The organism is Agromyces sp. NPDC055520, from assembly GCF_053619715.1.
Map to the genome: position 1 here is coordinate 1 of NZ_JBSHJY010000024.1, position 46,209 is coordinate 46,209.

Below are 46,209 nucleotides of genomic sequence, written 5' to 3' on the forward strand. Positions count from 1 at the left end.
GTGCTAGGCCACAGGCGCGGCCTCACGGCGTGCTGCCACGCGGCCCGCAAGCAGCTCTGCGATCTGCACGGCGTTCAGCGCCGCACCCTTGCGCAGGTTGTCGTTCGAGATGAAGAGCACGAGACCCTTGCCCTCGGGCGCCGACTGGTCGCGGCGGATGCGCCCGACGTAGCTCGGGTCGCTGCCGGCCGCCTGCAACGGCGTGGGCACGTCGGAGAGCTCGACACCGGGGGCGGCGGCGAGCAGCTCGGTCGCCCGCTCGGGCGTGATCTCGTTGGCGAACTCGGCGTGGATCGAGAGCGAGTGGCCCGTGAAGACCGGCACGCGCACGCACGTGCCGGCGACGCGCAGGCCCGGCAGCTCGAGGATCTTGCGGCTCTCGTTGCGGAGCTTCTTCTCTTCGTCGGACTCGAGGTCGCCGTCGTCGACGATCGAGCCGGCGAGCGGGATCACGTCGAACGCGATCGTGCGCGGGAACTTCGAGGCTTCGGGGAACTCGACCGCCGAACCGTCTTGCACGAGACGGATCGCGTCTTGCGCGACCGCGGCGCGCGCCTGCTCGAGCAGCTCCTCGCCGCCCGCGAGTCCGGCACCCGAGACCGCCTGGTACGTGCTCACGATGAGTCGCTCGAGGCCGGCCTCGTCGTGCAGCACCTTCAGCACGGGCATCGCGGCCATCGTCGTGCAGTTGGGGTTCGCGATGATGCCCTTGACGGCCTGGTCGATCGCGTGCGGGTTGACCTCGCTCACGACGAGCGGCACCTCGGGGTCCATGCGCCAGCCGCTCGAGTTGTCGACCACGGTCACGCCGGCCGCGGCGAACCGCGGAGCCTGCGCCTTCGAGAGCGTCGCACCCGCCGAGAAGATCGCGATGTCGAGGCCCGTCGGGTCGGCCGTCGAGGCGTCTTCGACGACGATCTGCTCGCCCTTGAACGGCAGTGTCGTGCCCGCCGAGCGGGCAGAGGCGAAGTAGCGGATCGAGGCGACCGGGAAGCCCCGCTCCTCGAGCAGCCGCCGCACGACCGCGCCGACCTGGCCGGTCGCGCCGACGACGCCGATGTTCACTCCGTTGCTCATGTGCTCTTCCTCACTCTTCACTTCAAGTTTGTATGACATCAGCCGCTGTGGAGGACGAACTGATCCAAAGGTGTCCTACAACGGCAGGATCGCCCTACAAAGCGGCAGAGATTCAGCGGCCGGTGCCACCGTGCACGACCGCGTCGTCGTCGCCGTCGAGCTCGAACGCCGTGTGCACCGCGCGTGCCGCGTCGTGCACGCTGTCGGCGCGCGTGACCACCGAGATGCGGATCTCGCTCGTCGAGATCATCTCGATGTTGATGCCCGCGTCGTAGAGCGCCTCGAAGAGACGTGCAGAGACCCCCGTCGCCGAACGCATGGCGTTGCCGACGAGCGAGAGCTTGCCGATCTGGTCGTCGTACTGCAGCGACAGGAACCCGATCGCGTCCTGCTCGTGCGACAGCGCGGTGAGCGCCCGCTCGCCGTCGGCCATCGGCAGCGTGAACGAGATATCGGTGCGACCGGTGGATGCCGCCGACACGTTCTGCACGATCATGTCGACGTTGGCGTTTGTCTTGGCGACGATCTTGAAGATCGCCGCGGCGACGCCCGGCTTGTCGGGCACGCCGACGACCGTGATCTTCGCCTCGGTCAGATCGACCGCGACTCCTGCGATGACGGACTCTTCCACAGCTTCTCCTTCGGGAAGGCGCGTGGGGTCGTAGACGATCGTCCCCTCGCTGTTGTTGAACGACGAGCGCACGTGCAGGGTCACGCCGTGGCGGCGAGCGTATTCCACCGCGCGAATGTGCAGAACCTTGGCTCCGGATGCCGCGAGCTCGAGCATCTCTTCGCTCGTGATCTTGTCGAGCTTGCGGGCCCGTTTCACGATGCGCGGGTCTGAGGTGAAGACGCCGTCGACGTCGGTGTAGATCTCGCAGACATCGGCGTCGAGGGCGGCCGCGAGCGCGACCGCCGTGGTGTCGCTGCCGCCGCGGCCGAGGGTCGTGATGTCGCGGGTGTCGCGGTTGAAACCCTGGAATCCGGCGACGATGACCACCGCGCCGTCGTCGAGCGCCTCGCGGAGGCGCACGGGGGTGACGTCGACGATGCGGGCGGCGCCGTGCGTGGCGTCGGTGATCATGCCGGCCTGGCTGCCCGTGAACGAGCGGGCCTCGTGGCCCATGCCCTTGATCGCCATCGCGAGCAGCGCCATCGAGATGCGCTCACCCGCCGAGAGCAGCATGTCGAGCTCGCGGGGCGCGGGCAGCGGGGTGACCTCGTTCGCGAGATCGAGCAGTTCATCGGTCGAGTCGCCCATCGCAGAGACCGCCACGACGACGTCGTTGCCGGCCTTGCGGGTCTCGACGATGCGCTTGGCGACCCGCTTAATGCTCTCCGCGTCGGCGACGGACGACCCGCCGAACTTCTGCACGATGAGGCTCACGTGGTCTCCCAGGGGTGGATTCGCGCCGCTCGGGTGGCCGGCGCCGGAAGCACCATCATATTGCGGGGCGTATGCGCGCCCCGCAATGTGACGCTTCCTCGGCCCGCAATGGCGTGGGTTCCCGCGATAGCGTGGGGTCATGACGGAGGCGCTCGATGGCTGGTCCGAGTTCAACGTCGCGATGGTCGGCGCCACCGCCGCCCTCGCGGGCCTCCTCATCGTCGCGATGTCGGTGAACATCACCGAGATCATGAGGTCGGTGACGATCCCGCCGCGCGCTGCCGCTTCGATCGCGGCGCTCGTGCTCGCGATCACGGCCGGCGCACTCGGGCTGATCCCCGGTCAGCCCGTCACGGTGTACGGCGTCGAGGTGCTCGTCTCGGCGCTGCTCGCCGGGGCCTTCCAGGTGCACGCGATCCGGGTGGTCATGCGCGAGGATCGCGCCTCGACGATGGAACGCGTGCTCAAGAGCGTCGCAGGTATGCTGCCGATCGCCGGCTTCCTCGCCGGCGCGGTGCTCGTGCTCGCCGGCGTCGTGCAGGCCGGGCTCATCGCGATGGCGATCGGTTCGGTGCTCGCGGTGATCGCGGCGCTGCTCATGGCGTGGGTCGTGCTCGTCGAGGTGCTGCGGTAGGTCCACAGGGCAAGCGGATGCCGCGACCCGACGCGCCCCCGGTCAGCGCAGGTCGACCCGGATCACCGAACCGTCGCCCGCCGAGACCGAGCCGACCGTGACGAAGGCGGAGTTGCCACGGATCGCCACACCGTAGGGCGCCGACAGGTTCGCGACGACCGCCTCGTGCACGGAGCCGCCCGCGGTGACCTTGCGCAGCGAACCGACGTGTCCGTCGAAGAAGTTGCCGTCGTCGAGCTGCACGGCGTAGAGCGTGTCTCCCTTCCAGGCGAGGCTCGTGACCATCGTGAGGCCCGTCGCGTACGCCGAAACCTGCCCGTCGGCGGTGACCCGCCAGATCGTGGATCCGCCGGTCGGGAACGGGAAGCCCGTCAGCTGCGACACGTAGAACGCACCGTCGGGGCCTACCGCGACGTCGGTCGGCACCGCCTGCGGCGGGATCATCCCCGGACCGAAGGGGTTCGGCACCGGAGGCCCGTTGGGGAACACGGCGACGGTGCTCTCGCCACGCGTGCCGACCGTGAGCAGGGTGTTGCCGCCCGCGTCGGCGACCGCCCAGTTCTTGGAGTTCAGCGCCGCGAACCCGACCGCGTTGCTGTCGGGCGGGATGTTGCCGTCGGGGTTGTTCGCGACCTCGTAGGCGTTGAGGTCGGCCGCGAGAGCGAGGTCGGCTCCGGTGATCGGTGCCGACTGAAGACGCCCGGTTCGCAGCGTGCCGAATGCCGCGTACTCGGCGGGCAGGGTGTCGCGCGACGTCGCCGCGCCGCTCATGCCGCCGATCAGCACGGCGACCGTATTGCCGCGCACCTCGACGTCGGACGCACCGATGACCTCGCCGTTGAAGATCATCGTGGGCAGCCCTGTCACGACGCGTCGCTGGTCGGAGCCGCTGACCTCGGTCACCGCTCCGGTCAGGCCGCACACCTGGAACTCCGGCCCGACGTCGGGGATGAGGTCGCAGGACTCTGCCGTGCCGGCTTCGGCGACGTAGAGGCGCTGGCCGGGGCCGACCGAGATCTGCCGGGGGTTGTCGAGCCCCGTCGCCACCGTCACCGGGTCGGAGCCGGGCGGAGCGGCGTTCGCCGGCGGAGCGGCGACGAAGAAGAGGCCGAGGCCGACGATCGCGGTGATCGCGACGGGAATCGAACGAAGTTGGCGAGACATTGAAACTCCTCGATGGAGGCTCTTGCGACGGATGCCGCAGGCCCAGCCTGTCGGAGGACGGGTGGCGCGACAAGCCCCTTTTCGAGTATTTCTCACCCCTGTTCGGGGTGCCGGTCCGGGGTGCCGGTCCGGGGTGCCGGTCCGAGGTGCCGGTCCGTGCTGTTCGGATGTCCGGTTCCGCCGGCGCTCAGTGCGGGCGGGGCATGTACCACTCGGTGTACTCGCTCGCACGGCCGCTCGGATCGAGCCTGATGACCCAGAGGTTCAGGTAATCCCTGCTCGCGGGATACTCGGTGCGACCCTGCACGATGACGAAGTTGCCGTCGAGCGTCTCGTCTTCGTGCAGCAGCTTCCAGTCGAACGCCCACGTGCCCGGATCGTCGCGGTCTTCGAGCCACCCTGCAACGATGGCGTCGCGCCCACGCCGGGGCGGCGCGTCGGGCGCCGTCAGGTATACGGCGTCGTCGGTGAAGAGCGCCCCGATCTGCTTGGGATCGTTCGACTCCCACGCGGCCACGTATCCGGCCACCCACTCCGCACCATTGCTCGCCATGGCTCCGTTCTAGCCGTGCGCCGACCGAGCGTCAAGCGACGCGACGTTCAGCCGACGACGCGCCGGCCCTCGAAGGCGCGGCCGAGCGTGACCTCGTCGGCGTACTCGAGGTCGCCGCCGACGGGCAGGCCCGAGGCGAGACGGGTGACGCGGATCTCGAGCGTGGTGAGCAGCCGGCTGAGGTAGGTCGCGGTCGCCTCGCCCTCGAGGTTCGGGTCGGTGGCGATGATGACCTCGGTCACGGTGCCGTCGGCGAGCCGCTGCATGAGCTGACGGATGCGGAGCTCGTCGGGGCCGATGCCGTCGATGGGGCTGATCGCACCGCCGAGCACATGGTAGAGCCCGCGGAACTCGCGCGTGCGCTCGATCGCGACGACGTCTTTCGCCTCTTCGACCACGCAGATGAGCACGGGGTCGCGCCGGGGGTCTCGGCAGATGCCGCACGTGGCCTCTTCCGAGACGTTGCCGCAGATCTCGCAGAACCGCACCTTCTCGCGGATCTGCGAGAGGATCTCGGCGAGTCGGCTCACGTCGAAGTGCTCGGTCTGCACGATGTGGAACGCGATGCGCTGCGCCGACTTCGGTCCGATGCCGGGCAGCCGCCCGAGCTCGTCGATCAGTTCTTGGACGATGCCCTCGTACATGATCAGCCACGCTCCCCGAAGCCGGGCCGCGACGGCGCCTCGACCTCTTCGAGGAAGGTCGCACCGAGCACCTCGCGCACGACGGCCTCGCCGTAGCGCTGGATTCCGCCGTCGGCACCGCCCGCGTTCGACTGGGGGCGACTCGCGCGCGCGGGAGCGCCGGCGCGGGGCGCCGAGACCGGCGGCGCCGAGGCTGCAGTCGCCGAGACCGCGGGCGCCGGGGCAGCCAGCGCAGCTGCGGTCGCGGGGGCCGCAGGCACAGGAGTGGATGCCTCGGCCACCACCTCTGACTCGGGCCCGGGCCCGGGGTCGGACGCGGGCCCGGGGTCGGGCGCGGGCCCGGGGTCGAACGGCGGCTCGTCGTCTTCGGGCGGTGCGTCGGCGTCATCGGCCGGGCCACCAGGGATCGCCACGGTCGCCCACGAGTCGACCGGGCCGGCCGGAGCGGCAGGCGTCGAGGGTCGCTCGACCGACGCCGGAGACGGTGCCGGCGTCGACTCCGACGCAGCCGCGACGGAGGCTGCGGGCGGCGTTGCGGGCGATACCTCGGGTTGCTGCGGGGCGGCCTGCGGCGCACCGGCGGGCGCACCGCCGGGGCCGTCGACCCTCGCGACGAACTTCACCCGTACGCCGAGCACATCGACGATCGCGCCGCGAAGCAGCTCGCTCACGCTCTGCCCGGGGGCGCCACCGCGGAAGCCCGTGACATCGTGCTCGCTCGGGAAGGCGAGCACGAGCACCTCGCCGTCGCGGAAGTCGCGCACTTGGGCGGTGAAGGCGACCATCCACGCGCTGCGCTTCGTGCGCTGGAGCGACGAGAGCACCTCGGGCCACGCATCGCGCACCTGTTGGAGGGTGACCGGCCCGACGGGCTTGGCGACCGCGGGTTCGGCCGTCTCGGCCTTCGCTGGTGGAGCGACCGCGGAGGCCGTCGGCGCGTCGGGCGTCGACGGCACGGAGGCGGCAGCCGCGGGTGCGGACGGAGCTGCCGGAGCGGACGGCGCCGGAGCGGCCGGCGTCGCCGCCACCGGTGCGGGCGTCGCCGGGCGCTCGGCCACGACCCGAGGCGCCGAAGTCACGGGCTCGGGGCGGGCGGGCCGCGCATCGGGCGCGGCGGAAGCCGCAGGAATCGAAGCCGCGGCGTCGGCCACGCCGACCCGGCGTTCGAGCCGCTCGACCCGCACGAGCGCCCCGCGCTCGGTGTCGTCGGCCGCCGGCACGAGCACCCGCGCGAGCATGAGCTCGAGGTGCAGGCGCGGCGAGGTGGCGCCGGTCATCTCGGTGAGCGTCTGGTTGACGAGGTCGGCGACCCGCGAGAGCTCGGCCTGGCCGAACGCGGCGGCCTGCGCGGCCATGCGCGCGAGCTCGTCTTCGGGCACGCCGCGCAGCACCGCCGCCGCGGTCTCGGGCGACGATGCTGCGACGACGATGAGGTCGCGGAGTCGCTCGAGCAGGTCTTCGACGAAGCGCCGGGGGTCTTGACCCGTCTGCACGACCCGATCGGCCGCGGCGAACGCACCGGCGGCGTCGGCGCCGCCGATCGCGTCGACGACCTCGTCGAGCAGCGCGCCGTGCGTGTAGCCGAGCAGCGCCACGGCCCGCTCGTAGTCGATCGTCGGACCCTCGGACCCCGCGATGAGCTGGTCGAGCAGCGACAGCGTGTCTCGCGGCGAGCCGCCGCCGGCGCGCACGACGAGCGGCAGCACGCCGGGTGCGACCTCGACGCCCTCTTCGGTGCAGAGCTGCTGCACGTACTCGAGCATCGGGCCGGGCGGCACGAGCCGGAACGGGTAGTGGTGCGTGCGCGAGCGGATGGTGCCGAGCACCTTGTCGGGTTCGGTCGTCGCGAAGATGAACTTGATGTGCTCGGGCGGCTCTTCGACGAGCTTCAGCAGGGCGTTGAAGCCCTGCGGCGTCACCATGTGCGCCTCGTCGAGGATGAAGATCTTGTAGCGGTCGCGTGCTGGGGCGAACACCGCGCGCTCGCGCAGGTCGCGCGCGTCATCGACGCCGTTGTGCGAGGCCGCGTCGATCTCGACGACGTCGAGCGACCCGCCGCCGCCACGGGCGAGCTCGACACAGCTGGCGCACACGCCGCACGGGACATCCGTCGGACCTTCTGCGCAATTCAGGCAGCGCGCCAGAATGCGCGCCGATGTCGTCTTGCCGCAGCCGCGAGGGCCGCTGAACAGATAGGCGTGATTGACACGATCGGTGCGGAGCGCCGTCATGAGCGGCTCCGTCACCTGGGACTGGCCGATCATCTCGGCGAACGTCTCTGGCCGGTAGCGGCGATACAGGGCGGTGACCACGCATCAATCGTAGTTGCCGCGTCCGACACCGCGGCCGGATGCCGGTGGCGTACTATGCGGGAATCGGAAAGGGGGCGCGAATTGTCGACGATGACACAGGCACAGCTCGATCGGTTCCGGGTGATCTTGCTGCAGGAGCGGGCGGACGCCGAGGGGAGGTTCGCCGAGTTCGGCGATGTCATGAGCGAGGTCCGGGCCGCGAGATCCGGTGCGTCCGCCGATGACGAGCACGACCCCGAGGGTCCGACGATGACGCAGGAGTGGTCGCAGCGCACCGCAGTGCTCGCCGACGCCCGCGCCGAACTCGCCGACATCGACCATGCGCTGGCCCGCATCGACGACGGCAGCTACGGCTTCTGCCGCAACTGCGGCAAGCGCATCACGGTGCCGCGCCTCGAGGCCAGACCCACCGCAGAGCTCTGCATCGACTGCGCTCGGCTCGCGCGCTGACCGGGTGCGTTCGGGGTACAGGAAGCCCCGGACACGCCCTGCGGGACAGGCCCTGCGGGACAGGCCCTGCGGGAACGGGCCCTAGTACGCCCCGGCCGGCCGGGCGACGGCACGCACGGTGCGGTAGAGCAGGATCACGTCGCCCGTGAGCGACCAGTTCTCGACGTAGTAGAGGTCGAGTCGCACGCTGTCGTCCCACGACAGGTCGCTGCGACCCTTGGTCTGCCACAAGCCCGTGATGCCCGGCTTCACGAGCAGCCGTCGGTTCGCCAACTCGTCATACCGTTCGACCTCGGACGCGAGGGGCGGGCGCGGGCCGACGAGCGACATGTCGCCGCGCAGCACGTTCACCAGCTGCGGCAGCTCGTCGAGGCTGTACTTGCGCATCACCGCGCCGACCGCGGTGACGCGCGGGTCGGCCTTGAGCTTGAACAGCACCCCGTTGCCCTCGCTCTCGTCGAGCAGGCCCGGCAGGCGATCCTCGGCGTCGACCACCATCGAACGGAACTTCAGCATCTTGAACCGCCGCCCGTTCAGCCCGACCCGCTCCTGGTGGAACATGGCCGGCCCGTCGCTGTCGCGACGCACCAGAATGGCGAGCACCACGAACAGCGGGCTGAGCAGCACGAGCAGCGCGAACGACATGATCAGGTCGAAGACTCGCTTGGCCACGTACTTGCGGCCCTCGAACACGGGATAGTCGACGTGGATGAGCGGCAGCCCGGCGACGGGCCGTGCGTGAATACGCGGGCCCGCGACATCCGTCAATGCCGGCGCGACGATCAGATCGATCGATCGCGATTCGAGCTCCCAGCCGAACTTGCGCAACTGACGCGGCGAGATCATGTCGGCCCCGGTGTAGACGACGGTGTCGGCCTGCACCGCATCGATCGCGTCGATGGCGCGGTCATAGGATCCGAGCACCGGCACTCCGGGCACGAGCTCTTCGGTGCTGCCGCCCTGCGTGACCGCGCCGACGATGACGAAGCCGTTGCTGGTCTCGCGAGCGATCTGCCGAGCAACGTGCGCCGAGGCCGCCCGCTCCCCCATGAGAATGGCGCGGTACGAGAACTCGCCGCTCGCTCGGTGACGATTGAGCCATTGCCGCCACAGCCAGCGGCCGGCGAGCAGCAGTGCGAGCCCGCTCGGCAGGGCGATGAGCAGGTAGCCGCGACCGATCTCGGACTGCAAGACGAACGCGACGATCGCGAGCAGTCCGAACACGCGGATCGTAGCGTCGAGGATGCCCTTGTACTCCGAGCTGCCGCCGCCGATGATCTTGTGGTCGCGCGTGCCGTAGAGCGTCAGCCCCGCCATCCAGGCGATGATGAGCAGCGCAGACAGCAGCGTGTACGAGATGTCGAACTCGCGCCGCTCCGCCCCGACGAGGTGCTGCTGCGCGGCGCTCGCACCGAATCGAAGGAACTGCGAGCCGTAGACGACGACCACGAGCACGAGCAGGTCGGTGACGAAGAGGCGCATCGCGTAACGGCGTCGCCACCGTTCGACGTGCGCTCTCGACGACGTCTCTGAAATCTGACTGACAGCCAAAACGGGTCGCCGGAATCAGGATGAGGCAGAACGTGCACGGGTTGCACGGAAGCGGCAAGCAGCGTACTCGAAATCGGGCATGAGTGCTCCTGGAAGCGGGTGAAGTTCGGGCATCACCCTGCGGCACCAACGCTAGGACACCATGTCCGCTGCAATCTCCCCCGAGTTCGGGGGACAAACTCGCTCGCTGGTCAGGCGAGCATAGGCTCATGATCATGACGGCAACCCATCGCGCTCACGGCTGGGCTGCCGTGATTCTCGTGATCTACAGCGCGATCGCCGTCTTCGTCGGGGTCGTTCCGCGGCCCATCGATCAGGGCCTCACACCATGGATCCGCGGGCAACTCGCCTATCTGCATCGCCAGGGCCTGTGCGACTGGATCGACTACACCCTCGTCGAGTACGCCGCGCACGTCGTGCTGTTCGTGCCGCTCGGCATTCTCACGGTTGTGGCCATCGGCCGTCGCCGGGCCTGGCTCGCGATGCTTGCGGGCTTCGGCGTGGCGACGCTCGTCGAGCTCGTGCCGTCGTACGCCAGGGCGGAGCCTGCGCCCTCGCTGCTCGATCTCGCGCTCAACCTGATCGGGCTGGTCGTCGGCGCGGTGATCGGGTACTCGGTGCTCGCGGGGCTGGATCCGCGGGCGAGTGGATCACGCGGCGGGTGACCGCCGCCCCGGCGGCGAACTCGACGCGACGGAGATCAGGCGACGGAGGGCGTCGGCTACTTCGAAGCGAATGCCGCCGCATCGAGCGTGTCGCCGGCGAACGCCTCGCGCAGCTTCACGAGCTGCGCCTCGTCGAGCAGCACGATCGACTGCCCGTCGTCCGAGGTTCCGGTGCCGAGCGTGGGAATGGTGAAGAAGTGCACGTCGCTCTTCCGGACGTCTCGCATCTCGATCGCCAGACCACCGGCGTACGTGCTCGAGAATCCGGAATCGACCTTCAGGTACGGGGCCACTGCGCCGATGACCTCACTCACCCGGACGGGGTTCAGCGCCGTGTCGGGGCTCAGCACCTTGTCGAGCACGGCCGAGATGAACGCCTGCTGGTTGCGTACTCGTTGATAGTCGCCGTCGGCGAATGCGTACCTCTCGCGGGTGAACGCCATCGCCTGCTCGCCGTCGAGGTTGATCGGGCCCTGGGGAAATGTCATCCCGGCCATGTGCGAACTGTCGAACGCGATCGGATTGTTGACCGTGACGCCGCCGAGCGCCTCGGTCAGCCCCATGAACCCCACGGCGTCGACGATCGCGACGTGATCGATGCGAGCGCCGATGATCGACTCGATGGTCTGCACCGCGAGCGGAACTCCGCCGTACGAGAGTGCGGCGTTCATCTTCGCCATGCCATGACCCGGGATCTCGACCCAGCTGTCACGCATGATCGACATGACCGTGACCTCTGAGCGGTCGGCCGGGATGTGCACGACCATCATCGTGTCGGAGCGACTGCCGTCGGCGTCGTCGAAGTCCTCGAGTGGGGCACGGGAGTCGGTGCCGAGCAGGAGGATGTTCTGGGCCCCCGCTGCGGCTCCCGTCGCCTCAGGCACACGCACGCTCTCGTCGGGGAAGGCGTCATCGATCTTCTCGGTGCCCGAGTCGAACTGGTTCGCCAGCGACCCGAGGAACACGGCGGCTCCGCCGACGAGCACGAGCACGAAGGCACCGATCACGATGAGCGCGATCAACCACGGACGGCGCGCTCGATTCGACATGCGGACATGTTACCTGCACCGATTGCGCGTTGCGTCCGACGAACGATCCCCGACGGCTCTCGTGCCGACCGTCACACGCTCGAGACCGCGAGAACACTGGAATGTCCGGTCATCACTGCCCCCCGAAATAGGGGTCGGTCGTGCTGGAAGCGGCCGACCGAACGCCCGCCGAACGGCCCGCGCTGAGCCCTCCGACGACGCGGCGCGGGCGACCTCAGTCGCGTCGGCGGTACGAGTTGATCATGGGGCAGTCGAAGGGGTCGCGCGCGGCGAGCCCGACCCGGTTGAGGTACGCGATGACGATCGCGTACGACTCGACGAGACCGGTCTCGGTGTAGCGCACGTCGTTCTCGCGGCAGTACTCGCGCACGATCCGCTGCGTGCGGGCGAGCGCGGGCCGCGCCATGCTCGGGAACAGGTGGTGCTCGATCTGGTAGTTCAGGCCCCCCATGAACGAGTCCATGAACCGGCCGCCGCGGATGTTGCGGCTCGTGAGCACCTGGCGCTCGAGGAAGTCGACTCGCTCGCCGCGCGGAATGAGCGGCATGCCCTTGTGGTTCGGGGCGAACGAGGCGCCCATGTACACGCCGAACACGCCGAGCTGCACGAGCAGGAAGGCGGTCGCGAGGAGCGGCGGGAACGCCCAGAACACGAGCGCGACCGTGCCGATGAGGCGAACCGCGATGAGCGTGATCTCGAGGCCGCGTCGCTTGACCGTGCCCTTGCCGAGCACGTGGCGGATGCCGTGCACGTGCAGGTTGATGCCCTCGAGCAGCAGCAGCGGGAAGAACAGGTAGCCCTGCTTGCGCGTGATCATGCGCACGAGCCCGCGGCTCTGCGCGGCATCCTCTTCGAGGAATGAGATCGTGTCCTTCACGATGTCGGGGTCGCGCCCGATGACGTTGGGATTGCCGTGGTGGCGCGTGTGCTTGTTCATCCACCAGCTGTAGCTGATGCCGACGACGAAGTTCGCGAGGATGAGGCCCGCCCAGTCGTTGGCGGGCCCCGAGCGGAAGACCTGGCGGTGCGAGGCCTCGTGCGCCATGAATGCGAACTGGGTGAAGATGACGCCGAGCGCAGCGGCGACCACGAGCTGCCACCACGAGTCGCCGATCATGACCGAGGCTGCGACGGCCGCGCCGAGCACGACGGCCCAGAACACGGCCTTGCGCACGTAGAAGCCCACGAAGCGGTCGAGCAGACCCTCGGCCTTGATCTGGCGGGAGAGCTGCGCGAAGCCGCTCTGCGCCGGGTCCCCGGCCTCGCGACGACGACCCGCCGTCAGGATCACGGGCGACATGGTGCCGAGCGCCAGGTCGGGGCGTTCTACGATCTGCAGGCTCACGTGCGCTCATCTCGTCGTCCGAAAGGTGCGCATGATCTGCAGACGAACGCTTCGGGTGGTGCGATCGGCGGGTTTCCCGACCGTGCTGCGAGCGTATGCAGCGGATCGCGGCGTGCACATCACACGGCTGAGCCATTCGCACCCCCTACGCCGGTAGGGGTGCAGTGAATGGATGCCTCAGGCCGCCGCCTCGACCGATCGCAACTGCCGGAACGACGAGAGGTAGAGCGGGCTCGATGCGAGCACGAGGTAGAGCGCGGCGCAGACGGCGAGCGTCGGCACGAGCCCGGCCTGCTCGGCAGCAAGCCCGCCGAGCAGCGCGCCGAGCGGCATGGTCGCGGCGACCCCGGCGGTCGTCACGCCGAACACGCGGGCGCGCATGCCGTCGGGCACGAGCCCGTACATGGCGGTCTGGATCATCGGGTTGATCGCGCCGGCCGCGAGCCCCGAGACGGCGAGCACCGGCAGCAGCACCGACGACGGCGCGCCGAGCGCCATCGTGAGATACGGCACCGTGCCGGCGATCATGAAGCAGAGGGCGAACATGACCCGGCCCGAGAAGCGGTGCCCGACGGCGCCGAACAGCAGCGAGCCGGTCAGCGCGCCGGCCGCGAAGCACGCGACCATGAAGCCCAACTGCGCGGGGTCGCCGAGCACCTGGGTCGCGTACAGCGGCTTCAGTACGGTCATGCCGGCCGCGTCGATCGCGTTCGTGAGCGTGACGAGCAGCACGATGCCGCGCAGCAGCGGTGAGGATGCCACGAAGCGGAGCCCCTCGGTGAAGCCGCCGCGCTGGGCCCTGGCTTCGTCGGTGTGCGCCGCGGTGCCCATCGCTTCGACACCGAGCCGGCGCGGAACGAAGCAGAGCACCAGCAGCGCCGAGACGAGGAATCCGCCGGCGTCGATGACGAGCGCCGGCATCGGCCCCAAGAATGCGACGAGCGCGCCCGCCGTACCGGCGCCGAGCATCATCGCGGTGCGCTGCACGGCCGATTGCGCGCCCGCAGCCCGTTCGATCGGCCAGTGCGCGAGCTTCGCGAGCTCTGGCGTCATCGAGGTCTTCGCCGTGTCGCCCGGAGGGTCGAGGAGGCCGCCGAGGAAGACGAGGGCGAGCATCGCCCCGAACGGCAGCCCGACGGTCGCATGCAGGATCGGGATGGCGAGCACGGTGATCGCGCTCGCGAGGTCGGCGACGATCGACGACGGCCGATAGCCGAAGCGGTCGACCAGCACACCGCCGAGCGCCCCGCCGATCACGAGCGGCACCGTCGCGAAGACGCCGACGACGCCCGCCGCGAGCGGCGAACCGGTCTGCGTGAGGGCGATGATGGGCAGCGCGACGAGCGCGATGGCGTTGCCGCCGATCGAGAACAGTGCCGCTGCGAGGTTCGCCGCGAGCGGCAGGCGCCGTCGGGCGGCGGTCTCGAGTGTGCGCGTCAGCAGTTCGCTCACGACTCGCTCCTCGGGAAGGTGTGCGTGATCCAGCGCACGGCGCGGGTGCCGGGCCGCGGTTCGCGCCCGACCGCCCACCACTTCTCGCGCACGGCGGCGAGATCGGCGGTGAGCTCGCGAAACTCGTCGAGCGTGAGCCGGGCTCCCCCATCACTCGAGTCGGAGGCGGCGATCCACTCGCGCTCGAGGCCGAGTTCGGCGTCGAGTGCGGCGAGCAGCTCGCGGTGGTACGAGTCGATCACGGTGCGCCGCATCGCCTCGGCGGCCTCGCGTCGCTCGGGGTCGTCGAGGTAGTCGTCAGCGCTGAGCCGGGTCATCTCGTGCGCCGCACGCCACCAGCGCTCGCGCCCGTCGCGCTCGAAGTCGGGCGCGGGCTCGATGAAACCGTGCTTGGCGAGGGTCGACAGGTGGTAGCTGATCGAGCCGGATGCCGCGCCCGTCGCCTCTGCGAGCATGCCCACGGAGTGCGGACCGCTCATGCGCAGGATGCCGAGGATGCGCAACCGCAGCGGGTGCGCCAGGGCGCGCATCGCGCCGGCGTCGTGCAGTCCGATGGAGTCCTCTTGTTCGCTCACGGTTCGATGCTAACTCTGCAAGACTTCTTGCACAACACTTCTTGCACAAGTCTCTCGCCGCTCCCCGCTCCCTACCTTCCTCTTCCCGCGACGGTTTGCGCCCTGGAGGACGCGCGCAAATCCACCGCAGCGGCGCAAACCGTCGCGCGAGCGGGGTCCGGTCAGACCCCGACGAGCTCGAGCGACTGACGGGCGATCTCGAGCTCCTCGTTCGTCGGCACGACGAGCACGGCGGTCTTCGAGGCATCCGTCGAGATGCGACGCGCGACGGAACCTCGCTCGCCGTTGCGCTCCGCGTCGAGCTCGACGCCGAAGCCCTCGAGCCCCGCGAGCGAGAGCGCGCGCACCTCGGGCGAGTTCTCGCCGACCCCCGCGGTGAAGACGATCGCGTCGACCCGGCCGAGTTGGGCGGCGTACGCCCCGATGTACGAGCGCACGCGGTGCGCGTAGACGTCGAGGGCGAGCGTCGACGCCTCGTCGCCCGCCGCCTGCGCCGCGACGAGGTCGCGCATGTCGGCGTGGCCGCTGAGCCCGAGGATGCCGCTCTGCGAGTTCAGCAGGCGATCGAGGCCGTCGGCGTCGAGTCCCGCCCGGCGCTCGAGGTGCAGCAGCACCGCGGGGTCGATGTCGCCCGAGCGCGTGCCCATGACGAGCCCCTCGAGCGGCGTCATGCCCATGCTCGTCTCGACCGAGCGCCCCCCGTCGACCGCGCAGGCGGATGCCCCGTTGCCGAGGTGCAGCACGATCATGCGAAGCTCCTCGACGGGCCGTTCGAGATACGCCGCCGCGGCCCGCGACACGAATCGGTGCGAGGTGCCGTGGAACCCGTACCGGCGGATGCGGTGCTTCGCCGCGAGCTCGCGGTCGATCGCGTAGGTGTATGCGGCCGGCGGCATCGTCTGGTGGAACGCCGTGTCGAAGACCGCGACGTGCGGCACCTCGGGGAACGCCCGTTGCGCCGCCTCGATGCCCTCGAGGTTCGCGGGGTTGTGCAGCGGTGCGAGCGCCGAGAGCTCGTCGATGTTGATCTTCACGAGCGGGGTGATCACGGTCGGTTCGAAGAACCGCGCTCCGCCCTGCACGACCCGGTGCCCCACCGCGATCGGGGCCTGCGTCTCGAGCGAGGGGCCGTGCTCGGCGAACGCGGCGAGCATCACCTCGAAAGCGCCGAAGTGGTCGGCCACCTCGACGTCCGTGCTCCAGGAGGACGGCCCTTCGACAGGCTCAGGGACCGAAGTGGGCTCAGGAACCGCATGACGGGAGCGCCCGACGCCGCGCCCGATGCGCTCGACGAGTCCGCTTGCGAGCGTCTGCGACGACTCGACCTCGATGAGCTGGTACTTCAGCGACGACGAACCCGAGTTCACCACGAGCACGATGCTCACGAGGCATCCGCCGCCTGGATCGCCGTGATGGCCACGGTGTTGACGATGTCTTGCACCAGGGCGCCGCGCGAGAGGTCGTTGATGGGCTTGCGCAACCCCTGCAGCACGGGTCCGATCGCGACGGCGCCCGAGGAGCGCTGCACCGCCTTGTACGTGTTGTTGCCGGTGTTGAGGTCGGGGAAGATGAAGACCGTCGCCCGCCCCGCGACATCCGACTCGGGCAGTTTCGTTCGCGCAACCGCGGCGTCGGCGGCCGCGTCGTACTGGATCGGGCCCTCGACGGCGAGGTGCGGGGCGCGCTCGCGCACGAGCTCGGTGGCCCGGCGCACCTTGTCGACGTCGGCGCCCGAGCCCGATTCGCCCGTCGAGTACGAGAGCATCGCGATGCGCGGCTCGATGCCGAACTGCGTCGCCGTCTCGGCCGACGAGATCGCGATGTCGGCGAGCTGCGCGGCGGTCGGGTCGGGCACGATCGCGCAGTCGCCGTAGACGAGCACCCGGTCGGCGAGCGCCATGAGGAACACGCTCGAGACGACGTCGACGCCGGGCTTCGTCTTGATGACCTCGAACGAGGGCCTGATCGTGTGCGCCGTCGTGTGCGCCGCCCCCGAGACCATGCCGTCGGCGAGGCCGAGCTCGACCATCATGGTGCCGAAGTACGACACGTCTTGCACGGTCTCGCGCGCCTGCTCGAGCGTCACGCCCTTGTGCGCCCGCCGCCGTTGGTACTCCTCGGCGAAGCGGGCGACGTGCACGAAGTCGTGGTTCGAGAGCACTTCGGCCTTCGAGATGTCGAGGCCGAGGCTGATCGCGCGCGACCGAACCTCGATCTCCTCGCCGAGGATCGTGAGGTCGGCGACGTCGCGGGCGAGCAGGGTCGCTGCCGCGCGCAGCACCCGGTCGTCGTAGCCCTCGGGCAGCACGATGCGCTTGCGCTGCTGCCTGGCCCGCTCGAGCAGGTCGTACTCGAACATGAGCGGGGTCACGACCTCGGGCCGCGCGACCTCGAGCAGATCGAGCAGCGCCTGACCGTCGACGTGCTTCTCGAAGAGGGCGAGCGCGGTGTCGCGCTTGCGCTGCGACTCGGCGGCGAGTCGGCCCCTGGTGTGCGTGATCGCGAGCGCCGTGTCGTAGCTCGAGAGCTCGGTGCGGATGATCGGCAGCCCGGCCTTCAGCCCGTCGACCAGCCGGTCGACCGCCTCGGCGATCGGGAACCCGCCGTTCAGCACGATGCCCGACAGCGACGGGAACGTCGCGCTCGAGTGCGCGGTGAGCACGCCGAGCAGCACCTCGCTGCGGTCGCCGGGCACGACGACGACGGCGCCCTCGGTCAGACGAGCGAGCACATTCTCCATCGACATCGCGCCGATGATGACGCCGAGCGCCTCGCGGCTGAGCAATTCGGGGTCGCCGGCGTGCAACGTGCCGTCGACCGCTGCCATGATCGCGCGCATCGAGGGGGCGACGAGGTAGGGGTCTTCGGGGATCGCCCACGTGGCGACGGCGGGGCCGTGAGCAGGGCGAGCGGATGCCCCGGGGCCGGTCGATGCCGCAACGGCGACCGCCTCGATGATCTCGCCGAGCCGCTCGGGGTCGGCGCGGTTCGCGACGATGCCGAGCAGCGTGGCGTGCTCGCGCTCGAGCTCTTCGACGGCGAGCTCGGTGAGCTGGGCGAGCGCCTCGGGGCTGCGTGCGTCGGAGTAGCCGAGCCGTTCGGTGCGGCTGCGCCCCTGCCCCTGGCCGACCCGGCCGCCGAGCACGAGCAGCACGGGCGCGCCGAGGTTGGCTGCGATGCGCGCGTTGTACGCGAGCTCGGTGGGGCTGCCGACATCCGTGAAGTCGGAGCCGATGATGACGACGGCGTCGCACCGGTCTTCGACGGCCTTGAACCGCCGCACGATCGTGGCGAGGGCGCCGTCGGGGTCGGCGTGCACGTCGTCGTAGCCCACGCCGACCGCGTCGTCGTAGTCGATCGGCACGACGCCCTCGTGCGCGAGCAGCAGTTCGAGCACGTAGTCGCGCTCGGCCGTCGATCGGGCGACGGGCCGGAACACCCCCACCCGGGTCGCCCTGCGGGTCAGGGTGTCGAGGGTGCCGAGCGCCACGGTCGACTTGCCCGTGTTGCCCTCTGCCGAACAGATGTAGATGCGGTGCGCCACACGTCCAGCCTATTGCGACGGGCTCCGGGGGTTGACATGCTCGAGGGGCGGATGCGTCCGGAAAGCGAGCGGTGTTCGCTTATGCTGTTCGGGCACATCGACGTGCCGCGCCGGCTCCCCCACCGACGCGTCCCCACCCAGGAGCCCCATGCACCACATCGCCCTCATCGGAGCGGGCCCGTCCGGTCTCGCCGGTGCACGAGCGCTCAGCCGCGCCGGCATCCCCTTCGACGGCTTCGAGGCCGGCCCCGACGTCGGCGGCCTCTGGAACATCGACAACCCGCGCTCGACGATGTACGAGTCGGCGCACCTCATCTCGAGCCGCACGACGACCGAGTTCGCCGAGTTCCCCATGGCCTCCACCGCCGACTACCCGGGTCACCGCGAGCTGCTCGAGTACTTCCGCGCCTTCGCCGACGCGTACGGCCTGCGCGAGCACTACCGCTTCGAGACGAGGGTGACGGATGTCTCGCCCGCTCCTGAGGGCGGCTGGCGGGTCACCGCCGTCACCGCCGAGGGCGAGACGATCACGGGCGACTACTCGGCCGTGATCCTCGCCAACGGCACGCTCTCCGAGCCCAACGTGCCCGGATTCGCGGGCGAGTTCACGGGCGAGATCATGCACACGAGCGCGTACAAGTCGGCGAAGGTGTTCGACGGCGAGCGCGTGCTCATCATCGGTGCCGGCAACTCCGGGTGCGACATCGCGGTCGATGCGGTGCACCACGCGGCATCCGTCGATCTGAGTGTGCGGCGCGGCTATTATTTCGTGCCCCGTTATCTCTTCGGCCGCCCCTCCGACACGCTGAACCAGGGCCGGCCGCTGCCGGCGTGCCTCAAGCAGTTCATCGACACGCGTGTGCTGAAGGCGTTCACGGGCGACCCGGTGAAGTTCGGATTCCCGAAGCCCGACTACAAGATCTACGAGTCGCACCCGATCGTGAACACGATGGTGCTGAACCACCTCGGCCAGGGCGACCTTCGAGTGGTTCCCGATATCGACCGCTTCGACGGGCGCACGGTGCACTTCGTCGACGGATCGTCGGCCGACTACGACCTCGTCATGCTCGCGACGGGGTACCGCCTCGACTACCCGTTCGTCGCGCGCGAGCACCTGAACTGGCGGGGTGCGTCGCCCTCGCTCTTCATGAACGTGTTCCCGCCCTCGTTCAACGGCCTCTTCGTGCTCGGCATGATCGAGGCGTCTGGCATCGGCTGGCAGGGCCGCTACGAGCAGGCCGAGCTCATCGCCGCCTACCTCGCCGCTTCCGCCGACGCGCCCGAGGCCGCAGCCCGGTTCCGACAGCGAGCGGATGCCCCGTGGCCCGACCTCACCGGCGGCTACGACTACCTCGGCCTCGACCGCATGTCGTACTACGTCAACAAGGACGCCTACCGCCGCACGGTCAAGAAGCTGCTCGCGACCCTGTTGCCCGTTCAGGGGATTTCGGCGACACGCCGCGAGAGCCTGCCACCAGACGGCGTGTCGCCAGAATCCCCTGAACGAGCAACAGCAGCAGCAGCAACAGCAACAGCAACAACAGCGAAGCGGAGCCGCGCATGAACATCGACGACGTCGTCCTGAACTTCGCTCCGGGCTCGCTCGTCGCGCTCAACGTCGTGCTCGGCCTCATCATGTTCGGCATCGCGCTCGACACCGCCCCGTCGGACTTCAAGGCCGTGGCCAAGGCACCGAAGGCCATGATCATCGCCTTGATCGCGCAGATCGTGCTGCTGCCCGCGGTCACCTTCGGGCTCACGCTGCTGCTCGACGTGCAGGCCTCGATCGCGCTCGGCATGATCCTCGTGGCGTGCTGCCCGCCGGGCAACATCTCGCAGGTGCTGACCTACCGTTCGGGCGGCAACGTCGCCCTCTCGGTGTCGATGACGGCCGTCTCGAACGTCGTCTACATCTTCCTGCTGCCGATCAGCCTCGCGTTCTGGGGCGGACTGCACCCGACGGCGAGCACGCTCATGCACGAGGTGCGCCTCGACGGCTGGCAGATGCTGCTCGAGATCTTCCTCATCATCGGCGTGCCGTTCTTCACGGGCCTCCTCATCCGCGCCCGGTGGCCGCGCTTCGCGGCGAAGGTGCAGCCGTACGCCCGCTGGGTGAGCCTCATCGGCCTCGTCGGCTTCATCGCCGCGGCCCTCATCGGCAACTGGGCGATCTTCATGGCGTTCATCGGGGTCGTGCTGCTCGCGGTGTTCCTGCACGACGCCGTGGCGCTCGGGCTCGGCTACGCGAGCGCCCGCATCGGCGGCCTCGGCGTGCGCGACCGCAAGGCGATCACGTTCGAGGTCGGCATCCGCAACGCGGGCCTCGGCCTCGGCCTGGTCTTCGCCTTCTTCGGCGGACTCGGCGGCATGGCCGTCGTGGCCGGCTGGTGGGGCATCTGGGACATCATCGCCGGCCTCACGGTCGCGACCCTCTGGGCACGGCATTCCAAGCGAACGGATGCCGCGGCGCTCGTCTCGGGGCCCGCCTCAGCCGAGGCGGCCGACGCTGCGACCGACTCCGCTCGGTCTGCGGTGCCGCCGCTCGCCGCCGGCCCGAACGACGGCGAGCCTGCCCCGTGAGGCGCATCCTCGTCACGGGCGGCGCCGGGTTCCTCGGGTCGAGCGCCGTACACGCACTCGCGAAGCACCCCGGCGTCGATCTCGTGGTCGCCGGCGATGTGCGCACACCGGCCGACGCACCCGACGGCGTCGTCGTCGAACACTGCGACGTGACGGATGCCGCGAACGTCGCCGCCGTCGTGCGCGACCACCGCATCGACACGATCGTGCACCTCGCCGCGATCGTGAACCCGGGCGGGCTCCGCGAAGACGTCGAGTACCGCGTCGACGTCGAGGGCACCCGCAACGTGCTCGACGCGGCCGTGGCGTTCGGCGTGAGCCGCATCGTCGTGTCGTCGTCGGGCGCCGCCTACGGCTACCACGCCGACAACCCCGAGTGGCTCGTCGAGACCGATACGATCCGCGGCAACGAGGAGTTCAGCTACTCGCGGCACAAGCGGCTCGTCGAGGAGATGCTCGCCGAGTACCGCGTCGCGCACCCCGAGCTCGGGCAGGTCGTGCTGCGCATCGGCACGGTCCTCGGCCCGACCGTCGCCAACCAGATCACGGCGCTCTGGGACGCCCCGCTCATCCTCGCGATCCGCGGCTCCGAGAGCCCGTTCGTCTTCGTGTGGGTCGACGACGTCGTCGGCGCGATCGTGCGCGGCGCGACCGGCCAGGTGACGGGCGTCTTCAACGTCGCGGGCGACGGCCGCGTCACCGTCTCCGAGATCGCGGGCGCACTCGGCAAGCGCACGATCACGGTGTCTCCGGCCATGCTCGCCTTCGCGCTGCGCGTCGGCCACACGGTTCGGTTGACGGTGCACGGACCAGAGCGCGTCGGCTTCTTGCAGCACCGCCCCGTGCTCGACAACTCGCGCCTGAAGTCGGTGCTCGGCTACACCCCGGCCAAGACGAGCCTCGAGGCGTTCGCCGCGTACCTCGTCGCGCGCGCGGCACGGCCGGCTCGCGCACACACCGGCCCCGAGGCATCCGCTCGCTGAATCGGTCGCGGGAGCGGAGAACCCCGCGGTCAAATCGGCTGCTCGGGCTCGGGTAGACTGTCTCCGGCTCCTCACGTGGCGCCATCCAGGCCAACTCCCCCAGGGCGGAAACGCAGCAAGGGCAACCGGGCTCTGGCGGGTGCGTGAGGAGTCCCCGGGAGGATTCGCCTAGTGGCCTATGGCGCACGCTTGGAAAGCGTGTTGGGTGCAAGCCCTCGGGGGTTCGAATCCCCCATCCTCCGCCCGTGGATCAGCACGCAGAACGGCCCCGAATTCACCGGGGCCGTTCTGCATTTGGCGGCCGGATTCTCGCGCCCGCAGGCGCCGTGTCCTCATTAATGCGGAATAGCGCATTCCCTGCGGGGCGTCCATGATGTGAGAGATGTCAGCGGCAGCGATGATTACGAGGAGCGGGGATGCAGGGGGCTCCTCCATCGAGGCGGCGGCAGTAGGGGGCGAGGGCCTCAGGGTCGAAACCCTGAGGCCACGCCGCACCCTCGGACGAAGCACGGTGTTGCCGATCGCCGCCCTCGCGGTGCCGGTGCTGGCCGCCGAACTCTGGCTGATGGACCCCCGGGAGGCATGGCCGGTCATCGCCGCGACCGCCGCGGCGGTGCTGACGGTGATCGCCGTCGCCTGGGTCGGCTACCACCGCGCCAACGCGTCGATCAGCCGTTACGGCATCGTCGAACGCGGCTTCTTCGGCGGCGTCTCGACCGTGGCCGCCCGCGACGTCGCCGGCGTGCTGCGGGTGCAGCTCTACCGATCCAACAGCCTCGACACGACGCAAGAGCTCTTCGTCATCGAACGCACGGGCCGGGGCGCGTTCCGCATGCGCGGCCGGTTCTGGGACGATGCGACCATGGACCGGGTCGCCGAGGCGCTCGGCGTCGAGGAGACCATCGGCTCCGAACCGATGACGCTCGCCGAGCTGCGCGGGTCGAACCCGCGACTGCTCTACTGGTTCGAACGACGCTCGCTCACCCGCTGACCGCGGCACCGGTCGGCGGCGCGGTACGGGCGGTACGGGCAGATCTCGGGCGCGCGTCCATCATCTCGTGGACCATGGCGCGCCCCTTCGACCCTCGAGCCTGCGACTACTTCCGCTTGGCCATGCCGAAGATGCCGGTGATGACGCTCGTCAGCACGTTCTGCGTCGTCTTCGAGCCGAGCACCTGCTCGAGCGCCGACTTCTCCTTCGATCGGGACGAGCGCGAACGCGATCGCGAGGTCGTCGAGGTCTGCTTCATGAGCCGGTCGTACTCGGCCTGCGCCTTCCTGTCGGCCTTCGCGGCATCCGCCCGGATCTTCGCCTGCATCTTCTCGAACTCGGCGTCGGCCTTCGCCTTCGCGACGGCGGCCGCTTCGGCGTCGACCTTCGCCGCGGCATCCGCGAGCTTCTTCGTGAGGATCTCGTGCGCCGACTCGCGATCGATGCCGGTGCCGTACTTCGCCATGAGCGGCGACGCGGCGACCGCGGCATCGATCACCGCAGCGGGCGACGGCGACATCGACGCCTGCGGGGCGCGAAGCCTGGTCCACGCGACGGGGCTCGGCGCGCCCTTCTCGTTCATGACGGTGACGATCGCCTCACCCGTGCCGAGCTGGGTGAGCGCCTCCTCGAGGTCGTAGCCCGAATTCGGATACGTCGAGACGGACGCGCGCAGCGCCTTCGCATCGTCGGGCGTGAACGCGCGCAACTGGTGCTGCACGCGCGATCCGAGCTGGGCGAGCACGTCGGTCGGCACGTCCTTCGGGGTCTGCGTCACGAAGAAGACGCCGACGCCCTTCGAGCGGATGAGCCGAACGGTCTGCGTGATCTGCGCGAGGAAGTCCTTCGAGGCGTCGTTGAAGAGCAAGTGCGCCTCGTCGAAGAAGAACACGAGCTTGGGCTGGTCGAGGTCGCCGACCTCTGGCAGGTCGGTGAAGAGGTCGGCGAGCAGCCACATGAGGAAGGTCGAGTAGAGCGCCGGCTTGTCGGCGACGCCCGGCACCTCGAGCAGGCTGATGACACCCCGGCCGTCGGATGCCACGCGCAGGAACTCCGCCGTGTCGATCTCGGGTTCGCCGAAGAAGACGTCGGCGCCCTGATCGGCGAAGGTGATGAGCTCGCGGAGGATCACTCCGACCGTCGCCTTCGACAGGCCGCCGAGTCCCTCGAGCTCGGCCTTGCCCTCGTCGCTGATGAGGTAGGCGAGCACCGCCCGCAGGTCTTCGAGGTCGAGCAGGGCGAGGTTGTTGTTGTTCGCGTAGTGGAAGACGAGCCCGAGGCTCGACTCCTGCGTCTCGTTCAGGCCGAGCGCCTTCGAGAGCAGGAGCGGCCCGAAGCCCGAGATCGTCGCGCGGATCGGCACGCCCCGGCCGACGCCGCCGAGCGAGTAGAACTCGGTCGGGAAGGTCGCGGGGGTCCACTCCTGGCCGATGCCCGCCGTGCGGGCGAGCAGCTTCTCGTTGCCCTCCCCCGGCGTCGCGATGCCCGAGAGGTCGCCCTTGATGTCGGCGGCGAAGACGGCCACGCCGTGCGCCGAGAGCTGTTCGGCGAGCACTTGCAGCGTGCGGGTCTTGCCGGTGCCCGTCGCCCCGGCGACGAGCCCGTGCCGATTCGTCATCGCGAGGGGGATGCGCACCGGCACGTCGGGCAGCGCCTCGCCGTTGACGAGCGCACCGATCTCGAGCGCGGCGCCCTTCAGTGCGTAGCCGGCGCGGATCACCTCGATCTGGGCCTCGTCGAGCGGGCCGGATGCCTCGGCCGCAGGCTTCTCGGCGGTGGGCGCCGTCGGTGCCGGTGCCGCAGCCCCAGCCCCCGCAGCCGCTTCGGCCGCCGCCTTCGCGAGCGCGGCGGCATCCTCGGCCTTGCGGATCGCCTCCTCGGCCTGCGCCTGCAGCGCCTTCGCCGCTTCGGCGGCTGCCGCAGCCGCCTCCTGCGCCCGCCTCACCGCGTCATCAGCCATGGTGCGATCCTACGATGCGGGCCGCGCCCGGCGGATGCGTACGCTGGGCGCATGACCGATGCGGCGCTGATCGGACCTGTGGACGCGCCCGACGTGCACGTGATGACGTTCAACGTGAGGCGACGCACCGGCGCGCTCCCCGGCAGCCCCGACCGCTGGGAGGGGCGCGAGCCGCTCGTGCGGCGTCTGCTGCGCGCCGAGCAACCGACGCTCCTCGGCGTGCAGGAGGCGCTCGCCGGCCAGGTCGACGCGATCGCAGACGCCCTCGGACCGCGATACCGGTGGGTCGGGCGCGGCCGCAGCGCCACGGGCGGTGACGAGCACTGCGCGATCTTCTACGACGAGGAACGGCTCGAGCTGACCGCGTGGCGACAGCGGGCCCTCTCGGCGACCCCCGACCTTCCCGGCTCGAGGTCGTTCGGCAACCTGACCCGGCGCATCCTCGTGTCGGCGGAGTTCACCGACACGGCGACCGGAGCGCGAGTGCTCGCGTTCAACACCCATCTCGACCACCTCTCGTGGCGCTCCCGGCTCGCATCGGCGGCGATGATCCTCGACCTCGTGCAGCAGGCGGAGTCGGCGGAACCCGATGCGATGACCGTCGTGACCGGCGACGTCAACGCGGCCCCCGACTCCGCCCTCCACGGCCGGCTGACGGCGCAAGGGGTGCTCCGGGATGCTTGGGAGGTCGCGACCGAGCGGCTGACACCGCACTGGGGGACGTTCTCGAACTACCGCCCACCGCGGCGAGGCGGTCGACGCATCGATCTCATCCTCGTCGGCCGCGGCGTCGACGTCCGCAGCGCCGGAATCAACACGGCGAGATTCGCGGGCCGCGCGGCATCCGACCATGAGCCGATGCAGGCCGTTCTCCGCCGCGCGAGCAGCCGACAATCTAGTCTGAAGGCATGATCCGCACGTCGCTGCGGCGCCCTGAAGGACCGGCCGAGATCGTCGCCGACGCACTCCGCGTGCTCGGAGTGCTCAGCATCGTCGTGGCGGGCGTCGGGTGGGGCCTGCTCTCGGGGCTCAGCTTCGTGGCGGCATCGGCCGCGATGCTCGTCCCCCGACTGCTGCGAGTACGGCCCGCCCTCGACCTCCTCTTCGGCGCTGTGGTGCTCGTCTCGACCTGGAGCAGCGTGCTGGGGCTCTTCATCACGACGCGCTGGTGGGACATCCCCATGCATTTCCTCATGAACGGCGTCGCCGCGGCGATGCTCTACATCGTGCTCGTGCGCCTCCACGTGATCGCCGATGCCGAGACGCTGCCTCGCCCGGTGCTCTCGGCCGCGGTCACGGTCACGGCACTCGGACTCGCGCTCGGCGTGCTCTGGGAGTACTTCGAGTGGTTCGGGCGCACCTACATCGACCACGAGATCATGACCGGCTACTCGGATACCCTCGGCGACCTCCTGCAGGGCGGCCTCGGCTCGCTCGCCGCCGGCCTGTCGATGCGGTTCCTGGCAGATCGCCCCCGTCGGGCAGACGAACGGTTGCCCACGCGGCGGGCGGGTCTGCGGGGTTGAGCGCGCCGACGCGGCGCTGCTACCTGAGACGGCGCCCTCCCCTTCGGCGGCGCCGCGCAATAGTGTGGAGCACGTGAGCCCCAAGGCGTCGACGGCCGAGGTGCTGCAGATCGACGACCGCGAGGTGCGCATCAGCAGCCCCGACAAGATGGTGTTCCCAGGGCCCGGCCTCACGAAGCTCGACGTCGTGCGGTACTACCTCGCCGTCGCCGTCGCCGACGGGGCGCTGCGCGGCGCCGGCGGGCGGCCGATGGTGCTGAAGCGCTTCGTGAAGGGCATCGACCACGAGGCCTTCTTCCAGAAGCGCGCCCCCGAGAAGCGGCCCGACTGGATCGAGACCGCGACGCTGCACTACGCCTCGGGCAACTCGGCCGAGGAGGTCGTGATCCGCGACGCCGCGGCGCTCGCCTGGGTCGTGAACCTCGGCTGCCTCGACCTGAACCCCCATCCGGTGCGGGCCGAGGACCTCGACCACCCCGATGAGCTGCGCGTCGACCTCGACCCCATGCCGGGCGTCGAGTGGGCGCAGATCGTCGACGTCGCGATGGTCGCCCGCGACGTGCTCGCCGACCACGGGCTCGTCGGCTGGCCGAAGACCTCGGGCTCCCGCGGGCTGCACATCAACGTGCGCATCGAACCGCGGTGGGACTACCGCGAGGTGCGGCTCGCCGCCGAGACGCTCGCGCGCGAAGTCGAGAACCGGGCACCCGGCATGGCGTCGGCGAGGTGGTGGAAGGAGGAGCGGGGCGAGAGCGTCTTCGTCGACTTCAACCAGAACGCGAAGGACCGCACCGTCGCCTCGGCGTACTCCATTCGGCCGCTGCCCGACGCGCGCGTGTCGACGCCGCTCGACTGGAGCGAGGTGCGCGGCAGCCGCCCCGAGCGCTTCACCGTGGCGACCGTGCCCCTGCGGTTCGCCGAGCGCGGCGACCCGGCGGCCGGCATCGACGACGCCGTCGGCAGCCTCGACGGGCTGCTCGCCCTCGCCGAAGAGCTCGGCCCGGCCGAGAAGCCCCCCAAGTCCTCCGACGGCTCGGGGCGCCGCGCCTCGACGATGCCCCTCATCGAGATCGCCCGGGCCGAGACCAAGCCCGAGGCGCTCGAGGGGCTCGAACGCTGGAAGGCGCGGCACCCCGATGTCGTGGCCCTGCTCCACCCCGCCGACGTGCTCGTCGACGGCATGCGCGGCAGTTCGTCGCTCTGGTACCGCATCCGGGTCAATCTGCAGCACGTGCCCGAGGCGCAGCGCCCCGGGCAGGAGCCCCTCGAGATCGACTACGACCCGTGGGCCGGCAAGGAGTGGGATCGCCCGTGAGCGACCTCGGCCCGGTGGATCCCGGATTCGCCGGCGATGCCGCGTGGCTGCGGCGCTTGCGCTTGCGTCCCGACGGCGACCCCGTGTCGACATCGTCGAGCCGGCTCATCCCCGTCACCACGAACGACGGCGAGCCGGCGATGCTGAAACTCGCCCGCACCGACGAAGAACGGCGCGGCGCCGAACTCCTCGTGGCACTCGATGGCCACGGCGCCGCACGCGTGCTCGACCACCGCGACGAAGCCCTGCTCCTCGAGCGTGCGACGGGCCCGCTCGACCTCGTGCGCTTCGTCGCCGAGGGTCGTGACGACGACGCCACGCGCACGATCTGCTCGGCGGGCGACCGCATCCACGCGGCATCCGCGCTCGTGCTCGACCGCCCCGACCCGCCCGCGCTCGTCGACCTGCCGACCTGGTTCCGCGAGCTCTTCGCCCATGCCGACGCGCTCGGCCCGCTGCACCGGCGGGGCGCGGACCTCGCTGCGGCGCTCTTCGACGACCCGCGCGAGCCCGTCGTGCTGCACGGCGACCTGCATCACGGCAACGTGCTCGACTTCGGCGAGCGCGGCTGGCTCGCGATCGACCCGAAGGGCCTCTTCGGCGAGGCGGCCTTCGACTCCTGCAACCTGCTCTGCAACCCGTCGCCCGAGCGGGCGCTGCGCCCCGGTCGCCTCGAACGGCAGTTCGGCGTGGTGCTCGAGGCGACCGGTCTCGATGCCGGTCGCCTCGCCGAGTGGCTCGTGGCCTGGTGCGCCCTCTCGTCGACGTGGTTCGCTCTCGACGACGACCCGGGCCGAGCCGAGTCCGCCGCGGCCGTCGGCGAGCTCGCGACGACGTTGCAGCGGCGCTGAATCGCGCTCGCACGAGCACCGCGGCCGATTATTCACGGTGGGTCGTCCTTGTCACCCGATCACCGCCCCGCGAGACTGATCGAACGGGCCGGTCGACACTCGCCTGCCCCGCATTGCCGTTCGAGACGCCACGCGACCCGCACCCGCCGAGAACCAAGGAGCGAGCGAAATGACCATCGAGAAGACGCCGGCAGGGCACACGGAGCCGGCGAACGACGGCCCGCTCGCCGATTCGCTCCTGAGCCTCGGGCGGTTCCTGCGTCGCGGCGAGGTGTCGGAGGACAAGCGCTCGCTGTTCCTCGAGGGCGGTCGCCAGGGCGACGTGTTCTACCGCGACCGGTGGTCGCACGACAAGGTCGTGCGGTCGACCCACGGTGTGAACTGCACGGGGTCGTGCTCGTGGAAGGTCTACGTCAAAGACGGCATCATCACGTGGGAGACCCAGCAGACCGACTACCCCACGGTCGGCCCCGACTCCCCCGAGTACGAACCGCGCGGATGCCCCCGGGGCGCCGCCTTCAGCTGGTACACCTACTCGCCGACCCGCGTGCGCTACCCGTACATCCGCGGCACCCTGCTGACGATGTACCGCGAGGCGAAGGCCCGGCTCGGCGACCCCGTGCTCGCGTGGGCCGAGATCACGGCCGACCCCGAAGCATCCGCTCGCTACAAGCGCGCCCGCGGCAAGGGCGGGCTCGTGCGCGCGACGTGGGACGAAGCGGCCGAGATCGTCGCCGCCGCCCACGTGCACACGATCAAGCAGTACGGCCCCGACCGCGTCGCCGGCTTCTCGCCGATCCCGGCGATGTCGATGGTGTCGCATGGCGCAGGCACGAGGTTCATCAACCTCATCGGCGGCACGATGCAGTCGTTCTACGACTGGTACGCCGACCTGCCCGTCGCGAGTCCGCAGGTGTTCGGCGACCAGACCGATGTGCCCGAGTCGGCCGACTGGTGGAACTCGAGCTACCTCATGATGTGGGGCTCGAACGTGCCCGTGACACGCACGCCCGATGCGCACTTCATGACCGAGGCGCGTTACCGCGGCCAGAAGGTCATCACCGTCTCGCCCGACTACGCCGACAACACGAAGTTCGCCGACGAGTGGCTCGCGCCGCACCCCGGCACCGACGGCGCCCTCGCGATCGCGATGGGCCACGTGATCCTCAAGGAGTTCTACGTCGATCGGCGCACGCCGCGCTTCGCGGATTACATGAAGCGATTCGCGGATGCCCCGTACCTGATCAGCCTCGAAGAACGCGGCGATGCCTGGGTGCCCGGCAAGTTCCTCACCGCGGCCGACCTCGGCGAGGCCGAGGCGGGGGTGGCGAGCGCGGCGTTCAAGACGGTGCTGCTCGATCAGGACAGCCGGGCCGTCGTGCCGAACGGCTCGCTCGGCCACCGTTTCGGCCCCGAAGACGAGGGCAACTGGAACCTCGACCTCGGCGAGGTCGACCCGCTGCTCTCGGTCGCCGACGGCGCGGCCTGGGCCGGCGCCGCCGTCGCCGTCGACCTGCCGCGCTTCGACATCGCGCCCGAGCCGGGCGCCGAGCACGAGGGCGGAGCCGGCTCGATGCGTCGCGGCGTGCCCGTCGCGCAGGTCGCCGGCAAGACGGTGACCACGGTCTTCGACCTGCTGCTCGCCCAGTACGGCGTCGGCCGCGAGGGCCTGCCCGGCGAGTGGCCGACCGGCTACGACGACGCCTCCTCCCCCGGCACGCCCGCGTGGCAGGAGGAGATCACGAGTGTTCCCGCCGAGAAGGCCGAGCGCATCGGCCGCGAGTTCGCCGACAACGCCGAGCAGTCGGGCGGCCGCTCGATGATCCTCATGGGTGCGGGCACGAACCACTGGTTCCACTCCGACACGATCTATCGCACGTTCCTGGCGCTGACCACCATGACGGGCTGCCAGGGCGTGAACGGCGGCGGTTGGGCCCACTACGTCGGTCAAGAGAAGGTGCGCCCGCTCACCGGCTACAACCAGTACTCGAGCGCGGCCGACTGGGTGCGCCCGGCGCGCAACATGATCGGCACCGCGTTCTGGTACCTCGCCACCGACCAGTGGCGGTACGACGGCCTGCCCGCCGACCAGCTGGCCTCGCCGCTCGCGAAGGGCCTCTTCGAGGGCCGCACGACGGCCGACTGCCTCGTCGAGTCGACGAAGCGCGGTTGGATGCCGAGCTACCCGACCTTCGACCGCAACCCGCTCGACATCGTCGACGAGGCGGAGGCGGCCGGCAAGGAGCCGGCGCAGTACGTGGTCGACAGCCTCGCCGACGGCTCGTTGCACTACGCCGTCGAAGACCCCGACGCCCCCGAGAACTTCCCCCGGGTGCTGAACGTCTGGCGTGCGAACATCCTCGGCTCGTCGGGCAAGGGCAACGAGTACTTCCTGAAGCACCTGCTGGGCACCGATTCGGCGGTGCGCGCCCCCGAGGCCGAGGGCGACCGCCGGCCCCGCGACATGGTGTGGCGCGACGACGCCCCGATCGGCAAGCTCGACCTGCTCGTCACGACCGACTTCCGCATGACGTCGACGACGCTCTTCTCCGACATCGTGTTCCCCGCGGCCACCTGGTACGAGAAGCACGACCTCTCCTCGACCGACATGCACCCGTTCGTGCACTCGTTCAACCCCGCGATCAAACCGCCGTGGCAGACGAAGACCGACTTCGACATCTTCCACACGATCGCCGGTCGCATGAGCGAGATGGCCGTCGAGCACCTCGGCGTGCGCCGCGACCTCGTGGCCGTGCCGCTCATGCACGACACCCCCGATGCGATGGCGACGCCCCACGGCACGGTGCGCGACGACCTGCCGGCCGTGCCGGGTGTGACGATGCCGAAGCTCGTCGTCGTCGAGCGCGACTACCCCGCGCTCTCGGCTCGGCTCGGCTCGCTCGGCCCGCTCACCGCGAAGCTCGGCATGGTCACGAAGGGCATCACCTTCGACCCCACGCCCGAGATCGAACTGCTGAAGGCCTCCAACGGCGTCGTCACCTCGGGCCCGAACATCGGCGCCGTCCGCCTCGACACCGACGTGCGGGCGTGCGAGATGATCCTCGCGCTGTCGGGCACGACCAACGGGCGACTCTCGGTGCAGGGCTTCCGTCAGCTCGAGAAGCGCACGGGGCAAGAGCTCGCGAGCCTCGCGCTCGACCATGAGGGCTCTCGCATCACGTTCCCCGACGTGCAGTCGCGGCCGGTGAGCGTCATCACCTCGCCCGAGTGGTCGGGCTCCGAGCACGGCGGCCGACGCTATACGGCGTTCGCGATCAACGTCGAGCACAAGAAGCCGTGGCACACGCTCACGGGGCGCATGCACTTCTTCCTCGACCACGACTGGATGAGCGAACTCGGCGAGAACCTGCCGGTGTACCGGCCACCGCTCGACCTGCACCGGCTCTACGGCGATGCGCGCCCCGGCTCGACGGCCCCGAGCGGTGCGCCCGGCTCCGACGGCCACGCCGAAGTCGCGGTGCGCTACCTGACCCCGCACTCGAAGTGGTCGATCCACTCCGAGTACCAGGACAACCTCTTCATGCTCTCGCTCTCGCGCGGCGGCCCCACGATCTGGATGAGCCCGAAGGACGCCGACAAGATCGGCGTGCGCGACAACGAGTGGATCGAGTCGTACAACCGCAACGGCGTCGTGGTGGCGCGTGCGATCGTCTCGCACCGCATGCCCGAGGGCACGGTGTACATGTACCACGCGAAGGACCGCACCGTCGACGTGCCCCGCACCGAGACGAGCGGCCTGCGCGGCGGCATCCACAACTCCCTCACCCGGGTGCTCCTGAAGCCGAGCCACCTGATCGGCGGCTACGCCCAGTTGTCGTTCGCGTTCAACTATCTCGGTCCGACCGGGAACCAGAGAGACGAGGTCACCGTGATCCGCCGTCGCAGCCAGGAGGTCGAGTACTGATGAAGGTCATGGCGCAGATGTCGATGGTGATGAACCTCGACAAGTGCATCGGATGCCACACCTGCAGTGTCACGTGCAAGCAGGCGTGGACGAACCGGTCGGGTGTCGAGTACGTGTGGTTCAACAACGTCGAGACCCGGCCGGGCATCGGCTACCCCCGCGGCTATGAAGATCAGGAGAAGTGGCAGGGCGGCTGGGTGCGCAACAAGCGCGGCCGGCTGAGCCTGAAGGCCGGCGGCCGCCTCTCGAAGTTCGCCCGCATCTTCTCGAACCCGAAGCTGCCCGAGATCCACGACTACTACGAGCCGTGGACGTACGAGTACGACATGCTGCTGAACGCCCCCGAGGGCGAGCACACGCCGGTGGCGAAGCCGAAGAGCCTGCTCACCGGCGAGGACATGAAGATCAAGTGGTCGGCGAACTGGGACGACAACCTCGGCGGCGCCGAGGAGACCATGGCCGAGGACCCGATCCTCAAGCACATGAGCGAGCACGTCACGACCGAGTTCGAGAAGACGTTCATGTTCTACCTGCCGCGCATCTGCGAGCACTGCCTGAACCCGTCGTGCGTCGCCTCGTGCCCCTCGGGCGCCATGTACAAGCGCGCCGAAGACGGCATCGTGCTCGTCGACCAGGACGCGTGCCGGGGCTGGCGCATGTGCGTGACCGGCTGCCCCTACAAGAAGGTCTACTTCAACCACAAGACGGGCAAGGCCGAGAAGTGCACGCTGTGCTACCCGCGCCTCGAGGTCGGGCTGCCGACCGTGTGCTCCGAGACCTGCGTCGGCAGGCTCCGCTACCTCGGACTCGTGCTCTACGACGCCGACCAGGTCGCGAAGGCGGCCTCCGTGAAAGACGAGAAAGACCTGCTCGACTCGCAGCGCTCGGTGTTCCTGAACCCGCACGACCCGGCCGTCGTCGAGGCTGCGCGCGCCGAGGGCATCCCGGAGGACTGGATCGAGGCGGCCCAGGCCAGCCCCATCTGGAAGCTCATCAACGACTACAAGGTGGCGCTGCCGCTCCACCCCGAGTACCGCACGATGCCCATGGTCTGGTACATCCCGCCGCTCTCGCCCGTCGTCGACGTCGTCGCGAGCTCGGGCAACGACGGTGAGGATGCACCGACCCTGTTCGCCGCGATCGACAAGCTGCGCATCCCGATCGAGTACCTCGCGGGGCTCTTCACGGCGGGCGACGTCGCGCCGGTCGACGGGGTGCTCCGCCGCCTCGCGGCCATGCGGTCGTACATGCGGAACATCAACCTCGGCCAGGAGCGCGACGAGGAGATCGCGACCGCCGTCGGCATGACGGGCGTCGAGATCGAAGAGATGTACCGTCTGCTCGCGATCGCGAAGTACGAGGATCGCTACGTGATCCCGAGCGCCCACACCGAGCAGGCCGCCGAACTCGAGGAGCTCGCGTGCTCGCTCGACTACGACGGCGGCCCGGGCATGGGCGGGTCCGGCCCGTTCGGCGCCGCGAGCGGCACCGAGGTGCCGGTGGCGGTCGAGAACTTCCACGTGCTGAAAGACCGTCAGACCGCCGACCGGCCCTCGACGCCGGGCCGCGTGAACCTGCTCAACTGGGATGGCAACGGGGCGCCGCGCGGACTCTTCCCGCCCGACTCGAAGCCAGACACGAAGAGCGGGTCGTGATGGCCCGCATGCCCGCCCAGATCCAGTTGCGCAACATGCCGCAACCGGTTCAGCCGGTTGCGCTCACGGCCGCTCAGCGCGCCCAGGCGCACATGATCGCGTCGCTGCTGCTCGACTACCCCGATCAGGCATTCCATGACAGGATGCCGCAGCTCGCGGCATCCGTCAGGCAACTGCCCGCTCCCATCGAGGCGGCATTCACGGCCTTCATGGAAGCCGTCGACGCCGCCGGCCCCGAGAAGCTCGCGCAGGACTACGTCGTGACGTTCGACCTGAAGCGCAAGTGCTGCCTCTACCTCAGCTACTACGCGGCGGGCGACACCCGGCGTCGCGGCACGGCGCTCGTCACCTTCCTCGACGCGTATCGCGCGGCCGGCTGGGAGTTCGACTCCGACGACCTGCCCGACTTCCTGCCCGCGGTGCTCGAGTTCTCGGCGATCAGCGAGTCGCCGATCGCCGAGCAGCTGCTCGCAGCCCACCGCGACGGCATCGAGGTGCTGAGGGCCGCGCTGCTCGCGCAGCGAAGCCCGTGGGCCTCGGTCGTCGAGGCCATCTGCCTCTCGCTGCCCGAGATCGACGCAGCCACCCGCGAACGGTATCTCGACCTCATCAACGAGGGCCCCCCGACCGAGACCGTCGGCCTGAGCTTCGGCGCACCGACGTTCCTCGGCAATCTCAAACCCTTCGCCCCCGGTGGGGTCTCGGAAGAGGAGGTGCGGGTGTGAACGCGCTCGACATCCTGTTGTGGGTCGCATTCCCGTATGCGGCATTCGCCGTGTTCGTGGTCGGCCATATCTGGCGCTATCGCTACGACCAGTTCGGGTGGACCACCCGGTCGAGTCAGGTGTACGAGAACCGGCTGCTGCGCTGGGGCTCGCCGATGTTCCACCTCGGCATCCTCTTCGTATTCGCCGGGCACGTCGTCGGGCTGCTGATCCCGCGCGAGTGGTTGTACGCGATCGGCATCGACGAGCACATCTACCACATCGGTGCGACCGTGCTGGGCTCGATCGCCGCGGTCTTCACCCTCGCCGGTCTCGCGATCCTCATCTACCGACGGCGCACGACGGGCGCGGTGTTCCTCGCGACGACGACGATGGACAAGGTCATGTACGTGTTCCTCGGGGCCACGCTGATCTTCGGTTCGATCGCGACCTTCATGTACCAGGTGCTCGGGCCGGGCTACGAGTACCGGGGCACGATCAGCCCCTGGATCCGCAGTCTCATCTTCCTGCAGCCCGAGCCCGAGCTCATGGTCGGCGTGCCGCTGATGTTCCAGCTGCACGTGCTGACGGCGACGGCGCTCTTCGCGCTCTGGCCGTTCACTCGTCTCGTGCACGTGTTCTCGGCACCCGTCGGGTACCTGTTCCGGCCGTACATCGTGTACCGCTCGCGCGACAATACGCGCCCCGGTCGCCCCACCCGCCGCGGCTGGGAGGGCGTCGAGCAGCCCGACGAGAAGAAGCTGCACAAGCTCTGACCCCGGCCGGCCACCTGTTCCACCATCAGATGCACGAAAGGCACCACCCATGACGAAGCAACCCGTGTCGATCGAGACCGCCCCGCACGAGGCATCCACCGACGAAGCCGGCGGCCATTCCTGCAATTGCGGGCACGACGACAGCGAGCGCATCGTGCTCGACGCCACGTCGATCCCGCACGCCATTCGGCACGCCACGATCTTCGGCGCGCTCGGCGCGGTGCACCCCGGGTTCTCGCTCGACCTGATCGCACCGCACGACCCGCTGCCGCTGATCGCCCAGCTCGAGCAGCGCGAGCCCGGCGCGTTCACGGTGGGCTACGTCGAGCGCGCACCCGAGCGCTGCGTGGTGCGGTTCACCCGCAACTGACGCACGACCCTCCGACGACGCAGATCCCGACTCCACGGAGTCGGGATCTGCGTTTCACTGTGCCGGGGGGCGTGTTCGGCTCTGGCGTTCGGCTCTGGCGGTTCGGCTCTGGCGTTCGGCTCTGGCGTTCGGCTCTGGCGTTCGGCTCTGGCGTTCGCGCTGGTGCTCTGTTCGACTAAGGCGCGCCCGGCAACGAGGAACGACCTCCGGCCGGTGTACCCGGCCGGAGGTCGTCGTCTCGGGCTTACAGCCCTGCTGCCCTACCCCTTCACTGCGGCCGCGGGCACGTCGCCGGCAGCGCCCGCGTCGACCGTCGCCGGCGCGGGCGAGCCGGGCCGGGCGTCGCGCAGCATGCCCGCCACCACGAGGGCGAGCGCGCCGACGAGCACGAGCAGCCACAGGCCGAGCGAATACGAGTTGGTCTCCGCGTGATACGTGGCGCCCATCACGAGCGGCGGGAAGTAGCCGCCGAGGCCGCCCGCGGCCGCCACGACGCCGGTGACCGCACCGACCTTGTCCTTCGGCGTCGACGGCCCCACCCAGGCGAAGACCCCGCCCATGCCGAGGCCCATGGCACCCGCCATGGCGATGAAGACGACGCCGGTGAGCACGCCCTCAGGCGGTTGCTGGCCGACGACGTAAGCGAGCGAGACGATGCCGGCGAGTGACACGAGTGTGATCACCTTGGGCCCGATGCGGTCTGAGAGCACACCGCCGATCGGGCGGGCGACCACCGCGGCCAGTACGAACAGCGCGGTGCGGGTGCCGGCGCCGACCGGGTCGACCTCGTCGGGGTAGATGGTGGTGAGGTACTTCGGCAGGAAGGTCGCGAAGGCGACGAAGCCGCCGAAGACGATGGCGTAGAGGAACGACATCTCCCACGTGACCCGCAACCGCAGGGCGCCCATGACCTTCGGCACGAGCGGCTGGCTGCTCGGCTCCCAGACGGGCGACTCCCGAAGGAACAGCCACGAGATGACGGCGGTGGCCGCCATGACGCCGGCGATCAGCAGGTGGGTCGGCAGATAGCCGATGCTCTCGGCCAGCCGTGGGGTGGCGAACGCCGAGATTCCGGTGCCGATCATGCCCATGCCGAACACGCCGGTCGCGAAGCCGCGCTTCGACGGCTCGTACCACGCACTCGAGAACGGCACGCCGACGGCGAAGATCGTGCCGGCCACGCCGAGGTAGAACCCCGCCGCCACGAGCAGCGGGAAGCTCTTGATCTCGCCGGCGAGGGCGACGAGCAGCACGGCGGGCACGGAACCGAGCAGCACGAGGGTGAACATCTTGCGCCCGCCGAACCGGTCGGTGAGGGCGCCGACGACGATGCGGCCGAGGGCGCCGACCAGCACGGGGGTCGCGAGCATGAGCGAGATCTGCCCCTCGTCGAGCCCGAGTTCGGTGGCGTAGGTCTTCTGCAGGGGGGCGATCACCATCCAGGCCCAGAAGCCGACGGTCGACGCGATGGTCGCCAGCAGCACCTGGCCGAACTGCCCGCGCAGCTGCGTCTTCCCGACCGTCTCCGTGCGTTCCGGTCGAGTGGATGATGCTTGCATGTTGCCCCCTGTTCGGTTGGCGGGATCGTGCAGCGCCGTTGCTCCATGCCGACCGTAACCCGCTGAGCCGGGGTGGGGCCAGCACCGAACGCCGTGTTTAATCCGCTGATCCCAACCGCGAATCACTCGACGTGGAAGAGCCCCGATGCGCCGCGCTCGGCGTCGACCATGACGTGCGAGACGAACGGGTAGTCGCCCGCCTCGGGGAACGCGAGTTCGACGAAGCCGCCCTGCGCCGGCATCAGGCCGAGCGCCTGCGAGCCGCCCACGCCGGTCGAACCGCCGGCGCGCAGCAGGTAGTCGCCCTCGCTCCATACGGTGTCGAACTGCCCGCCGATGACGTGGAACGACATCGCCCGGTTCGGCCCGACGTCGAGCACCCAGACGCGCACGCGCTCGCCGACGGATGCCTCGAGCGGATCGAAGCGGTACTGGTTCGCGTACCCGTTGAACACCACGAGGTCGGGCCTCTCGGCGTTGACCTTCGTGACGTCGACCTCGCCGCCCTGCGCTCCGAGGTACAGCTCGCTCTGCACCACCAGGTACTCGCGATCGACCTCGGCGAGCCCGGGCGGGTCGATGACGACCGCGCCGAACATGCCGTTCGCGATGTGCGCCGACATCGGCATGGTCGAGCAGTGGTACATCCAGATGCCGGCCTTCGTCGCGGTGAAGGTGTACACGAGCGACTCCCCCGGCTGGATAGTGCGCATCGGCTCGTTCGGCGCGAGCATGCCCGCGTGGAAGTCGATCGAGTGCCCGATGGTGCCGTCGTTGACGAGCGTGACCTCGAACACGTCGCCGACCTTGCCGCGCAGCGTCGGGCCGGGTGCGGTGCCGCCGAAGGTCCACAGCGTCTGCGTGATGCCGGGCGCGACCTCGCGTTCGGCCTCCGTCACCTCGAGCGTGACCTCGTGCCGGGTCGCCCCGGGCGCCGGTGCCAGGGCCGCGTCGCGCGCTTCGAACCCGTCGTCGGGCTCGCGCATCAGGTCGAGGTCGTCGGCAGCAGAGGCCTCGCCGCCCGACTGGCCGTGGTCCATGTTCTCGTGCCCGCCGGCGCCGCCCGCAGCGCCGCTTGCGGCACCTGCCCCGCCGACGACCCTGATCGCCAGTTCCATGCCCATCTGCCGGTGGCCCGCCACCGAGCACCACGCGGTCAGGTCGGTGCCGACCACGCCGACGTCGATCGTGGCCCGCTCGCCGGGTGCGATCTTCGGCGAGCGCGCTCCGGTCTCGACCGTGAGGTCGTGCACCATGTCTCCGGTATTGCGGAACTCGATGACGAGCCGGTTGCCGGCCGGCACCTCGATCTCGCCCGGCACGAACCGCATGCCCTCGACCTCGACGGTGACGGTGGTGGTCTCGCCCGTCGCGGCGACGTCGCCCGCCGGGGAAGTTCCGATGCCCGCGGCCGCCGGGTCGACCGCGACGCCGCCGGCGACGAGCAGGGCGAGCACGCCGACGGCGGTGACGATCATGCCGCTGCGGCTCTTGCGCGGGGCCGGCGCCTCGGTCGGCGCGCCGAGCAGCACGGTGCGCGAGCGGTCGGGGGTCTCTCCCTCGGCCCGTCGAGCCCGCCGCGCGACCACGATCGCCCGCACCGCGAGCACGAGGAAGCTCGCGAACACGCCGAACACGTAGAGCGAGAGCAGCACCTTGACGACGCTCGGCACCGGCAGCAGGTAGAGCAGGATGCCGCCGTTGATCGACACGATGCGGAACACCGCGCCGCGGTCGAGCTCTTCAGCCGCGACCTTGGCCGATCGCGGGCTGCCGATCGTGACGACGGGGATGAGGTAGCTCAGCGCGCCGAGCAGCACCTGCACGACGAAGCCGGCGACGAACGGGCCGACGAGCCAGGTGAACGAGTCGAGCAGGGTGGCCCAGTCGGGCGCGATGACCGCCGCGCCCGCATACATCACGGCGGAGGCCAGGAGCCACGCCATGCCCGCCGCGATGCTCCACCCCGCATACGAGCCGGGCGGCATCTCGCGCGCCTGGCGCACGCCGTGCACGAGCACGAACCCGAGTCCGGCGATCCAGATCACGACGCCGAGGGCGACGAGCGGCTGCGCGCCGACGCCGGCGCCGAGCACGACCACGGCCAGTCCGTACAGCAGGAGCGGCAGGGCGCGCCTGGCGCCGGCATCGGTCTCGTCGCGCACCTTCGCGTGCAGCACGGTCGGCCAGAGCAGCACCGCCGTGCCGATCACGGTGATCGCGATCCAGCCGAGCAGGTTGAGGGTCGCGTGGGCGACCAGCAGTCGCTCGTGCAGCCCGCCGCCGGGCTCCGATGCGAGCCACGCCCCGAGGCCGACGCCGACCGCGAAGACGAGGGCGGATGCCACGTAGTAGCGCACGAGCGGGCGGAATCTCGCGGGCAGCGAGGTGCGCAATTGACGGAAGAGGATGAACGCGTGCGTGATCGCATTGACGCCCACGACGGCCGCGCCCGCGACGACGAGCCACCACAGCCCGGTCATCATGCCCGCGACCACGACGATCGCGCCGACGGTGTGCGCGACGAGCCGCACTCCGAGCCAGACCCGGCCGCCCGGTGCGGCGTGCCGCAGGAGCGTGTCGGCGAAGTGCTGGCTCCAGATGAGGATCGCCGTCGACGCGGCGCCGAGCAGCGTGACGTGCACCATGAGCCAGAGCGCGTGCGGCACGAATCGGTGCACGACGACGGCGACGCCGGCCGCGACGAGCCAGCCTGCGACGAGCGAGTTCGTGAGCAGATACCAGTTGCGGCGTTCCATCGCGGCCATCACGGCGACCCTTCGGGAGAGGCGGTCTGAAGACGCGGCCGCGCTGCCGCTCGGCCGACGACGGCCGAGCCCGCGGCGACCACGACGAACAGCAGGAGCGCGACGACGTTGCCGACGCCGCCGATCTGCACGAGCGGCGTCGACTCGCGGAGGTCGCCGGCCACCCGCACGACGAGCGCGAGGTGCAGCAGTGCCGCGGGCACGTACATGATCGGCAGGTACGGGAGCCGAACGCGAAGCACCGCCGGAAGGATGATGGGTGCGTGCGCCATGATCATCGAGATCACGAAACCGAGGAACACGGCGTGCAGCACCGCGTCGTACGCGAACCCGCCCCCGAGCGGATCCGCGACGAGCCAGCCGACGCCGGCGACCGCGAGCCACGCGTAGCCTGCGAGCAGGCACGCCGCGATGAACCGCACCACGCCGCGTGAGCGGATCGTCTTCATCGCCACGTCGTGGCGCAGCAGCCAGGCAACTTGCGCGAGCAGTGCGGCCCCGAAGAGCCACGAACCCCAGTCGGGCGACCAGAGGGCGACGACGGATGCCGCGACCATCGCGATCGCCGCGGCCAACGCGAGTCGCTCGGGCACCCGCCCGACGATCGCGATGCGGGCGAGCTCGAGTCGTTCGCCGACGATCGTGAGCACGAGGAACGTCGCGAGGAGCGGCGCGAGGCGGGGAATCGGCACCTCGGCCGCCCAGAGCAGGGCTCCGGCGAGCGCGGCGAAGGCACCGAGCGCCTGGATCGCCGTGGCGGTCATCGCCTGGCGGCGCCAGATGCCGGCGTAGAGCGCGAGTTGCACGACCAGACCGCCGACGACGACGAGCTGCCCGACCGCGAGCGGCAGCGGAGTGAGGCAGAGCACGCTGCCGATACCCGTGAACGCGGGTGCCAGAAAGCCCCACCATCGGCGCAGCGCGACCGCGCGCTCGAGCACCACGAGGGTGCCGACGAAGCCGAAGACGAGCAGCGGCGCGTGCAGGGCGGGCAGCCGGTCGAACGAGACGGGCGCGGGCAGACCGAGCAGGAGCAGCGCCGCGTCGAGTCCGGCGAGCAGGGCGAGCGCGCCGGGCACCACGAAGACGAGTCGCGTGAGCGGGTTCGGGGAGCGCGTGGGCGCGGCATCCGTCTGCGTCTGCGACGCTCGCGGCTCGCCGGGTGCGGAACCCTGCGAAAGCCGTCGACTGCTCACTCCTTCACAGTAAGCCGGAAATCCGGGCGCTCGGCCAGACCGTCTCGACGTCGAGATAATCACGGTGCCGCTCCGGATCCGCTCTCGGCCCGAGTGACATCATGAAAGGGCGCGCACGGCATGCGAGCGCGAGCAGTGAGGAGGACACGGTGGACGAGCAGCACGCGATCGACTGGGAGCCCCGCTCGGAGGAGGCGCAGGCCGACCAGATCGCACTCTACGATCGCACGCGGGCGCAGTGCCCCGTCGCCCACAGCCGTCATCGCAACTGGACGGTGTTCGGCCACGCCGACACGGTCGCGATCCTCGACGACCCGGGCACCTACTCCAACGCGGTGTCACGTCACCTGTCGGTGCCCAACGGCTTCGACGGCGACGAGCACGCCCGCTATCGGCAGATCGTCGACCGGTACTACACCCCCGAGCGCATCGCGGAGTTCGAGCCCCTCTGCCGCAGCATCAGCGCCGAGTTGATCGCCGCGCTGCCCCGCGATCGAGACGTCGACGTGATGTCGGCGCTGGCCGAACCCTTCGCGAACAACGTGCAGTGCGCCTTCATGGGCTGGCCCGACAGCCTGCGCGAACCCCTGCGGGAGTGGACGAAGCGCAACCACCGGGCGACGCTCAGCGGCGACGGCGCGGCGATGTCGGCGGTCGCCGTCGAGTTCGACGGTCGCATCACGGAACAGCTCGACGCGCGTCGCGGAGCGCCCGCCGACCTCGACGTCACGGCCTCGCTGCTGCACGAACGGGTGGGCGATCGTCTGCTCCGCGACGACGAGATCATCTCGATCATCCGCAACTGGACGGTCGGAGAGCTGAGCACGATCGCCGCGAGCGTCGGCATCATCGCCGTGTTCCTCGCCCGCAACCCCGAGGTGCAGCGCCGCCTCCGCGACGACCCGAGCCTGCTCACCGCGGCCGGCGACGAGATCCTGCGGTTGCACGCCCCGCTCATCGCCAACCGCCGCCGCACGACCCGGCCGGTCGAGATCGGCGGGCGCGAGATCCCCGCCGACGAGCGCGTGATGGTGCTCTGGGCGTCGGCGAACCGGGACGAACGCGTCTTCGGCGACCCCGACGAGTTCCGGCTCGACCGGGACCCGGCCGACAACCTCGTCTACGGCCGCGGCGTGCACTACTGCCCTGGTGCGCCACTGGCCAGGCTCGAGCTGCGCGTGATCTTCGAGGAACTGTTCGCAGCGACCCGTCGGATCGAGACTGTCGACGGCGCGGACGCGGTGAACGCTGCCTACCCCGCGGGCGGGTACACCGTCGCGCCCGTGACGTTCACGTCCTGACGCTGCGCGCCGGCGGCGCGAGTCCAGCTCAGCGCGTGAGCACGACCGGCGGGGCGCTCGACCAGGCGCGCACGAGCTCGTCGCGCACGGTGACACCCGTGCCCGCGGCATCCGGAACCCGCAACTGCCCGCGGTGCTCGCCCGCGCCGAGCACGAACGGCTCGGTGAGGTCTTCGGCGTAGTAGCGCGACGACGCCGAGGTGTCGCCCGGCAGCGTGAAGCCCGGCAGCGCCGCGAGCGCGACGTTCGCGGCGCGGCCGATGCCGGTCTCGAGCATGCCGCCGCACCACACCGGCACGTCGAGCGCACGGCACGCGTCGTGCACGCGCAGCGCCTCGAGGTAGCCGCCCATGCGCCCCGGCTTGATGTTGACGACCGAGGTCGCGCCCCGCTCGATCGCATCGACCGCGATCGCGGTGTCGAGGATCGACTCGTCGAGGCAGACGGGCGTCTCGCAGGCCTCGGCGAGCAGCGCGTGGGTCGCGATGTCCTCTTCGGCGAAGGGCTGCTCGATGAGCAGCAGCCCGAACGGGTCGAGGCCGGCGAGCAGCGGGATGTCGTCGGCGGTGTACGCCGTGTTCGCGTCGACCTGCAGCAGACCGCCGCGCCCCATGAGCTCGCACACCGCGGCGACCGGCACGAGATCCCACCCGGGCTTGATCTTCAGCTTGATGCGACGATAGCCCTCTTCGAGGTAACCGGTCACTTCGTCGAGCAGCTCTTCGAGCGTCGGGGCGATGCCCACCGAGACGCCGCAGTCGACCCAGTCGCGCACCGCTCCGAACGCGGCCCCCATCGAGCGACCCTGCGCCCGCAGCTCGGCGTCGAGCACGGCCGCCTCGAGCGCCCCCTTCGCCATGCGGTGGCCGGCGACGAAGGCCAGGGTCGGCGCGACGGACGCCGTGAGCGGCACGCCGGCCGATCGAGGGTCGGCGGCGCGGTCGGCCGTGACCCGGGCGGCATCGAGCGCGGACGCGTCGAGCAGCGCGGGTGCGAGATAGCGCTCGATGACCGATGCAGCGCCCCCGACGTACTCGGAGGAGTAGAACGGGTCACGGCCGGCGACGCACTCTCCCCAGCCGTCGCCCGCGTCGGTGCGCACTCGCACGATGACGGCCTCGCGTACCGTCTCGCGGCCGAAGCTCGTCTCGAAGGGGCGCACGAGCGGCACCTCGATGCGGTGCACCTCGATCGCCTCGATACGAGGTGCGTGTGCGAGTGCAGGTGCGGGTGCAGGTGCGTGTGGTGCATGCCGGGGCGTGTCGGTCATGGTGCCTCCGAGTCGGGATCGTCGTGGGTGAAGACGTAGTCGCCCGCGGCATCGAGTTCGGGGCGCAGACCCTCGGCGGCGAGCACCGCGAAGGCCGCGCGCGAACGCTCCCGCAGCCGGGCGGCGCCGGCCGGATCATCCGCCCGTATCGCCTCGAAATCGGCGACGAGCGCGAGGCCGCCGTGCGACGACCAGACGGGCTGCGGCCGCCCGGCGAGCGCTCGTGCCGTGCGCGGCGATTCGAGTCGCCAGCGCACCTCGAAGCGGTCGCTGCGATCGGCGCCCGTGATGCGGTCGTCGAGGCGACCGTAGAAGTCGGGGTGGAAGGCGATGACCTCCGCGCCGAGACGCGCGAGGTTCATGCGGGCGTTGCGGCGGATGAGCGGGTCGTAGGTCCAGCGCATCTCGTCGATGCCGTGCTCGAGGCAGATCGCGCGCTGGCGGAGCTTCAGGGCGATGCCGATGCCGCGGCCGCGAGCGGCGGGGTCGACGGCGTTCATGTGCGAATGCAGGTGGACACCGCCGTTCCAGCCGAGGAACCCGAGCGTCGCCCCGAGGATCTCGCCGCCCGATGGGCCGGCATCCGGAGTCTCGGCACGCGGAGTCTCGCCACCCGGCACCGCGACGAGCACCGTGTTGCCCGCATGGTCGAGCGCCTGCAGCATCGAGCGGTCGGGCCCGCGCCCGACGCCCCACGTCGCCTCGAAGCGGGCGAGCACACCCTCGATCTCGGCGCCCGCCGCCGCTCGGGTGACGACGCCGGCACGTCGGTCCGCGACATCCGCCAATTCGATCGCCGCGCCGAGGCCGCGAGCCGTCGCCCGTTCTTCGATCACGCCGTCCATTGCCTCTCTGCGCATCCCTCGACGCTATCGTGACCGATCGTGCACGTCGATCGCTGCAGGAACTTCTCGAGGGCCGACGGTGTGTTGTGCACGACATCCCCGATCGACGTCAATTCTTCCTGTTTCCGCCGCCCGGCGGCAGACCGCGATGCCCGCGCACGAGCCGGGCGTCCGCGACCGTTCGGGAGACGGCGGCGAGCACCATCGGCCAGTCCTCGAGCACGTGCAGGGCGCTCGGTCGTACGAGCGGCATGCCGAACGCCTGAGCGACGAGGGTGCGGTCGCGGTCGGCGAAGAACTCACGAGAACCCGAGTGGAAGCCCCGGCCGTCGATCTCGAAGCGCACGCACTCGTCGATGAGCCCGTCGTAGCGGCCGAGACCCGCGAGATCGAACTGCGGTTCGACGCTGAAACCCTCCCGAACCAGGCGTCGGATGAAGATGCTCTCCACTCCCGACTCAGGCTGCCCCGTGACGTCGTCGACGAGCGAAGCGCAACTGGCGGGCAACGACGCGAGCACGCCGTCGACCTCCGGTCGGGTGAGCACCCGTTCATGGATCGCCGAGTCGATCGCTGCGCTCGCGTGCTCGGCGGACATGCAGCGCACCGCCGAGGCGAGAGCGGTCTGCGGCGAAACGATCCAGTCGAGCGCACGTGCGGGCGCGAACTCCCGCGCCCAGTGGACGCGCGGTGCAGAGCCCGACGCCAGGCGAACCGTGCCTCTGCGTCGTCGCTCGGGCACCGTGGGGTGCCAGACACCGTCGTTCGATGTCTCGATCACCGTCGTCATCGGCGCGAGTCGTGACGCGGTCCGTGGAACATGCAGGTGCAGACGTTCGTCGGTTCCCGCCCAGACACCGAATCGGCGCAGCGCCGACAGACATCCGACACGACCCCCGACCGCGATCGCGCGGAGTTGGTCGTCGTCCGCCGACACGGTGGCCACCCATCCGTTCCGGGGCTGCACGACGGAACCTGCGGCGAGCGCCGATACGAGCGTCGTCTTCGTGAGTCCTCGGTTGCGCAGCGTTGCGACCCGTGCGACGTGACCGAGCCTGGCGAGTTCGCGATCGAGATCGAAGCGGGACATGTCGACATGTTGGTCGTCGGAATCGTCGAAGACGGGCATCCCGACCGATCTGCTCCCCGCAGTCGGCTGGGGAGGAGGAGTGGATGCAGGAAGTTCTGGCCGGAATCCGGCATGTCCCCGATGAACATGCCGGAATCCGGCC

Annotated in this window: 37 protein-coding genes, 1 tRNA gene and 1 other RNA gene; 19 read left to right on the forward strand and 20 right to left on the reverse strand. The window is 70.2% G+C overall.

The annotated features are described in order from the left end of the window. Positions 1–3: 3 nt before the first annotated feature. Both ACWGST_RS10960 and ACWGST_RS10965 read right to left on the reverse strand, forming a co-directional pair. Positions 4–1,077: an aspartate-semialdehyde dehydrogenase gene (locus ACWGST_RS10960; RefSeq protein ID WP_452046699.1), complete on the reverse strand. Its 1,074-nt coding sequence runs from the start codon at positions 1,075–1,077 to the stop codon at positions 4–6. 112 nt (positions 1,078–1,189) lie between these two features. Beyond that, complete coding sequence (locus tag ACWGST_RS10965) at positions 1,190–2,464, reverse strand: aspartate kinase (protein WP_452046700.1); 1,275 nt, start codon at positions 2,462–2,464, stop codon at positions 1,190–1,192. Between the two features lie 139 nt (positions 2,465–2,603). Between ACWGST_RS10965 and ACWGST_RS10970 the strand changes: the two genes are divergently transcribed. After that, positions 2,604–3,098 carry a hypothetical protein gene (locus ACWGST_RS10970; protein WP_452046701.1) on the forward strand — a complete coding sequence of 165 codons (495 nt, stop codon included), beginning with the start codon at positions 2,604–2,606 and terminating at the stop codon, positions 3,096–3,098. 42 nt (positions 3,099–3,140) lie between these two features. On the opposite strand, the gene ACWGST_RS10975 is transcribed toward ACWGST_RS10970, so the two are convergent. From ACWGST_RS10975 to ACWGST_RS10990, 4 genes are all read right to left on the reverse strand, one after another. After that, positions 3,141–4,262, reverse strand: a complete 1,122-nt coding sequence (locus ACWGST_RS10975; protein ID WP_452046702.1) for a ScyD/ScyE family protein — start codon at positions 4,260–4,262, stop codon at positions 3,141–3,143. Positions 4,263–4,449: 187 nt separating this feature from the next. Continuing rightward, positions 4,450–4,815: a YybH family protein gene (locus tag ACWGST_RS10980; RefSeq protein ID WP_452046703.1), complete on the reverse strand. Its 366-nt coding sequence runs from the start codon at positions 4,813–4,815 to the stop codon at positions 4,450–4,452. Between the two features lie 47 nt (positions 4,816–4,862). After that, complete coding sequence (recR, locus tag ACWGST_RS10985; protein ID WP_452046704.1) at positions 4,863–5,459, reverse strand: recombination mediator RecR; 597 nt, start codon at positions 5,457–5,459, stop codon at positions 4,863–4,865. Positions 5,460–5,461: 2 nt separating this feature from the next. Further along, positions 5,462–7,771 (reverse strand): DNA polymerase III subunit gamma and tau, encoded by a 2,310-nt coding sequence (locus tag ACWGST_RS10990; RefSeq protein WP_452046705.1) that lies wholly within the window; start codon positions 7,769–7,771, stop codon positions 5,462–5,464. 90 nt (positions 7,772–7,861) lie between these two features. Between ACWGST_RS10990 and ACWGST_RS10995 the strand changes: the two genes are divergently transcribed. Next, positions 7,862–8,221, forward strand: coding sequence for a TraR/DksA family transcriptional regulator (locus ACWGST_RS10995; RefSeq protein ID WP_452046706.1), 360 nt, complete (start codon positions 7,862–7,864; stop codon positions 8,219–8,221). Between the two features lie 81 nt (positions 8,222–8,302). Here the strand turns inward: ACWGST_RS10995 and ACWGST_RS11000 are convergent, their stop codons facing one another. Beyond that, positions 8,303–9,703 carry a sugar transferase gene (locus ACWGST_RS11000; protein WP_452046707.1) on the reverse strand — a complete coding sequence of 467 codons (1,401 nt, stop codon included), beginning with the start codon at positions 9,701–9,703 and terminating at the stop codon, positions 8,303–8,305. Between the two features lie 284 nt (positions 9,704–9,987). Between ACWGST_RS11000 and ACWGST_RS11005 the strand changes: the two genes are divergently transcribed. After that, a complete protein-coding gene (locus ACWGST_RS11005; RefSeq protein WP_452046708.1) occupies positions 9,988–10,437 on the forward strand; it encodes a VanZ family protein in 450 nt (149 codons plus the stop codon). 56 nt (positions 10,438–10,493) lie between these two features. Here ACWGST_RS11005 and ACWGST_RS11010 read toward each other — a convergent pair whose 3' ends face one another. From ACWGST_RS11010 to pta, 6 genes are all read right to left on the reverse strand, one after another. Next, on the reverse strand, positions 10,494–11,486 hold the full coding sequence (locus tag ACWGST_RS11010) for an LCP family protein (protein ID WP_452046709.1): 993 nt from the start codon (positions 11,484–11,486) through the stop codon (positions 10,494–10,496). 214 nt (positions 11,487–11,700) lie between these two features. Continuing rightward, on the reverse strand, positions 11,701–12,786 hold the full coding sequence (locus ACWGST_RS11015) for a fatty acid desaturase family protein (protein WP_452046735.1): 1,086 nt from the start codon (positions 12,784–12,786) through the stop codon (positions 11,701–11,703). A 222-nt stretch (positions 12,787–13,008) separates the two neighbouring features. Then, positions 13,009–14,283 (reverse strand): MFS transporter, encoded by a 1,275-nt coding sequence (locus tag ACWGST_RS11020; RefSeq protein ID WP_452046710.1) that lies wholly within the window; start codon positions 14,281–14,283, stop codon positions 13,009–13,011. Beyond that, positions 14,280–14,858 (reverse strand): ArsR/SmtB family transcription factor, encoded by a 579-nt coding sequence (locus tag ACWGST_RS11025; RefSeq protein ID WP_452046711.1) that lies wholly within the window; start codon positions 14,856–14,858, stop codon positions 14,280–14,282. The genes ACWGST_RS11020 and ACWGST_RS11025 overlap by 4 nt, the downstream gene beginning before the upstream one ends. 161 nt (positions 14,859–15,019) lie before the next feature. Continuing rightward, positions 15,020–16,243: an acetate/propionate family kinase gene (locus ACWGST_RS11030; RefSeq protein WP_452046712.1), complete on the reverse strand. Its 1,224-nt coding sequence runs from the start codon at positions 16,241–16,243 to the stop codon at positions 15,020–15,022. Next, positions 16,240–18,402, reverse strand: a complete 2,163-nt coding sequence (gene pta / locus ACWGST_RS11035; RefSeq protein WP_452046713.1) for a phosphate acetyltransferase — start codon at positions 18,400–18,402, stop codon at positions 16,240–16,242. The genes ACWGST_RS11030 and pta overlap by 4 nt, the downstream gene beginning before the upstream one ends. Before the next feature lie 148 nt (positions 18,403–18,550). On the opposite strand from pta, the gene ACWGST_RS11040 reads away from it, so the two are divergent. From ACWGST_RS11040 to ACWGST_RS11065, 6 genes are all read left to right on the forward strand, one after another. Further along, the gene (locus ACWGST_RS11040) at positions 18,551–19,966 is read left to right on the forward strand and encodes a flavin-containing monooxygenase (protein WP_452046714.1); all 1,416 of its coding nucleotides are present in this window, start codon (positions 18,551–18,553) and stop codon (positions 19,964–19,966) included. Next, complete coding sequence (locus ACWGST_RS11045) at positions 19,963–20,982, forward strand: bile acid:sodium symporter family protein (RefSeq protein ID WP_452046715.1); 1,020 nt, start codon at positions 19,963–19,965, stop codon at positions 20,980–20,982. The genes ACWGST_RS11040 and ACWGST_RS11045 overlap by 4 nt, the downstream gene beginning before the upstream one ends. Continuing rightward, entirely contained in the window at positions 20,979–21,965 is a 987-nt protein-coding gene (locus tag ACWGST_RS11050; protein WP_452046716.1) for an NAD-dependent epimerase/dehydratase family protein, read from the forward strand. Before ACWGST_RS11045 ends, ACWGST_RS11050 begins: the two co-directional genes overlap by 4 nt. Before the next feature lie 62 nt (positions 21,966–22,027). Further along, an RNA gene (ffs, locus tag ACWGST_RS11055) (signal recognition particle sRNA small type) lies at positions 22,028–22,124 on the forward strand. After that, positions 22,123–22,207: transfer RNA gene (locus ACWGST_RS11060), tRNA-Ser, on the forward strand. The genes ffs and ACWGST_RS11060 overlap by 2 nt, the downstream gene beginning before the upstream one ends. A 269-nt stretch (positions 22,208–22,476) precedes the next feature. Continuing rightward, positions 22,477–22,956, forward strand: coding sequence for a hypothetical protein (locus ACWGST_RS11065; protein WP_452046717.1), 480 nt, complete (start codon positions 22,477–22,479; stop codon positions 22,954–22,956). 106 nt (positions 22,957–23,062) lie between these two features. Here the strand turns inward: ACWGST_RS11065 and ACWGST_RS11070 are convergent, their stop codons facing one another. Continuing rightward, positions 23,063–24,916, reverse strand: coding sequence for a helicase HerA-like domain-containing protein (locus ACWGST_RS11070; RefSeq protein ID WP_452046718.1), 1,854 nt, complete (start codon positions 24,914–24,916; stop codon positions 23,063–23,065). A 51-nt stretch (positions 24,917–24,967) separates the two neighbouring features. On the opposite strand from ACWGST_RS11070, the gene ACWGST_RS11075 reads away from it, so the two are divergent. The 9 genes from ACWGST_RS11075 to ACWGST_RS11115 all read left to right on the forward strand — a co-directional run bounded on the left by ACWGST_RS11075 (position 24,968) and on the right by ACWGST_RS11115 (position 36,038). Further along, positions 24,968–25,828 (forward strand): endonuclease/exonuclease/phosphatase family protein, encoded by an 861-nt coding sequence (locus tag ACWGST_RS11075; RefSeq protein WP_452046719.1) that lies wholly within the window; start codon positions 24,968–24,970, stop codon positions 25,826–25,828. Then, positions 25,825–26,442 carry a hypothetical protein gene (locus ACWGST_RS11080; protein WP_452046720.1) on the forward strand — a complete coding sequence of 206 codons (618 nt, stop codon included), beginning with the start codon at positions 25,825–25,827 and terminating at the stop codon, positions 26,440–26,442. Before ACWGST_RS11075 ends, ACWGST_RS11080 begins: the two co-directional genes overlap by 4 nt. A 73-nt stretch (positions 26,443–26,515) precedes the next feature. Then, complete coding sequence (locus tag ACWGST_RS11085; protein WP_452046721.1) at positions 26,516–27,757, forward strand: DNA polymerase domain-containing protein; 1,242 nt, start codon at positions 26,516–26,518, stop codon at positions 27,755–27,757. After that, a complete protein-coding gene (locus ACWGST_RS11090) occupies positions 27,754–28,608 on the forward strand; it encodes an aminoglycoside phosphotransferase family protein (RefSeq protein ID WP_452046722.1) in 855 nt (284 codons plus the stop codon). The genes ACWGST_RS11085 and ACWGST_RS11090 overlap by 4 nt, the downstream gene beginning before the upstream one ends. Before the next feature lie 169 nt (positions 28,609–28,777). Further along, positions 28,778–32,533, forward strand: coding sequence for a nitrate reductase subunit alpha (locus ACWGST_RS11095; RefSeq protein WP_452046723.1), 3,756 nt, complete (start codon positions 28,778–28,780; stop codon positions 32,531–32,533). Beyond that, positions 32,533–34,188 (forward strand): nitrate reductase subunit beta, encoded by a 1,656-nt coding sequence (gene narH / locus ACWGST_RS11100; protein WP_452046724.1) that lies wholly within the window; start codon positions 32,533–32,535, stop codon positions 34,186–34,188. Before ACWGST_RS11095 ends, narH begins: the two co-directional genes overlap by 1 nt. After that, positions 34,188–34,913: a nitrate reductase molybdenum cofactor assembly chaperone gene (narJ, locus tag ACWGST_RS11105; RefSeq protein WP_452046725.1), complete on the forward strand. Its 726-nt coding sequence runs from the start codon at positions 34,188–34,190 to the stop codon at positions 34,911–34,913. The genes narH and narJ overlap by 1 nt, the downstream gene beginning before the upstream one ends. Continuing rightward, the gene (gene narI, locus ACWGST_RS11110) at positions 34,910–35,668 is read left to right on the forward strand and encodes a respiratory nitrate reductase subunit gamma (RefSeq protein WP_452046726.1); all 759 of its coding nucleotides are present in this window, start codon (positions 34,910–34,912) and stop codon (positions 35,666–35,668) included. Before narJ ends, narI begins: the two co-directional genes overlap by 4 nt. Positions 35,669–35,717: 49 nt before the next feature. Next, on the forward strand, positions 35,718–36,038 hold the full coding sequence (locus ACWGST_RS11115; RefSeq protein WP_452046727.1) for a DUF2249 domain-containing protein: 321 nt from the start codon (positions 35,718–35,720) through the stop codon (positions 36,036–36,038). 260 nt (positions 36,039–36,298) lie between these two features. On the opposite strand, the gene ACWGST_RS11120 is transcribed toward ACWGST_RS11115, so the two are convergent. The 3 genes from ACWGST_RS11120 to ACWGST_RS11130 form a co-directional block, all read right to left on the reverse strand. Further along, on the reverse strand, positions 36,299–37,597 hold the full coding sequence (locus ACWGST_RS11120) for an MFS transporter (RefSeq protein WP_452046728.1): 1,299 nt from the start codon (positions 37,595–37,597) through the stop codon (positions 36,299–36,301). A gap of 122 nt (positions 37,598–37,719) precedes the next feature. Next, positions 37,720–40,365: a multicopper oxidase domain-containing protein gene (locus ACWGST_RS11125; RefSeq protein WP_452046729.1), complete on the reverse strand. Its 2,646-nt coding sequence runs from the start codon at positions 40,363–40,365 to the stop codon at positions 37,720–37,722. Further along, on the reverse strand, positions 40,365–41,561 hold the full coding sequence (locus tag ACWGST_RS11130; RefSeq protein ID WP_452046730.1) for a hypothetical protein: 1,197 nt from the start codon (positions 41,559–41,561) through the stop codon (positions 40,365–40,367). The genes ACWGST_RS11125 and ACWGST_RS11130 overlap by 1 nt, the downstream gene beginning before the upstream one ends. A 149-nt stretch (positions 41,562–41,710) precedes the next feature. Between ACWGST_RS11130 and ACWGST_RS11135 the strand changes: the two genes are divergently transcribed. Beyond that, entirely contained in the window at positions 41,711–42,862 is a 1,152-nt protein-coding gene (locus ACWGST_RS11135) for a cytochrome P450 (protein ID WP_452046731.1), read from the forward strand. Positions 42,863–42,890: 28 nt separating this feature from the next. On the opposite strand, the gene menC is transcribed toward ACWGST_RS11135, so the two are convergent. The 3 genes from menC to ACWGST_RS11150 form a co-directional block, all read right to left on the reverse strand. After that, positions 42,891–44,132 carry an o-succinylbenzoate synthase gene (menC, locus tag ACWGST_RS11140; RefSeq protein ID WP_452046732.1) on the reverse strand — a complete coding sequence of 414 codons (1,242 nt, stop codon included), beginning with the start codon at positions 44,130–44,132 and terminating at the stop codon, positions 42,891–42,893. Next, positions 44,129–44,992: a hypothetical protein gene (locus ACWGST_RS11145; protein ID WP_452046733.1), complete on the reverse strand. Its 864-nt coding sequence runs from the start codon at positions 44,990–44,992 to the stop codon at positions 44,129–44,131. Before ACWGST_RS11145 ends, menC begins: the two co-directional genes overlap by 4 nt. 94 nt (positions 44,993–45,086) lie before the next feature. Then, positions 45,087–46,067, reverse strand: a complete 981-nt coding sequence (locus tag ACWGST_RS11150) for a hypothetical protein (protein WP_452046734.1) — start codon at positions 46,065–46,067, stop codon at positions 45,087–45,089. Positions 46,068–46,209: the final 142 nt, after the last annotated feature.

Excerpts from the sequence above, each read along its gene's own strand:
- ACWGST_RS10960 (WP_452046699.1), bottom strand. The coding sequence starts at position 1,077 with ATGAGCAACGGAGTGAACATCGGCGTCGTCGGCGCGACCGGCCAGGTC.
- ACWGST_RS10970 (WP_452046701.1), top strand. The coding sequence starts at position 2,604 with ATGACGGAGGCGCTCGATGGCTGGTCCGAGTTCAACGTCGCGATGGTC.
- ACWGST_RS10975 (WP_452046702.1), bottom strand. The coding sequence starts at position 4,262 with ATGTCTCGCCAACTTCGTTCGATTCCCGTCGCGATCACCGCGATCGTC.
- ACWGST_RS10980 (WP_452046703.1), bottom strand. The coding sequence starts at position 4,815 with ATGGCGAGCAATGGTGCGGAGTGGGTGGCCGGATACGTGGCCGCGTGG.
- recR (WP_452046704.1), bottom strand. The coding sequence starts at position 5,459 with ATGTACGAGGGCATCGTCCAAGAACTGATCGACGAGCTCGGGCGGCTG.
- ACWGST_RS10995 (WP_452046706.1), top strand. The coding sequence starts at position 7,862 with ATGACACAGGCACAGCTCGATCGGTTCCGGGTGATCTTGCTGCAGGAG.
- ACWGST_RS11000 (WP_452046707.1), bottom strand. The coding sequence starts at position 9,703 with ATGCGCCTCTTCGTCACCGACCTGCTCGTGCTCGTGGTCGTCGTCTAC.
- ACWGST_RS11005 (WP_452046708.1), top strand. The coding sequence starts at position 9,988 with ATGACGGCAACCCATCGCGCTCACGGCTGGGCTGCCGTGATTCTCGTG.
- ACWGST_RS11010 (WP_452046709.1), bottom strand. The coding sequence starts at position 11,486 with ATGTCGAATCGAGCGCGCCGTCCGTGGTTGATCGCGCTCATCGTGATC.
- ACWGST_RS11015 (WP_452046735.1), bottom strand. The coding sequence starts at position 12,786 with ATGTCGCCCGTGATCCTGACGGCGGGTCGTCGTCGCGAGGCCGGGGAC.
- ACWGST_RS11040 (WP_452046714.1), top strand. The coding sequence starts at position 18,551 with ATGCACCACATCGCCCTCATCGGAGCGGGCCCGTCCGGTCTCGCCGGT.
- ACWGST_RS11045 (WP_452046715.1), top strand. The coding sequence starts at position 19,963 with ATGAACATCGACGACGTCGTCCTGAACTTCGCTCCGGGCTCGCTCGTC.
- ACWGST_RS11070 (WP_452046718.1), bottom strand. The coding sequence starts at position 24,916 with ATGGCTGATGACGCGGTGAGGCGGGCGCAGGAGGCGGCTGCGGCAGCC.
- ACWGST_RS11075 (WP_452046719.1), top strand. The coding sequence starts at position 24,968 with ATGACCGATGCGGCGCTGATCGGACCTGTGGACGCGCCCGACGTGCAC.
- ACWGST_RS11080 (WP_452046720.1), top strand. The coding sequence starts at position 25,825 with ATGATCCGCACGTCGCTGCGGCGCCCTGAAGGACCGGCCGAGATCGTC.
- ACWGST_RS11095 (WP_452046723.1), top strand. The coding sequence starts at position 28,778 with ATGACCATCGAGAAGACGCCGGCAGGGCACACGGAGCCGGCGAACGAC.
- narH (WP_452046724.1), top strand. The coding sequence starts at position 32,533 with ATGAAGGTCATGGCGCAGATGTCGATGGTGATGAACCTCGACAAGTGC.
- narJ (WP_452046725.1), top strand. The coding sequence starts at position 34,188 with ATGGCCCGCATGCCCGCCCAGATCCAGTTGCGCAACATGCCGCAACCG.
- ACWGST_RS11115 (WP_452046727.1), top strand. The coding sequence starts at position 35,718 with ATGACGAAGCAACCCGTGTCGATCGAGACCGCCCCGCACGAGGCATCC.
- ACWGST_RS11120 (WP_452046728.1), bottom strand. The coding sequence starts at position 37,597 with ATGCAAGCATCATCCACTCGACCGGAACGCACGGAGACGGTCGGGAAG.
- ACWGST_RS11125 (WP_452046729.1), bottom strand. The coding sequence starts at position 40,365 with ATGGCCGCGATGGAACGCCGCAACTGGTATCTGCTCACGAACTCGCTC.
- menC (WP_452046732.1), bottom strand. The coding sequence starts at position 44,132 with ATGACCGACACGCCCCGGCATGCACCACACGCACCTGCACCCGCACCT.
- ACWGST_RS11145 (WP_452046733.1), bottom strand. The coding sequence starts at position 44,992 with ATGCGCAGAGAGGCAATGGACGGCGTGATCGAAGAACGGGCGACGGCT.
- ACWGST_RS11150 (WP_452046734.1), bottom strand. The coding sequence starts at position 46,067 with ATGTCCCGCTTCGATCTCGATCGCGAACTCGCCAGGCTCGGTCACGTC.